Genomic DNA, 56,759 nt, shown 5'->3' on the forward strand with positions numbered 1-56,759 from the left:
TCAAAGAGTGATGCGAAAAAATACCGTACACGTGAAGAAGAGACAGAATGGAGACAAAAAGACGGAATTAAACGCTTTAAGTCACTCTTAATGGAGCTAGATGTTCTGACAGAAGAACAGGCTGCTCGTTTACAAGAAGAAGCGAAGCAAGAGATCGAGGCATCTGTTGAATTTGCGAAAAATAGTAAAGAACCATCAATTGACACACTATTAGAGGATGTATACGCCTAATTAGGAGGGGAATCACGTGACAAACACGACAGTGAGAGAGATTTCATATTTAGAAGCCGTTCGAGAAGCAATGAGTCAGGAAATGAGAAAAAATCAAGATGTCTTCATTTTAGGTGAAGATATCGGCGTATACGGTGGCGCATTTGGTGTCACGCGCGGGATGATCGAGGAATTCGGTCCAGAACGCGTCCGCAATACGCCGATTTCAGAGGCTGCCATCGCAGGAGGCGCAGTCGGAGCGGCTTTGACAGGGATGCGTCCGATTTTAGAACTACAATTCTCTGACTTTATTACAATTGCAATGGATCAGCTTGTAAACCAAGCAGCGAAAACACGTTACATGTTTGGCGGAAAAGGGAAAGTGCCGCTTGTTGTCAGAACACCAGCAGGTTCCGGGACAGGTGCCGCAGCGCAGCACTCCCAAAGCTTAGAAGCGTGGATGGCTCATATTCCTGGACTAAAGGTGGTTCAGCCTTCAACAGCTTATGATGCAAAAGGACTTTTAAAAGCAGCAATGGATGATGACAACCCTGTCATTTTCTATGAACACAAGCTTTTATATAAAACAATTGGTGAAGTACCAGAAGAGCAGTACTCGATTCCTTTAGGGAAAGCGGATGTGAAGAGAAGCGGAAAGGACGTCACAATTGTCGCAACAGCCATTATGGTGCACAAAGCGCTCGAAGCAGCGAAGGAACTAGAAGCGGAAGGAATCGATGTCGAGATCATTGATCCGAGAACGCTCGTCCCATTAGATGAAGAAACCATTATTGAATCTGTGAAAAAAACAGGCAAATGTATCGTTGTGCATGAGGCAGTGAAACGAGGCGGCTACGGCGGAGAGATTGCGAGTATGATAGCGGAAAGTGAAGCCTTCGACTATTTAGATGCACCTATTAAACGACTTGGCGGTCTTGCCGTTCCAATACCGTACAACCCAACGCTGGAAAAAGCAGTCATTCCACAAGTGCCAGATATTATTGAAGCAGCAAAAGAGCTCGTGCGCTCTTAAGTAAAGGGGGAGAAGATCATGCCAAAAGAGATATTTATGCCGAAGCTAAGCAGTACGATGGAGATCGGTACCTTGCTTCAATGGTTTAAAGAAGAAGGAGATTCGGTTGAAATCGGTGAGCCTCTATTTGAGATTATGACAGACAAAATCAATATCGAGGTTGAAGCCTATGATGATGGCGTTTTTCTAAAGAAATATTACGAAGCAGATGATCAGATTCCAGTCAATGCTGTCATTGGATATATCGGAGAGGCAAATGAGCAGGTACCGAGCGAGCCGCCAGCGCAGTCAGATGAAGCATCTTCTGAAGACAGCGGAACGTCATCACCATCTGAACCATCTGTTTCGACTGAAGTTGAACCAACGGTGGGTGAGAAAGTACGCGCAACACCTGCAGCGAGAAAAACGGCAAAAGATCACCAAGTAGCCATTCAAGAAGTATCTGGTACAGGACCAAAAGGCAGAATTCAAAAACGGGATGTCGAAGCGGCACTTCATACGAACGAGGAAGGCCAGCGCGTATCACCACTTGCAGGAAAAGTGGCTGCTCGTGAAGGGATCGACTTAGCGAATGTTGCTGGTTCTGGCGTCCACGGAAAAATCATGAAGAGTGATGTGACAGCAGCAGGCGCACAAAAGGCAGAAGCTGCTCCAGTAAGAACACAAAAACTAGCCGGGATGAGAAAAGTGATCGCAGATCGCATGTCACAAAGTGCCTTTACAGCGCCGCACGTCACATTAACAAGTGAAATTGATATGACAAAAGCAAAAGAAGTGCGCAAACAGCTGCTCCCAGCGATTGAAAAAGAGACAGGCTACAGATTGTCGTTTACAGAAATCATCATCCATGCGGTCAGCAGTGTCCTCACGCGCCATCCGCAAATCAATATGACGTTTGAACAAAATGAGCTCCATTTCCATGAGGATGTGCACATTGGTCTTGCGGTTGCTGTGAAAGACGGCCTAATGGTTCCGGTCATCTCTCATGCAAATCAAAAAGGGCTGAAACAGCTCACAAAAGAAGCAAAAGAAATTGGTCGAAATGCACGCGATCAAAAGCTGCTGCCAGACCAGTTGAAGGGGTCTACATTTACCATTAGTAACTTAGGGATGTATGCCATTGACACGTTTACCCCAATTATTAATCAGCCGGAAGTGGCGATTTTAGGTGTTGGACGCATTCAAGAAAAACCTGTAGTGATCGATGGAGAAATTCAGGTGCGGCCAATGATGGGCGTCAGTTTATCATTTGATCATCGAGTGGTAGATGGTGCACCAGCAGCAGCCTTTTTAACAGACCTTAAAAAAGTGCTTGAACAACCATTTGAATTGCTAATGTAGGAGATGAATCGGATGACAAAAACGTATGATCTGACAGTCATTGGCGGAGGGCCTGGCGGATACACTGCCGCCCTTCAAGCCGCTGAACGTGGACACAAAGTTGCATTGATTGAAGAGGATTTTCTAGGGGGGACTTGTTTAAATCGAGGCTGTATCCCTTCAAAGACACTGCTCAAACATGCAGAAGTCATTGAATCCATTGAGAAAGCAAAAAGCTGGGGAATCGAAACAGGTGAGATGGTTCTTTCCTTCGATAAAATGAGAAAACGTAAAGATGATGTCATCGAAAAACTCAGGGGCGGAATCGCCTTTTTATTAAAGCAAGGAAAGATTGATGTATATAACGGCAGAGGCACAGCTGTGACAAAAAATCGCATTGACATTGAAAAACAAGATGGGTCAGAAACGATTGAAACAAAAGAGCTGATCATTGCCACTGGCTCATCACCTGCTATTCCGCCTATTCCAGGGCTCAAAGAGATTCAATTTGACACAAGTGATACGATCTTTGACATCCCAGATATTCCTGCATCTGTCGTCATCATTGGCGGGGGTGTAATTGGTCTTGAGCTGGCATGCATCTTCCAGAGTCTCCAATCAAAAGTCACCATTATAGAAGCCGCTCCGTCGATTATTCCGCAGGAAGATGAAGAAGCGTCGAAATTACTAGAAAAAGAATTGAAGAAAAAAGGCATCCATATCGCAAAGAAAACGACGGTGACAGAGGTAACAGAAAGCGAAGGAGTCAAAGCGATTCATGCGACAGACGATAAAGGAGAGACGCACATCTTTACGGCTGAAAGACTGTTAGTTTGTGTCGGAAGAAGACCAAATGTATCTGCTGTCAGTCAGCTGGATCTTCAGCTGGATGGCCCTTTTATTAAAGTAAACGACGAGATGAAGACAAGTGCTGAAGGTGTATATGCAATTGGCGATGTAGCCGGCGGCTATCAGCTCGCTCATGCGGCGATGGCAGAGGCAGCCGTTGCAGTTAGCAATATATGCGGCGAGCCTGAAAGAATGAATCACGACATCGTTCCTAGATGTATTTATACATTGCCAGAGGTAGCGAGTGTTGGGCTGACTGAGAAAGAGGCGAAAGCGAAAGGGCTGAACGTGCGGGCAGAGCGATTTGATTTAGCTGCAAGCGGAAAAGCGTTGGCAGCAGGTGTTCAAACAGGTTTTATTAAACTTGTGTACGATACCGTTTATGGTGAAGTCATTGGCGCTACAATGGTTGGTCCGCATGTAACGGAGATGATATCAGAGGCTTCCTCATTTATGTATTTAGAAGGAACAGCTGAAGAGATGGCCAAAATGATTCACCCGCATCCTACCATCTCAGAAGGCTTTTATGAAGCAGCTCTTGATATTGTGAGTAAGCTGAGAAAATAAATGCCAAACAAGGGATAGGGAGGAGATCCGTGTGCACGTCCAGCTTCATCAGAAAGTGGCACTTGTGACAGATAGCACAGATGGATTTGGAGAAGCCATCTGCCTGGCTTTGGCCCGGGCAGGTGCACATGTTTTCATACACGCTTTTCGTGATGAATCAAAAGCAAAGTCGATTAGCAAAGACATTGAAAAATTAGGCGGCCAATCGACTGTTGTCATCAATCCGCTTGAGACACCGCGTGATGCCACGCTGATGCTAAGACAAGTCATCGATACATGCGGCAAACTTGATATTTTAGTCAATCAAGCCGAGCAAACAGCAGATGGGGAGATTGATGACGTAAGTCCTGAGATATGGGTCGATGAAGTGGAAAGGTCCGTAAATACAGTCTTTCTTTCCAGTCAAGCCGCAGTGTGGCATATGGTGGATCAGAAGAAGGGTTGCATCATTAATATTTCCTCATCAGGCAGCATAACAGGTGATGGCGGGATCTCACATGCTACATCAAATAGTATGTTGAATGCCATGACAAAAGGATTAGCGCGCGAATTTAAAGACAAAGGCATTCGGGTATTGGCTCTACTTCCGCCGCCTCTCCATTTGCTTCCTGACAAAGAGCAAATCAAGGAGACGGTGGCTCATATGACTGTTTTCTTAAGTACATCGTACGGTGCATTTACAGATGGAGCAGCGATTATGCTTGATGGGGGTGAGAGCGCTGGCTAATCAACAAAAACCAGTTCTCATCGTAGGTGGTGCCCAAGGGATCGGCAAAGAAATTGCTCAGCGTTTTTTAAAAGAAGGGCATCGTGTAGCTGTGTCAGATATAGATGAACAGGGACTTTCGCTTTTAAAACAACAGCATCCTCATCTGCTGACGTTCCAAGCTGATGTTTCATCGTGGGAAAGTGTTCAGCAGATGACGTCAGCAGCTGAAAGGGAGCTGGGTGGCATTGGGCATCTTGTCTATTCAGCAGGAATGACGAAATCCCTTCCTTTTTTAGAAGTTGATTTTTCACTTTGGAAAAAAACACTGGCTGTGAATCTATATGGTCTTTTCTATTGCATCAAAGCATTAGCACCCTATCTATGTGAGCGGAAAGAAGGCAGCGTCGTCATTATTGGATCAGGATCTGCGATAACAGGCTCTGGCGGCGGCATCCAGTATTACGCGTCAAAAGCCGGGGCATTTGGTCTCATGCGTTCGCTTGTAAAGGAATTGGGTTCCCATCATGTCCGCATCAATGTCATTGCACCACGCGTCATTGAATCTCAGATGCTTGATACGCTCTATCCGACTGAGCTTGAGAAAAGTCAGCTTCGATCACTTATTCCTATCGGGAGATTAGGAAAACCAGAAGATATTGCTGGAGTCACTTTATTTCTCGCAAGTGACGAGGGAAGCTATTTGCACGGACAGATACTCTTATTAGACGGCGGGAGAACGTATCAGCCTAAATATAGCGAGGGAAAAAGAGCGGAGAGTTGATCGCTCTTTTTGTCATTTTCATAACAATTGTTCCAATTAGAAACGAATGTTTGGTATACTGGTAATCATAGTATATTAAAAGGATGATGTCACATGCTGAATTGGGAAGAAAGACGACAGCTCGTCAAGGTTGCTCATCTTTATTATACAGACGGGTGGACGCAGCAGGAGATTGCAAAAAAACTCAATGTCTCAAGACCAGTCATTTCAAAGCTCTTACAAAAAGCAAAAGATGTGGGAATCGTTGAAGTGTACATTAAAGACGAAAGTATTCATACAGTGGAACTTGAAAAACAGCTGGAAACGACCTTTCAATTAACGGATGCTGTCGTTGTTCCAAGTGTCGGGACAATGTCTGAGATGGTCAAACGGGCAGTCGGTCAAGCGGGCGCCTATTATCTTTCTAAAAACATGAAAGGCGCTGAGAAAATCGGTATTTCATGGGGGACCACACTTGCCGAGCTAGTGAAGGAATATCCATTTGAACGAAGAAACGATGTCAAAGTCATTCCTTTAGAGGGTGGAATGGGCAGGCAGGCGGTCGACATTCACGCGAATCAGCTGGCGTATGAGCTGGCAAAGAAAATGAATGGTACGTGCTCCTATTTATATGCACCTGCGATCTTAGAAACAGAAGAATTAAAAGAGCGGCTGATGGCGATGCAGGACATAGAAGCTGTGCTTGAAGAAGGCAGAAATGTTGATATTGCCCTCATCGGTATTGGGAATCCGCATAAAGGCTCTACATTAAAAACAGTCGGTTATTTAAAAGAAGAAGATTTGTCTGGTTTAAGGCAATCAGGAGCTGTTGGTGATATTGGTTTTCGTTTCTTTGACGGGGAAGGGAAACCAGTCCAAGATGAGCTGAACCAAAAGGTGATTGGATTATCGTTAGAACAATTAAAGAACGTGAAAAAAGTCATCGCAGTTGTGGAAGGAACCCATAAGGCTGAAAGTATTTTAGGGGCCTTAAACGGCGGCTTTATTCAGGTGCTCGTCACCGATGAATTGACTGCGGCAGCTATTTTAAAGGAAGCATCTGTCCAATAAACAGCTGACAGCCATCGTATTGTATAAAAAGAGCAACATCAAACGAGAAAGGAGCTGTGTATCTTGAAGAAAACCGAAATGGAAGCAAACCTACACTGTACTCGGTGCCAAGAAGAGACCCTCCACAGCATCGTTTATGTGAATGATCAGATGAAAAGCGTTGAGTGTACAGAGTGTCATCAGAAAATCAGTGTGCAAGTCGACATCATAAAGGAATTTTACAAAGAAGTATATGAAAAAATTGCGACAAAGCCGAAGCGGATGACGCAGGAGTATAAGGCGAATCTGAATGGATTTATTTCAAGACTCCCCATCCGGGTTTTAAGTAAGCCATACCGGCTGATGAGATATTTAAACGAATCTTATAAGGTCATTAAGCAATATAAAAAATAAAGCAGAGGCTATTTTAGCGCTCTGCTTTATTTTGTGTTTTTTTCATATAGTAATAAATCGGCAGTCCGGCAATGCCGATCAGCATGGAGATCAGGCAGCTTTGCCAATCGGTGATCATGGTGCTGATTAAGACAAAGAAAGAGCCGATAATCGCAATGATCGGTGTGAGCGGGTAAAGTGGTACGCTATAAGCGCGCTTTATTCCCTTGTTTTGTTTTCTTAGCTTAAAGACAGCGAAAAAGGCCATCACATAAAAGATGTAAATCATGAAAATCGAAACCTCTGACAGCTTCTCGGGATTACTGACGATCATAAACACAATGGCAATCAAAATCTGTACAAATACAGCGATCCAAGGTGTTTGAAAAGTAGGATGAATGCGTGAAATGGCTTTGGCAAATGGAATTTGTTTTCGTTCTGCCATCGCAAAAATGACACGCGGGAACGAAAGAACCTTTCCATTCAAACAGCCAAAGATACTAATGATGATTCCGATACTAATAATTTTACCGCCAATGGGACCAAAGAGCATTGTAGCAGCTGTGCTTGTGGCATTTTCACCTAGTTGAACGATTTGATCAGCTGGTAACACATGCAAAAGGGCGATGTTAATAAAGAGATAACATGCTGTGACAATTAAAATACCGCCTGCCATCGCGCGAGGAAGCAGTTTCTCTGGATTTTTCATTTCACCGCCAAGCGCTGCAAGCAAAATCCAGCCATCATAGGCGAATAATGTTGCCAAAATTGCTGCACCGAAGTTCATCTGAGCGATACTCTCATTGACGGCTGTGAAAATATGTTCATTTCCTTTCCATAAGCCAAACACAATAATTGCTGCAATTGGAACAAGTTTTCCGATCGTGGTCAGTCCTTGGACAAAACCACCGTATTTCGTTCCCATGATGTTGATCACACATAAAAAAAGAACGGTGATAATGCCAATGGTTGTAGCCCATAAAGAAGAAAGAGAAAATAAATTAGCTAATAATGAACCAAAATAAAGACCAAGAGCACCAATAATCGCTGGTCCGTAAATAATAATTTGCACCCAGCCACATAAGTAGCCCCAAAATTCACCGTATACTTCTTCAAGATAGGCATATAAACCGCCAGTACGTGGGATTTGTGTACCAATTTCAGCGACTGTGAGTCCGCCTGCAAGGGTTAAGATCCCGCCTAACAGCCATGCGAATAAGGCGATGCCTGAGCTTCCTGAATAAGAAAGGACGTTGCCAGGCTTCATAAAAACGCCAGATCCAATAATTGTTCCGATGACAAGAGATAGGGCAAAAAATAAGCCGATGTCTTGTTTTAACGCTGGTTGTTCTTTGTTCATTACACACGACCTCCTGCATCACTTTCATACGTTACTGTGACATGTATTTTGTTCATTGTAATACGATTTTAGGAAAACAAGAATTAAAAAAATTTTCTGATTTTCGTATTTGTATTTAAAAGTGTTCGTTTATTGGGGATATTAGGATGAATGTTATCTTAAAAGCGAACAATATAAGAATATTTTTGATGTAATGTTAATTTAATAGGCGAAAACCGAACATCCAATAAAGATGCAGCCGAATGGTTGACTTTTCTTCTAAAATGACCTATTTTATTCATAAGGATATTATCTTGAATTCGAGATATTTTATAATAGGAGTGAACACAATGAAAATAAATGGGATTCACCACGTATCAGCACTAACAGCAAATGCTCAGAAAAACGTTGATTTCTACCGCCAAATCCTTGGCTTAAAACTGGTGAAAAAAACAGTCAATCAAGATGATCCATCGATGTATCATCTATTTTATGGAGATGAGGTCGCCTCACCTGGTACAGAGCTGACGTTTTTTGAAATACCGATGCTCGCCCGCCGGCTGGACGGAACAAATGCGATCTCACGCACAGGTCTGATTGTCACTTCAGAAGAGGCACTCACTTTTTGGGAAAAGCGCTTTGAAGAAAAAGGTGTAAAGAAAGAAACAGCTTCTTTAAGAGGTGGCAGACCTGCCTTGAAATTTACAGATCCAGAAGGACAGCAGCTGTTTTTGACTGTAGAACCAAGCGTGCAAGATGAAGCGAAGCCGCCAGTGCATGATGAGATTCCTGCTGATTTTGCGATCAGAGGTTTGGGGCCAGTAGAATTAACAGTCGCAGAAGCAGATAAAACGATCAGTGTGTTAACGAGCATCCTTGGTTTCACAGAAAAAGCACGTGAACAATCAAATGATGGGGAAATCGTGACGATTTTTGAATCAGGACAAGGCGGAGCTGGAACAGAGATTCATGTCATTGAAAAAGCAGAAGGACCTGTTGAGCGATCTGGTAGAGGTAGTGTTCATCACGTAGCTTTTCGTGTAGCGGACGCAGAAGAGCTTGAAAAATGGCATGATAAAATAGCCAAAGCCGGTTTCACCAACTCTGGTGTTGTAGAACGTTTTTATTTTAAAGCCCTATATTTTAGAGAGCCAAACGGCATTTTGTTTGAAATCTCAACAGACGGTCCGGGATTTACAGTGGATGAAAGCGTAGATGAGCTTGGTGATCAATTAGCACTTCCACCATTTTTAGAGCACAAACGATCAGAAATTGAACAAAGATTAGTCCCAATCAAGTGAACATGAAAAAAGCAGCTCAATTTTTATGAGCTGCTTAGATTGTTGACAAAGGGCTAAAATGAACTTTATTTTAGCCCTTTGTCTTCTTTTCAGTGTGATAGAAAACCTTTGCAGTCTAGAAAGGACGAGCACTGGCACGGAGCGAATTTGACATTCGTGAGTACCAGCGCACAGGACTGACAAAGAATGCGAGGGTTTGTCTACACGCTGAGCAGCTCAATTTTTATGAGCTGCTTTTTTCGTTAAGAGCTGACTTGCTTTGATTCAGATTGTGTTAATGTCACTTGTTTTGTTTCTTCTGTTCCATTACGAACGAGTGTGATGCTGACGGTATCTCCTACTTTTGCATTCGTGTAAAGCTCGTGACGTAATTCACTGCCGGTTGTCACTTTTTTACCATTGATGGCGGTGATGACATCCTCTGTCTTTAATCCAGCTTTGGCAGCAGGTGAGCCAGCAGCGATTTCTTTTACGTACACGCCTTTATCCAGCTGACTGCTTGTCAGTCCAAGCGTTTCCTTCTGATAAGCATCTGGTACTTGTTCGAGATCCAGCATGCTGATACCGATATAAGGTCGTTCGATTTTTCCTTTTGTGAGAAGCTGCTCTGCAATTGGTTTGACATCATTGATTGGGAGCGCAAACCCGATACCTTCCACACCTGTTTCAGAAATTTTCATACTGGTGATCCCCACAACCTTTCCGTCTGTTGTTAACAGCGGCCCGCCGCTGTTGCCGGGGTTAATGGCGGCATCTGTTTGAATGACATTAATACTGCTTTCGCCAGCTGATGTATCCATAGACACTGTTCGATCGACACCGCTGACAATTCCTTGCGTCACTGTTCTTGATAAATCTTCACCAAGCGGGTTTCCGATTGCGATGACGGTTTCTCCTGCACGAAGGGATGAGGAGTCTCCAAGTTCAGCGACTTTTGTAACGCCACTGCTACTAATTTCCACGACAGCAAGATCAGTCAGCGGATCAGAGCCGACTACTTTTCCTTCCACCGTCTTGCCATTATGCAAGGAGACTGTTAATTTACTTGCTCCTTCAATCACATGGTTGTTTGTTAATACATAGGCTTTACTGCCCGATTTTTTGAAAATAACCCCTGATCCGGTACCGCTTTCTTGCTCTTGACTGCTGCTGTTTTGATTTTGCTGTGATCCATCAAAAGGTGTGTTCATATCGCCAAAATCTGTGGTTGTTTGACTTTGTGTTTGATAGTTTGTAATGCCGACGATGGCTGGTGATACGTTTTCGACCATATTGGAAATACTGCTGGTCGAATTGGATGTTTGTGACGCTGTTGTTTTTGACGAATTTGTACTTGTATCATTTGTCGATACAGCGGCTGTTTTCGTTGACGAATCAGTTGAATGATTTTCTGAATGCTGAGCATATGGAGTCAGAACGTAAACACCTAACGCTAACGTACCGCCTACAATCCCGCTGACAAATGGCTTCAGCCAGCCACTTGGCTTCTTCTGCTGTTTTTTCGGCTGTTCAATTCTTTGTAATTCATAAGAAGTGTGTTTTTCATCTTTGTGTTGTGTCATTAAGATCACTCTCTTTCATCGATTTTTACATGTATGTGTTCAAGATGTTTGACTGTATGTGGTGGATACTGACTTTATCGTAAGAAAAAAGTGTGGGATAAAAATGAAAACATTGTGGGAAATTGTTAAAATAAGTAGTGAATCTAAGCAAAATAGAGGAGATTAAACTGTGGAGACTATTGGAATCATTGGATATGGAAGCATGGCAGATATGATGGTACAAAAATGGCTGGATAAAGGAGTACTTCATGCCAGTCAGTTTATGATCCATACAAGAAGTGAAACGGAGCGTCTGCAACAGCTGAAAGAGAAGAACCAGCATGTCAACATTTGCTCTTTAGATGACATCTCTGCATCATGTGATGTCGTGTTTGTTTGTGTACCACCGCTTGCTGTACTTGATGTCTTAGATCAGCTGAGCCCCGCAAAGACATCTCTTCATATCGTATCAGTGGCAGCGGCTGTCACGTTAGACAAATTAATGCAACATACGAATCAGCCGGTGTCTAGATACATTCCCACTTTGACATCAGCCGTAGGAACGGGTGTATCCCTTGTGGCGCATGGTGAAACCACTGGGCAGGAGGCGCAAGAACGGCTCCACCGCCTGCTTTCAGCTTTTAGTATCGTCAGGGAAGTGGAAGAGGACCGCTTTGATGCGGCGAGTAATTTGACAAGCTCTTCTCCGGGCTTTATTGCAGCAATCTTTGAAGAAATGGCGAGAGCCGCTGTTCGGAATAGTGAGCTTTCTTTAGAAGAAGCCTATGAATTTTTAACATATGCGCTGCTCGGTACAGGACAAGTTCTTGTTGAACACGGACTGACATTTGCTGAAACGGTGAACAGGGTCGCAACAAAAGGCGGGATTACAGGAGAAGGCGCTGCAGTCATCCAGCAGCAGGCACCGCAAATGTTCGATGACTTGTTTACACAAACGATGAAAAAATATGCGCAACTAAAATCGCAAATCGATGAAGCAGACAAACACCACTAAAGACATAGCTAGTGGTGTTTTTTCTGTAAATTAAATCCTTTATCATCAATGCTTTTGACCTGTATTACCTGAGTCTAATTTCCTTATTTTCAGACATTGTATTGAAAAATCAATCAAGTTCTCATATAATTTTTTAGAAAATTTAGAAAAATATACACAAATTTTAAGTTTAATTAAAGGGGGATGGGGATGAAGCTCTATTTATCAGTCGATATGGAGGGAATTACTGGTCTAGCTGATCATACATTTGTTGATAGCCGCCAGCACAATTATGAGCGCGGGAGAAAAATCATGACAGGTGAAGTGAACGCCTGTGTAGAAGCTCTTCTTACACATGGGGCGACCGATATTTTAGTGAATGATAGCCATTCTAAAATGAATAATCTGTTGATTGAAGATTTGCATGAGGAAGCATCTCTCATATCAGGTGATGTAAAGCCTTATTCAATGGTCCAAGGATTAGATCAAACGTATGATGCCGCTGTTTTTTTAGGCTATCATGCAAGGGCATCAATGAAAGGTGTGATGTCTCACAGTATGATTTTTGGTGTCAGACATTTTTACATAAATGATCATCCGATTGGTGAAATGGGCTTTAATGCGTATGTCGCAGGCTATTATGGTGTTCCGGTCATTCTTGTATGCGGAGACGATCAAGCAGCACTTGAAGCTGAAAAGTTAATGCCTGGCGTGAAAACAGTGGCGGTGAAAGAAACCATTTCAAGATCTGCTGTGAAATGCTTAACACCAGCGAAAGTGAGCACCCTCATCTCGCAGCAAGTGGAAGCTGCCATGAAACAAATTCATCAAATGAAGCCGCTCACGCCTCCTGAGCAGCCAGTGCTGAAAATCGAGTTTGCCAATTATGGACAAGCCGAATGGGCGAATTTAATGCCGGGTACGGCCATCATCGAAGGGACAACAACGGTGACGTACCAAGCAGAGAATATATTAGAAGCCTACCAAGCGATGCTTGTCATGACAGAGCTTGCCGCACGTACAACATTTTGTTAAGCGAGGGGGAGACAGCAGATGGCCAGCTTTTTGCTCAAGCGTTTGATTGCCATGATTGCCACGATTTTAACCATCACAACTTTAACGTTTATTTTAATGAAGGTCATCCCAGGATCGCCCTTCAATGAAGAACGAAATACAAACGAAACTGTCCAGCGAAACCTCGAAAGCTACTATCACTTAGACGAGCCACTCTATGTTCAATATATGATCTATTTAAAATCCATCGTTACTTTTGATTTTGGTCCTTCCATTAAAAAGCCTTCTGAAAGTGTCAATGATTTATTGGCGAGAGGTTTTCCAGTCTCATTAGAACTTGGTCTTATCTCTATTTTGATTGCTGTCATCTCCGGCATCTTGCTCGGAATCATGGCTGCCCTCCGGCATAATGGCTTGATTGATTATATCGCCATGACGATTGCTGTTTTCGGTATATCCATACCCAACTTTATCTTTGCTACCTTATTAATTCAGCAGCTTGCTGTGAATGTAAAACTCTTTCCTACAGCGATGTGGACAAGTCCAATGCATATGGTGCTTCCTACCATTGCACTGGCGGTAGGTCCAATGGCGATCATTGCCCGGTTAACGAGATCGAGCATGATTGAAGTGCTGTCGCAGGACTATATTCGAACTGCAAAAGCGAAAGGACTTTCCCCTTATAAAATTGTGTTTAAACATGCCCTGCGGAATGCACTTTTACCTGTTGTCACGATCCTTGGCACACTTGTCGCAAGTATTTTAACAGGCAGCTTTGTCATTGAAAAAATCTTTGCGATCCCTGGAATGGGAAAATACTTTGTCGAGAGTATTAACAACCGTGACTATCCTGTCATCATGGGAACTACTGTTTTTTACAGCATCATCTTAATTACCCTTCTTTTCATTGTAGATGTGACATATCGTCTGCTTGATCCAAGGATCCAGCTGCATCAGAAAGGAGGAAAGGCATGAGCATACACCTTCAGCATGATCAAACGAATCAAGCGCATGAAGTGCCAGATGAATGGTTTGCTCCTAAAGAACAAAAGACATCTGAAGTCCATGCCATTAAAAGACCCTCACTTTCGTATTGGGCAGATACTTGGCGACGGTTAAAACAAAATAAACTCGCTATGTTTAGTTTATCGGTGCTGATTTTTCTTTTCCTCATGGCTGTATTAGGTCCACTTCTTGCGCCGAATAGTGTGACAGAACAGCGGCTTTCTATGCAAAACTTGCCACCGTCAGCTGCTCACTGGTTTGGAACAGATGAGCTTGGACGTGATGTGTTTACACGTACTTGGTACGGCGCACGCATTTCATTATTTGTGGGCGTGATGGCCGCTCTCATTGATTTTGCAATCGGTGTCATCTATGGCGGTATTGCAGGCTATAAAGGCGGGAAGTATGACCATGTCATGATGCGGATCGTCGAGGTGCTTTACGGTCTGCCGTATTTACTCGTCGTCATTTTATTGATGGTCCTGATGGGGCCTGGGCTTGTCACTATTATTGTGGCGCTCACTGTCACAGGCTGGATCGGGATGGCAAGAATCGTGAGAGGTCAAGTCCTTCAGCTGAAAAGCCAAGAATATGTCCTTGCCTCGAAAACCTTTGGCGCAAAAAGCTTGCGCATCATCCGCAGAAATTTACTGCCGAATACGATGGGACCGATTATTGTCCAGATGACGCTAACTGTACCGACAGCGATTTTTGCTGAAGCATTCTTAAGTTTTCTCGGTTTAGGGATTCAAGCCCCGTTTGCAAGCTGGGGTGTGATGGCCAATGACGCCTTGCCGACAGTGCTGTCAGATAATGGCCACTGGTGGCGTTTATTCTTTCCGGCATTTTTTATTTCGCTGACGATGTTTTGCTTTAATAATTTAGGTGATGGCTTGCAAGATGCGCTTGATCCGAAGATGAAGAGGTGATGGCGTGATGAAAAAAATGCTTCGGATTATCGATCTGCATGTTAGCTTTCGGACATATGGCGGTTCTGTTCAAGCGGTACGCGGAGTGAATGTGGATGTGTATGAAAAAGAAACCCTCGCCATTGTCGGAGAATCAGGCTGCGGAAAAAGTGTGACGTCTCAAAGTATCATGCGGCTTCTCCCTGCATACAGCGCACAAGTCGATCAAGGGGAAATTTGGTTTCGTGATCGCAACTTGCTGTCATTATCTGAAAAAGACATGCGCAGCATACGTGGTGTCGATATCTCCATGATTTTTCAAGATCCTATGACGGCACTCAACCCGACGCTGACAATTGGAGATCAGCTGATGGAGGCTGCAAAAGTGCATCAGAAGCTGACAAAAAAAGAAGTGAAAGAAGAGGCGCTTCGTATGCTTGATTTGGTGGGGATTCCGCAGCCGAAAGAGAGGCTGAAGCAATATCCGCATCAGTTCAGCGGCGGCATGAGGCAACGGCTCATGATTGCAATGGCTCTTATTTGTGAGCCGAAGGTGCTGATTGCAGATGAACCGACAACTGCACTAGATGTCACCATACAGGCGCAGATTTTAGAACTATTTAAAGAGATTCAGAAAAAAACAGGCGTGACGATTATTTTAATCACACATGACCTAGGCGTCGTAGCACAAGTCGCTGATCGAGTGGCCGTCATGTACGGGGGGAAAATCGTTGAAGTTGGGACAAGGCGAGATATCTTTTACAGTCCGCAGCATCCCTATACAAAAGGGCTACTGCAATCCGTTCCAAGGCTGGATATGAAAGATGAACTCATTCCTATTGAAGGAAGCCCGCCTGATTTATTTGCCCCGCCAAAAGGTTGTCCATATACCGATCGATGCCCGTCTGCGATGAAAGTGTGTGATCATATCATGCCGCATGAAACGCAGCGTTCACCTACACATGCAGTACATTGCTGGCTCCAAGATGAACGAGCGAAGCAAACGGTTTTATCTTCAACACAAAGGGGGAGTTTTTCATGAGAAAAACAGGTTGGATTCTCAGTATGTGCTTTATCGCAGTGATGCTGCTTGCAGGATGTACAGCCAATGAGCAAGCAGGCAAAGGATCTTCAAGCAAGGGCGAAGAGAAAGTTTTAACATTAAATAATGAAAACGAACCGACATCATTTGATCCGCCCATTGGTTTTAATAATGTGTCCTGGCAAGGGCTCAATAACTTAATGGAAGGATTAACAAGACTGAATGAAAAGCACGAACCATCTGCTGCCATGGCGGAAAAATGGGACATCTCAAAGGACGGAAAAACGTACACGTTCCATTTAAGGGATGGGATTAAGTGGTCAAATGGTGATCCAGTCAAAGCAAGTGACTTTGAATATGCGTGGAAGCGGCTGCTAGATCCAAAGACGGGCTCTTCTGCGGCATTCTTAGCTTATATGATTGAAGGGGGCGAAGCGTTTAACAGCGGAAAAGGGAAGAAAGAAGATGTAAAAGTCAAGGCTGTTAATGATCAAACGCTAGAGGTCAAGCTAGCATACCCGCAGAAATCTTTCTTAAATATGACCGCAAACCCTGCCTTTTTCCCGGTGAATGAGAAGGTAGCGGAGAAGGACCCGAACTGGGCCAAGGATGCGAAAACCTTTGTCGGTAATGGACCGTTTAAGCTGACAGAGTGGAAGCATGATGAAAGCTTTACAATGGAAAAAAGTGACACGTATTGGGACAAACAAACGGTCAAGCTAGATCAAGTGAAATGGCTCATGATCAGTGACCGAAACACAGATTACCAAATGTATCAATCAGGAGATTTAGATACGGCCTTCGTTCCGGCAGAACAAAGTGAAGACCTGTTAAAAAGCAAAGATGTGCAAATTGAAGATCAAGCAGGGCTGTTTTTTTATCGCCTAAATGTCAACATGGAGCCTTTTCAAAATAAGAACATTCGCAAAGCCTTTCAAATGGCGATCAACCCTCAGGATATTGTAAAGTATGTGACGAAAAATGAAGAGAAGCCAGCACGTGCCTTCGTTTCACCAGGAATTTTAGATTCAAAGGGTGAAGATTTCAGAGAAGCTGGCGGCGACCTTGTCAAACATGATACGAGTGAAGCCGTAAAACTATTAGAAAAAGGGTTGAAAGAAGAGAACTATTCTAAGCTTCCGCCCGTCACATTAACATATAGTACAAAGCCTGAAAATAAGAAAAAAGCAGAAGCCATTCAGCAGCAATTAAAAGAAGCGCTAGGGGTAGATGTGAAGCTTGCAAACATGGAAGCAAATGTGTTTGCAGAAGATCAAAAGGCACTCAAATTCCAATTCTCGCAAAGCTCATTTCTAGCTGACTATGCAGACCCAATCAATTTCTTAGAGAGCTTCCAAACAGGAAATGCGATGAACCGGACAGGCTGGTCAAATGATACGTATGATCAGCTGATCAAAAAGGCGAGTCAAGAAGCAGGTGAACAAAAGAGAAATCGTATGCTGCATGATGCCGAGGCACTTCTGATGGAAGAAGCACCGATCATTCCCATTCATTTTTATAACCAAGTCTATTTACAAAAAGAAGGCGTAAAGGGCATTGTCCGTCATCCTGTTGGTTACATTGATTTGAAATGGGCACAGGTAGATGGAGAGTAAATGAAAAAAATGAGAGAACGGGACGCTTTGAAAAAAGCGTCTCAGCGTGTAGACAAACCCTCGCATTCGGTGTCAGTCCTGCGCTTCGGTGCTCACGAATGTCAAATTCGCTCCGCGCCGATGCTCGTCCTTCCTAGGGCTGCAAAGGTTTTCTATCACGCTTAAAAGAAGACAAAGGGTTAAAATAAAGTTCATTTTAACCCTTTGTCAACAATCTGGGACGCTTTGAAAAAAGCGTCTGTTCCTTTATTCGTTCATGTTATGAAGAAGATGCCCATAGATTGAAAGAAACGAAGAGAAAGAGGGGATTGGCATGAACCATCTGCCAGTGGCACTTCAAACAGGAGATACAGTGGGAATCATTGCACCAGCAAGCCCGCCTGATGAGCTGAAATTAGCAAGAGGTATTTCTTTTTTAGAAAGCTTAGGGCTAAAGGTGAAAAAGGGGAAGTATATCGACTCCCGGTATGGTTATTTAGCAGGTCATGATCATGAACGAGTGGAAGATATTCATTACATGTTTCAAGATCCAGACGTGAAGGCAGTGATTTGTGCTTGCGGAGGTTACGGAACAGGAAGAATTGCAGAAGCCATTGATTATGACTTGATTCGCCGGAACCCAAAAATCTTTTGGGGATACAGTGATATTACGTTTTTACATACAGCGATTCAGCAGCAGACGGGTCTTGTGACCTTTCATGGTCCAATGCTCTCCTCTGATGTGGGACTTGAGGAGGTTCATCCGTATACAAAAGATACCTTTTTACAGCTATTCACTCCGAAAGCCTTTTCGTATACGAACCACCTGTCACCTCTTCACACTTTTTATCATGGCACGGCTTCAGGCGAAATCACCGGAGGAAATCTTGCCCTTATCGTCACGACACTTGGTACACCTTTTGAAATTGATACAAAGGGGAAGCTTTTATTGATAGAAGATATTGACGAAGAACCATATAAAATCGATCGAATGATGCAGCACTTAGCATCTGCAGGAAAATTACATGATGCTGCGGGATTTATCATTGGTGATTTTCATCAATGTGAGCCGAAAAAGAAAGAGCAGTCGTTAACGCTCGATCAGCTATGGGAGACGTATATTGTCCCGCAACAGAAACCTGCACTTGGCGGCTTTCGGATCGGTCATTCATCTCCAAACTTCGCCATTCCAATCGGCGTGCAGGCTACATTAGATGCTACAGGGAAAAAACTGCATATTTCCCCAGGTGTTGCAGCGAAAGAGGCGATCAAATGAAAATCGTAGATGTTTGCACATGCAGAACGAGTGTACCGCTAAAGAAGCCTTTCAAAACAGCATTAAGAACGGTGTATGACGCCGCATCTCTTATTGTGATCATCACCTATGATCAAGGTGATGTCAGCTATGGAGAGGCAGTGCCGACATCGGTCATTACAGGTGAAACACTGGAAAGCATCGACTATGCTATTTGCGCTGTGATGAGGCCGATCTTGATTGGGGCCTCATTGTCACAATATGAACAAATCTTTTCAGCGATCGACCGTGTACTTGTAGGAAACACGAGTGCAAAGGCTGCAATAGATATGGCGATTTACGATGGTTTAGCGAAGCAGGCTGGCCTGCCGCTTTATCAATATCTTGGTGGTTATCGTGATCAGCTGGAAACGGATTATACGGTCAGTGTCAACCGTCCGCTAGAAATGGCAGAGGATGCGAAGCAATATGCAGCTGAAGGCTTTCGTACCTTAAAGATCAAAGTGGGAAAAGATGATATAGAGACGGATATTCAGCGGATCAAACGGATTCGAGAAAAAGTCGGGCCGGATATTCAAATCAGGCTTGACGCCAACCAAGGCTGGACATGGAAGGAAGCGGTTGTGGCCATTCGAAAAATGGAGGCATTCGATATTGAACTAGTCGAGCAGCCAGTGCCTAAAGAAGACATCGAGGGTCTGCGCCGGGTGACGGAAGCAACAGACACATTGATTATGGCAGATGAAAGTATTTTTAGCCTCCATGATGCCATCAAGGTGTTAGAAACGAGAAGCTGTGATCTCATCAACTTAAAATTAATGAAAACAGGCGGTATCAAAAAAGCGCTGAAAATCAATAGTTTAGCAGAAGCATACGGCGTCAAGTGCATGGTTGGCAGTATGATCGAATCAAAACTAGGGATTACCGCAGCCGCTCATCTTGCTGCAAGCCAGCCGAATATTACCCGTTATGATTTTGATGCGCCGCTTATGCTTAAAGAGGACTTAATAGACGGAGGAATTATCTATCAAGGAAAAGATATTCTCTTTCCGCCGCATCATGGGTTAGGCATTCAAAGAGTGAAAGGGGTCTTATGATGTTATATGAATCAAAGGTTCCAGTCGCAAATATATGGACAGCACCGCAGTCGCCGAGAGAAATGGATCGACACGTTCTTCAAAGTTCCGTCCAGATCAAAGAATGGATTGATCAGCAAACATATGAACAGAAATTGGCCTTATGTGAAGAAAACCTTATTCAAACCCAAGTACTGCTTGGCGAACGAGTCATTGGGCTGGAGGAAACAGATGGCTGGATGAAAGTTGTCATCCCGCAGCAGGCAAGCCGGAAACACCCGCAAGGCTACCCAGGTTATATCCCTGTAGAGCAATTAAATGAAGTATCAGAGAGTGAACCACCTGCTAGTCCCTTGATTGTTTGTCAGAAAAAAGCGGTTTTATATCAAAACGGAACACCGGATATGGAGGTTAGTTTTTTAACAGAACTAGCACCTGTTGAAGAAATGAGCGATTCCTTTGATGTTCTAACTCCAGTAGGAAGAAGAGAAATCAAAAAAGAAGATGTGCGCCGTGCTTCATCACCTTCTTCTATGAGCGGTAAGGATGCCTTAGCCATAGGAAAACAATTTATTGGACTGTCATATTTGTGGGGCGGCATGAGCAGCTATGGCTACGACTGTTCGGGTTTTGTTTACAGTATGTACAAAGCGTGTGGATGTTTATTACCGAGAGACGCAAGTGACCAAGCAGTTCAAGGAACCCCAGTCGCATCAAATCATTTGGCGCCAGGTGATCTCATGTTTTTTGCCAATGACAATGGGAAGGGAGCAGTTCGCCATGTAGGGATGTATGCTGGAGATGGCATGATGCTTCATTCGCCTAAAACGGGCAGACAGATTGAACTTCTTACTCTTGCTGGTACTTCATATGAACAGGAATGGGCAGGAACAAGGCGGTATTTGAAAGCTGAGAGGGGGAGATGTGATGGGAAGTGAACCACTTCTGCAAGTCAACAACTTAAAAAAGCATTTTCATCTATCGAAAGGAAGAACGTTAAAAGCATTAGATGGTGTCACCTTTCAGCTGAAACAAGGCGAAACCTTTGGTCTTGTTGGTGAGTCAGGCTGCGGTAAATCTACACTTGGAAAAGTGCTCATGCGGCTTTATGACCCGACAGAAGGTGAAGCTTTGTATGAAGGGAAAAGTCTCCATCACTTATCGAACCGTGAATCATTTGATTTCAATAGACAAATTCAAATGGTGTTTCAAGATCCGTATTCTTCTTTAAATCCTAGGCTCTCTGTAAAAGATATTATGCTAGAACCGATGGAGATCCACCAATTGTATGGCAGTCAAAAGAAAAGGCTCGCACGTGTGAAGGAACTGCTTGAAGCGGTGGGGCTAAGTCATGATTTTGCTACACGCTATCCTCACGAATTCAGCGGAGGACAAAGGCAAAGAATAGGGATTGCTAGGGCACTCGCCTTATCGCCAAAGTTTATTGTGGCAGATGAACCGATTTCTGCACTAGATGTATCCGTTCAAGCTCAGGTCGTGAATTTGCTGAAAAAACTGCAAAAAGAAGAAGGATTGACGTTTTTATTTATTGCCCATGATTTATCGATGGTCAAATATATCAGCGATCGAATCGGTGTCATGTACTTAGGACATCTTGTGGAAATGACTAGCAGTGATGCTTTATATAAAACACCGCTTCATCCATATACACAAGCATTGCTGTCTGCTATCCCGATTCCAGATCCTGATGTGGAAGATAAACGCAAGCGGTTTATTTTAAAGGGAGAAATTCCAAGTCCAGTGAATCCGCCAAGCGGCTGCGTATTTCGGACAAGATGTCCTGCTGCAATGGATGTATGTGCGGACAAAAAGCCAGTATTACAAGCAGTCGAAGATGGACATGAAGTGGCCTGTCATTTATATGATAGGAAATAGATAGAGGGAAGAAGACAAGCGTTTAAAAAGCCAGCGAGTAAACAAGCTGGCTTTTTGGCTTTTATGAACGCCTAATAGGTAATGTACAGCATCTAAAAGAGCCGCCGGATTTAATGATTTCTGAAAAATCTACTTCAATGACGGTGTAGCCGCGGGCTGTTAATGCAGCATTTGTTTCTTGGTTGATTGGTAAGCTGATGACTTTTTTCTGACCAATGGACAACACATTTGGTCCAAGTGTGAACTGCTCTTGCTCACTTATTTCAATGAGATCATAATGCTTTGTGAGCATCTGAAGATCCTTTTCCGTAAAAGCTTCAGGGTAAATCAAGATCTCATGATGAGAAAGAATATTCATCACACAATCAAGATGCAAAATGTGAGAAGGAAGATGAATAGGAATGATGTCGTGATTCGGCAGTTCTTTTTTGAGCTGCTGGATGGCGACTAGATTTGTTCTTTTGCTGATCCCCACAAATACACGGGTTTGGTCTATAAGCACATCGCCGCCTTCAATCGTTCCATCATCCAGCGTGATGGTTGTCCATCCTTTTGTCTGTGCCCATTCTTTTAAGGAATGTTCTTCTCCTTGTCTGACAGGGGCTGCCATGTTTGAAACAAATAAAGTCTGTCCAATTGTAAATCCAATATCCCGAGTGAAGACTTGTTCAGGGAAACGTTCATTTGCAGGAAGAAGGACAGGCCGGACATGATGGTTTTTCAGCGTTTGGATGAATTGCTTATGCTGCGTGAGGGCTTTGATTTGAGAAATATTTTCTCTTGCAAAATGCTTTTGGGTTTCATTGATGATCTGTTTAATTTCCATATAAATTGGACTGCATAAGAGGACTTCTTGTAAATCATCATATTCACTCATACATTGCGGCGTTTTGTACACTTTCTCTGATTTCATAGAATCCATCAAAGGGCCTCCTTGTTTATCGATAGTTATATTATTCCTCCTTCTAGTAAATGTTGAAACATTTCCGAAAGAAAATCTCTCATGAGAGACTAAAGCAAAAAGTTTAGACAAACCTAATAGAATAGTGTTTAATAAAAGTCGTTCCGCATCAACGAAAACAGCAAGAAGGAGCTATGACGATGAGTGAAGAAAATTTCAAATACTGCAAGGAATCAAAAGTTGTGAAAACCAGCAGGGTATTCCCCCTCGATACGAATAACCACCAAACGTTATTTGGCGGGAAATTAATGAGTTATATAGATGACATTGCTTCCATCTCGGCAGCAAGACACAGCCGTAGTGAAACAGTCACCGCATCAATGGATTCAGTTGATTTTTTAGAGCCGATTGGACAGAAAGAGTCCGTCTGCTTAGAATCTTATGTGACATGGGTCGGCACATCTTCTATGGAAGTATTCGTCAAAGTCATTAAGGAAAACTTGATGTCTGGAGAGCGCAGACTCGCAGCAACTTCATTTCTTACATTTGTCTCGCTTGATGAAAACGGGAAGCCAAAACGAGTTCCACAAGTCATGCCGGAAACAGAGGAAGAAATCATGCTTCATCAAACAGCGAAGCAGCGGGCAGAGGAAAGAAAAAGCCGCCGAAAGCATAGTAAAGCTTTGGCTGACGCACTTGGGACGGATAAGCCTTGGGCGTAAAAATCACCCTTTAAGCGGTGATTTTTTTCTATGTCGGTATCTTGCATGGCAAGATAGTGTGTGGTAAGATCAAACTATCTTGTCATGCAAGGTACTGAAAGCGGAGGATTGATGATGACGCAATCAACACAAATGCTAAAAGGAATTTTAGAGGGATGCCTACTGTCCATTATTTCTGAAGGTGAAATTTATGGATATGAAATGACAAAGAAGCTTGCGCACTATGGATTTGATCAGATTAGTGAAGGAAGTATTTATCCGATCTTGCTGCGTATGCAAAAAGAACAGCTGGTCAGTACGTCCACAAAAGCATCGGCGAGCGGGCCGAAAAGGAAATACTATACGCTCACACAAAGAGGCGAAGAAGCGCTGACAGATTTTATCATGCGATGGAAAGAGCTGTCAGAGAATGTAGAGCGATTATTACATAAAGGGAAGTGAGAAGTTGGTAACAAAAGAAACGAGACACATCTTATTAGAGCTGCAACTCTATCTCATATCAAAAGGGAAAAATCAGGACGAGATCGACGAAGTGATGGATGAATTAACGACACATGCTGTCGAAGCTGAGAAAGATGGGAAAACAGGGGAAGATGTATTTGGCGGAGATCCACGGGGCTTTGCTGACGAGCTAGCGAAAGAGCTCTCTAGAAATCATAAAGACTGGGTTCCGTTTGTCAGTGCTTTTTTAATTGGATCTCTTTTTTACATGATGTTAGCAGATGCCATTAGTCAAAGTTTATCGTATTCTTGGTATGCACTCATTGGTTATCCGCTCATCATAGTGGCCAATGTGATCATGACCATTGTGATGTTTAGAGCTTCTGCCTTTCAAACAAGCAGGAGGGCATTCTTTTACTTTTGGATATTAGGTGTTTTTCAGATGACAGCCTTGATCACAGTGAAATTATTGGACCAAAAACTTGGTACTCCTTTACTTGTGCTGACCTCGAGCCAAAGATGGGGCGTCATTCTTCTGTTGCTGCTGTGTATTGTCTTATTAAATGCCATATTAAAGGCGAATATGGTGTCGCTCATTCCGGTGATCTTCTTTGGACCGCAACTCCTATTCGAATGGCTTGGATGGACATCACCTCTCATGCTTCTTTTCACAAGTCTGGTATCCATTGTGATTTTAGTCTTGCTCACAATTGCTTTTTTACGGAAAACAAACAAGAAAAATGAACATTTAATGTAAATAGAGCACATCACTTGCGATGTGCTTTTCTTTTTCTAAAAAAATGTAGATATGGGATCACATTTTTCTTTACAATGAGAAGAGGACAAAAATGAAAAGGGGTTCTGTGATTGGATATTGTATGGGGGTATGTACTCGTTTTTATATTGGCTGCTTTACCTTTCTTTGAAGTGGTTGGTGTCGTTCCGCTGGGGATTTTAAGTGGTCTGCATCCTGTGACAACGGCAGTTATTGGATTCGTCGGCAACTTTCTTACCGTCTTGCTACTCATCGTCTTCGTGGACCGATTTAAAGCGTGGTGGCTGAAGAGGAAAGAGGAGAAACATGATGAAAAAGGAGAGAAAAAACAGCTGAAAGCCAGAAAGGTTTGGGAACGGTATGGTCTCCCTGGTCTGGCACTTATTGGTCCTTTTATTATTGGCAGTCATTTAGCGGCTTTTATGTGTATGAGCTTCGGTACGAAAAGAAAACAAGTCGCTGTGTGGATGACGGTCAGTTTAATCATGTGGACCGTATTAGCAGCTAGTTTAACGGGTGCGGGCTTCCATTACTTTGCCCCAGATTCAAATGGGTTGTTCGGGGATATTTTTAGCAAGTAAGCAGGGGGGATAAAAAATGGCACATCAAACACGGATCGTGCTTGAAACAGAGCGCCTCAGACTGAGAACAATGGATGAAGACGATGCGCCTTTTTTATATGAAAAGCTGTTCCAAGATGAAGAGGTCATGAAGTATTATCCTTCACTAAAGGATGAAAAGCAGACAAAAGAGTGGGTTGCTTGGAATCAAAAGAATGACCGCACGTACCATACATCCCTGTGGATCATTGAAGAAAAAGAAACGAAAGAACCACTTGGACAAAGCGGAATTGTTCTCCAAAACGTCGAAGGACAAACAGAGCTTGAAATTGGCTATATGCTAAAGAGATCGGCATGGGGAAAAGGATATGCTGTTGAGGCTGCAAAAGGCTGTCTTGCGTATGGTTTTGACGATATGAAGGTGAGGCGAATGGTCAGCTTAATTCGCCCTGACAATGAAGCGTCAGTCAAGGTCGCAATGAAAATGGGGATGAAAAAAGAAAAAACCATTTCAAAATGGGATCAAATGATTGATGTTTACAGTGTTACTCGTGACGGAAAAAGCGGCTCGCTTGAATCATAAGGAGAGCCGCTTTTTCTTTTGTTCTAACTGAAGTAAATATTTCTTTCGTTCGATTCCCCCGCCATATCCGCCAAGTTCACCGCTTGTTTGAATGACTCGGTGACAAGGAATGATGATGGCCAACTGATTGGCACCATTTGCATTTCCAACTGCCCGAACCAAATGGGGATCGCCAAGCATGATGGCAAGATCTCGATACGATCTCGTTTCGCCTGGTGGAATCTGTAAGAGAAGATCCCATACCTTTTTCTGAAAAGGGGTGCCATGTATAGCAAGTGGTACAGTAAACTGCGTGAGTTTCTTTTCAAAATATAAGGCCAATTCCTTAGCTAATTGCTGATGGACGTTTGTTTCTCCAACTAAAATACGGGCATGATGTTTTTTTCTGATGTTCTCAATTTCTCTTTCTAATCCTCGCCTGTCCATAAATTCAAGCAAATACACATGGGTTGCATCTGAAATGCTCATCATCCGCCCAATCGGAGTGGAAATAAAATTCGCATGCAAAATATTGACTTGCGCCTTTTTGGGTGGATTCCCCATGATTTTCGTAAAGGCATCATTGAAGGCACTGGAAGACTCGTAACCGAAGGTGACTTGCTGATCAATGACTTTTTTTCCGTTCAGAATCTCTTTAAACGCTAGTCCCATTCGGCGTGATCTAGCATATTGAACAAAGGTCATTCCATAGATTTCTTTGAATTTTCTCCGAGCTGTTGCAGAGTGAATACCTAATTGGCGAAAATCTTCTTCTTTCCACCGTTTCTCAGGACTCTCTTCAACTGCTGATACAAGTGTTTTGACTTCTTCTGGAATGCTGTTAGGATATGTTAAAGGCGTGCATCGCTTACACGGCCGATACCCTGCAAGCAGCGCCTCCTCTGCTGTAAAGAAAAACTCGCAGTTCTCATATTTTGGTTTTCTAGCAGTACATGTGGCATGGCAGAAGATGCCGGTTGTTTTAATACCAGCAAAAAACGTGCCGTCATATTGTGGATTCTTATCAACAAGTGCTTGATAAAATTCGTGTTTTTGTTCGTCGGTCATCATCATTTGATCCACCTCTTGTTTTATTATATCAGTGATGTGGTCGTTCCTCTTTCTAACATTTAGTATACTTCGCTTTCATCCACTTTCTTTCGAAAAATGAACAAGTATATTTGAAGGGGAAAAGCAAAGTGGTAGACCGGCATATCAGGGTGTGATACACTTTTTCATACAGAATCGGCTTTACGCTAGATCTGCTTATCATGAATTGGTTTTCTAGGGTTCCGTGCGGCAGCGCAGTCTGGACCGAGAGAAAACACATAGGGTCCTCTAAGAATGGGCCGTATGGACACGGAGGGATAAAAGCCCGGGAGATTTGATCAAACGATCGATTTCCGGGCTTTTTTTATTGCTTGGAATCGGTAAGAAAGGAAGAGATCGAATGAAATGGGGAAATGTTTTGATTGCAGCCGTATTTGAAGTCGGCTGGGTAATGGGGTTGAAATATGCTGACTCTATATTGGAATGGAGCGCAACCATCGTTTGTATTGTCGTCAGCTTTTATCTACTCCTGAAAGCCACGACTGTACTTCCAGTTGGCACACTTTACGCCGTTTTCACTGGACTTGGAACAGCAGGTACGGTCATAGTAGGGATGGTCATGGGTGAGCAGGTACAGCTAGTAAAATTACTTTTGATTATGGTCCTTTTAAGCGGTGTATTAGGACTCAAATTGACCACAGGTGAAAAGAAAGGGGAGGCTGAATCGTGAGCTGGCTTTTACTCATTGGGGCAGGCATCTTAGAAATGCTTTGTGTCACCATGATGAATCAATTCCAGAAAGATCGCCATGTCAAATGGATTTTCTTCATAGCAGCTGGCTTTTCGCTATCTTTTTTGATGCTGTCTCTTGCGATGAATACAATTCCGATGGGAACGGCGTATGCGATTTGGACAGGAATCGGAGCAGCTGGAGGAGCGATTGTTGGGATGCTGTTTTATGGTGAGTCGAAAGACGCAAAACGTATTTTATTTATCGCACTCATTTTATCAGCAGCGGTCGGGTTAAAAATCATTGAATAAGAAAAGGCTGGCAAACATGTGCCAACCTTTTTGCTACATCGAATGATGATTGGAATCGTTCTCATTTTTGCGGTAAAGCTGACTCACAAGCAGAAAACATACACCAAATGTAAGTAAAGGAATGAGTCTTTCTCCGGTCATAAATAGATAAATGCCCGTGATGAGACATACGATGCCGAGCCAAAAGCTCACTTTACCAAACAAAGTCATGTTTTTCATCTCCATCACTCCTTTTGTGATAAAAGGTCTATTCATATTATATCACGCTAGGTGCAGAATTGAATGAATATTCAATAAAAAACACGACGCTTAATTGCTTTTTCTCTTTCCAGTCCAGTATAATATTTCATTAGAATGAAAAATGTAAATGAGGTCATAAGACATGAGAACATTGATTACAGAGAAACTTGAATTACACAGACAAAAGCATGAGCAAAAAGGAAGGCTTTTAGTCAGCTGCCCGGATCAGCCTGGTATTGTGTCAGCTGTTTCTACTTTTTTATTTGAACATGGAGCAAACATCATTGAATCTAGTCAATACACAACAGATCATGAGAGCGGCCGATTCTTTTTAAGAATTGAATTTGATTGGAAAGACATTTCTGCCAACTTAGATCAATTGAAAAGCAGCTTTGAGCCAATTGCGCAATCATTTCACATGACGTGGAGCATGTCGCGTGCAAGTGATCTGAAAAAGCTGGCGATCTTTGTATCCAAAGAGCTTCATTGTTTACATGAACTTTTATGGGAATGGCAAAGCGGTAATTTAATGGCTGAAATAGCGGTTGTCATCAGCAATCATGAAACGGCAAAAGATACAGTCGAAGCACTCGGCATTCCATTCCACTTCGTGAAGGCAAATAAAGACATTCGTCAAGATGCAGAAAAACAACAGCTTGCATTATTAGAAGAATATGATATTGATGCGGTTGTGCTTGCGAGATACATGCAAATTTTGACGCCAGCCTTTATTGAACAGCACCCGAACAAAATCATTAATATTCATCATTCCTTCTTGCCGGCTTTTATAGGGGCTAACCCTTACAAGCGTGCATATGAGCGAGGGGTTAAACTGATTGGCGCGACTTCCCATTATGTCACCAATGATTTAGACGAAGGGCCAATCATTGAACAGGATATTGAGCGGGTAGATCATAGAGATGATGCAGAGGCATTAAAAAATATTGGCCGCACGATTGAGCGCAGTGTGCTTGCCCGTGCTGTCAAATGGCATCTAGAAGATCGAATCATTGTCCATGAGAATAAAACGATTGTGTTTAATTGACCGCTTGACTTTTCTGAAGCAATTGGTGATAATATAAAAAAATTAACGAGCGTTGAGAAGGAATAGTAAGCAGGACCTGCTGTGTAAAGAGAGCAAATGACACGCTGAAACATTTGCCACAGACAGCTGCTGAACCTACCCTTTGAGCCTTAGAGGAAAAATCTAAGCGCATGCCTGGCGTTACAGGAGTTGAGTGGAATAAGCAGACGTATGCTTATTCAATGAAGGTGGTACCACGGAAAATCCCTTTTTCGTCCTTTACATAAGGAGAAAAAGGGATTTTTTATGTGGTGAAAGGTATAGCGGAGGGAATCAATGATGAAAAAGCAAAGGATCGTCATAAAAATTGGTAGCAGTTCATTAACAGAGCAAAAGGGAACCATTGATGAACAAAAAATGCAGGATCATGTCAAAGCCATCGCAAAGCTAAAAGAGGCAGGGCATGAGATCATTCTCATTTCGTCAGGTGCCGTTGCGGCGGGATTTGGCAGTTTAGGATATCCGTCAAGACCTGTGACCTTAAAAGGAAAGCAGGCTGCTGCTGCTGTTGGTCAAGGCTTGTTAATGCAGAAATATACAGAACTATTTTCACAGTTTCAGATGACGCCTGCACAAATGCTTTTAACACGTAATGACTTTTCAGATCGTACAAGATATCGAAATGCTTACGCAACGATGATGGAACTGCTCGAAAGAAAAATTTTACCGATCATTAATGAAAATGATTCTGTGTCCATCGAGGAGCTTACCTTTGGTGATAATGACATGTTATCAGCACTGGTCAGTGGCTTAATTCATGCAGACCAATTGATCATTTTAACAGATATCAACGGAATTTATGATGCCAATCCAAGTGAGAATCCTGATGCGAAGCGGTTTGATGTGCTGACTCACATTTCAGATGAATTGTTCTCATATGCGAAGAGTACGGGTTCAAAGGTTGGAACAGGCGGGATGAAATCTAAGCTTTCAGCTGCACAAACAGCTCTCTCCCTTGGCGTTAAAGTCTTCATTGGCACAGGTGCAGGAGAAGACAAGCTTCTTCACATTCTCGCTGGTCAAGGGGACGGCACATATATTGGTGAACAAGACTTATCATCAGTCAATAACCGTCGCCAATGGATTCAATTCCACTCACCAGTCTCTGGGAAGATCATGATTGATGCGGGAGCAGAGGCGGCGATTTTGCATAATGGAAGGAGTCTTCTTCCAGCTGGTGTCATTGATGTGGCTGGTGAATTTTCTAAAGGAGAGGTCGTCGAAGTTGTTGGTCCAAACGGGTTAGTCGGTAAAGGGCAAACATTGTATGATTCTGATGAGCTTCTTGGCATTAAAGGGATGCGAAGTCAGGAGCTTTCTTATGAAAAACCTGAAGTCATTCACCGAGATCACTGGGTTCAGCACATACAAAACTGAGGAGGGAAAACGATGAATGAAGTTCTAGAAAAAGCAAAAAAGGCAAGCGCAGCAAAAGATCAGCTACTATTAAAAACAACTGAACAAAAGAATGCTGCATTAGACGCTATTGCAAAAGCATTAAAAGCATCTTCAGCGTATTTAATTGCCGAGAACCAAAAAGATGTTCAGGCGGCTATAGACAAAGAGTTCACGCCATCTGTGATCGACAGAATTACATTAACAGAAGAGAGAATTGAAGCGATTGCAGACGCTACGCATCAACTCATTCAGCTCAAAGACCCAATTGGTGAAACATTAGAGACCATTCAAAAAGAAAACGGGCTTTTCATTGAAAAAGTACGTGTGCCTCTTGGAACGGTTGGGATGATTTACGAAGCAAGACCAAACGTGACAGTCGATGCGGCCACTCTTTGCTTGAAAACTGGAAATGCTGTGATTCTTCGAGGAAGTTCATCGGCCATTCATAGTAATAAAGCGATTGTGAAAGTCATTCATGAAGCGCTGCAACCAACGGATATTCCCGTAGACAGTGTACAATTGATTGAAGATACAGGCCGTGAGACGGCTAAAACCCTGTTCACTTTAAATGACTATCTAGATGTCCTGATTCCACGTGGCGGGAAACATTTAATTGATCTTGTTGTGAGAGAGTCTACTGTTCCAGTACTTGAGACGGGTGCAGGGAATTGTCATATTTACATTGATGAAACAGCTCAAAAAGAAATGGCTGAACAAATTGTTCTGAATGCGAAAACACAAAGACCATCTGTTTGTAATGCCATTGAGAGCATTGTCATTCATGAAACATGGGCACAAGAACATGGCGCTTCGCTCTTTGAAGCACTTCAGACACATGGTGTAGAGATACGGGGCGATGAAGCAGTATGTGCAATTGCACCGAGTGCCACATTAGCTAAGGCCACTGATTTTGAAACGGAATTTTTAGCGCCGATTGTCAGTATTAAAACCGTCAAGACCATGGAAGAGGCGATACAGCATATTCAAATGTATAGCTCTAAGCATTCTGAAGCGATCATTACGGAAAACGAGCAGCATGCGGCACTTTTCTTAACAGCCGTTGATGCTGCCGCTGTGTATCATAATGCATCTACCCGGTTTACAGATGGCTTTGAATTTGGCTACGGAGCGGAAATCGGCATTAGCACACAAAAATTGCATGCTAGAGGACCAATGGGTCTGCCAGCCCTAACCTCTGAAAAATTTGTCATTCGTGGGCAAGGACAAATAAGAGAATAACCGATTCAAAAAGAGAGTCTTATCGCACAAGGCTCTCTTTTTCCTTTCATTTTTGTATTTCTTCGGTCAAGTATGATAAAATATGGTAATGTTTTATATTTTGAGAAGATTGGAGAAGGCAACGTATGGCGAAAATCATTCCCTCTTCGGATATTGGAGTGAAAATCAACAAGTGGTATGAATTAATCCGCAGATTTGATTCAGAACAAGCAGAACAGTTAAAGCAGGAAATTCGCACCTCTCTTGATTCAATGGAAGAAGATCAGAATTTGCTTCTCTATTTTTCTTTAATGGAATTCAGGCATGAGGTCATGCTCGATTATTTAAAGCCATTAAAGGAAGGAAAGCTTCGCGCCAACTTTTCCGAGCTTTCGAAAGAAATAGATGAGCATCAAACGCATGTCACAGGCATGCTTGAATATTACTATCATTTCTTCAGAGGCATGTATGAATTCGGCCGGAGAGAGTACATTGCTGCCATATCGTCCTATCAAAAGGCAGAGCACAAGCTTTCTTTTGTATCCGACGATATTGAACGTGCAGAATTTCATTTTAAAATGTCAGAAATATATTATCACATGAAACAAACACACATTTCGATGCACCATGCCAAACTAGCGCTGGATGTCTATATTCAGCACGAACTATATGCGCTTCGTACCATTCAGTGTGAATTTATTGTAGCCGGTAATTATGATGATATGAGAAGGCATGAAAAGGCATTGCCACATCTCGAAAGAGCACTTGCAAGATCAAGAGACTTTCAGAATGTGCGTTTTATTGCTTCTTCTTTGTTTAATATGGGCAACAGCTATTACAGAATGGGAGACTTGAACCGCGCACTCGACTTAATGAAAGAATCCATCTCATTATTTGATCAAAACCAATCTGATCATCTTCGTCGATCGATAGACCCTCTTTATACAGCCGCTCAGATCTTATACAAACAAGGTAAAAACAATGAAGCATTATATTACAGAGAAGAATGTATGAAACGAGCAGAAGCTCTGCAGGATGACATTCATATTCAGAAGACCATTTTTTTAGAAGCATTGTACTTACGACAAGATGCAGAGCATATTAAACAGATTTTCCATTTTTTAGAATCTTCCTATGCATATCCAGATATAGAAGAGCTGGCTTTAGACACCGCAAAGTATTATAATGAAATGGAGGATTATGAAAAATCTTCCATGTTCTATGGGGAAGCGGAACATGCTCGTATCTATATTCAGAGAGGGGATTGTTTATATGAATTTTAAAAAATGGGCAGTCGTCTGTACAAGCATCACGATCTTGGCATTATGGATCACATCACCTAATGCCGACCCCGATAACAGAAACCATACGCTAGAAAAACCGAATCCGCAGCATATCACGATCTAAAAAGCCCTTTTTAAAGGGCTTTTTTTATTGACCGCTTCAATCATCGTAGGTTGCACATTCATAAAAATAAAAAATGGAGGAAAGATGAAAGTGAGTGTTTTTCATTGACTCTTGAATTTAGATTGTGTACAATTCAATTGTAGAAAATATTAATAGAGCGAAAGAGGGTTATATTCATGTCAGAAGTTTTATTTACTGCAACGGTATCAGCTGTAGGAGGAAGAGAAGGTAAGGTTGTGTCAACAGATGGCGTACTAGAGCATGATGTAGCAATGCCAGGAACGCCAAGAGCGAAAAAGCTTGAGAAAGCAACGAATCCAGAGCAATTATTCGCAGCGGGCTATTCTGCATGTTTTGATTCAGCTCTTCAAATGGTCGCAAGACAAGAGCGTATCCGTTTTGAAAGTGAAGTAACGGCACATGTAAGCTTAATCAAAGACAGTTCAGACGGCGGTTTCAAACTAGGTGTCAAATTAGAAGTAAAAGGAACTGGAATTGAGCAATCTGCACTTGATGAACTTGTTCATAAAGCACACGGCGTTTGCCCATACTCAAAAGCAACGCAAGGAAACATTGAAGTAGAATTAGTAGCTGTCGCTCAATAATAGACATCAAAAAAAGGCTGAGGGAATATTCCCTCAGCCTTTTGATTGTGTTAATTTTTGCAAAAGCTCATGTAAAGAAGCGCGAAGTGTTTTCAGCTCTTCTTCTGATCTGCCTGTTCCAGACAGCATTTGAAATGGAATCGAAGTGGCCTTCTCTTGTAAAGCTTCTCCGTATTCTGTTAAACGAATTTGGACCGAACGCTCATCCTCTTTCGAACGTTCACGGATGATGAGTCCATTTTGTTCCATTCGTTTTAGCATAGGTGTGAGTGTACCGGAGTCTAAATATAAAAGCTCTCCCATTGTTTTCACATTTAATGTCCCATGCTCCCATAACAAAAGCAGTGCCAAATATTGCGGGTATGTGATATTTAACTCTTCTAATAATGGTTTATACTGCTTTGTCATTTCTCTTGAACTTGCATATAACAAGAAACAAAGCTGATTTTCCAGCTTCATATGTTCAAATTCATTTGTCATATCTGTCACCAACTATTTTTTGTCATACTTATCATTGTATAAGATTTTCTTCCTTTTTAAAATAAATACAGACTAAAAATGAAAAATTCTTCAATGTGCCATAAATGTTTGAGCAACGAATAGAACGTGAAAGGTATAAGTAGAAGAAGGAGGAGATCAAGATGAAACCATTATTTACTGCAAAAGTAAAAGCACAGCACGGAAGAGCAGGACATGTTCGTTCTGATGATGGTGTGCTTGACCACAACATTGTGATGCCAAACGCAAAGAAAGATGGAGAAACTGGTACGAATCCTGAACAATTATTTGCAGCGGGTTATGCGGCCTGCTTCGGAGGGGCGCTTGAACAAGTCGCTAAGAAGCAAGGTGTCGAAATTGAATCAGAAGTAGAAGGACATGTTAGTCTATTAAAAGATGAAAGTGATGGCGGTTTTAAACTTGGCGTGAAGCTGATTGTTTCCGCTAAAGGGCTTGACCATGACAAAGCGAAAGAGCTTGTTGAGGCTGCACATGAATTCTGTCCATATTCAAAAGCAACAAGAGGAAACATCGAAGTAGAGCTTGAAGTGGCGGAATCATGAAAAGAAAAAAGGGCTAAAATTTAGCCCTTTCTCACTGACACCTGCTGTGGAGCAGGTGTCTTTTTTTAATATTCTTTCTTTTTGTCGTATGTGTCCCATGCTTCAAATGGAGCATGGGTTTTTTGAAGGGTCAGCTGGTAAAATGGAATGTTTCTTGATTCGTATTCTTTGTTGATTTCTTCATAAATAAAGGAGTCATCAAAACCAGAAATCGCTGCATCCTTGTGTCCAGCGGCAAAATATACGGCCTTTGGTCTAGCCCAATAGATAGCACCAAGACACATTGGACAAGGCTCACAGCTTGTATACAAAATACAGTCTTCTAATTGATATGTATGTAGTGTTTGGCACGCCTTTCGAATAGCTGTCACTTCTGCATGTGCAGTTGGATCATTACTCGTTGTGACATTGTTGCTTCCCTCTGCAATAATCTGACCGTCTTTGACAATGACCGCTCCAAAAGGGCCGCCTGTGCCACTATTTACTCCTTCTACTGCAAGATCAATTGCGCGTTGTAAAAAAGCTTCGTGATTCATTGGCTTCCTCCCTTTGTTCGACTGACTTCTCTAGTATAAACGAATCATGATAGAAAAGGAATCATTGTAGGAGGAGATCGAACAGGACAATTTACGCATAAAAAACCCCTGCCAAATGTTCAGCAGGGGAAGAGTGAGTCCATTATGCGTGCTGCGCTAGCTTTTTACGAGCGACTTCAGCAGCTGTCACCATGTTTTTCAAAGCAGCAATGGTTTCAGGCTCTTGTCTTGTTTTCAGTCCACAGTCAGGGTTGACCCAGAAGCGATCTGTCGGACATACGTTCAGTGCATCATCAATGATTTTACTCATTTCTTCAACAGATGGAACGCGCGGGCTGTGGATGTCATATACCCCAAGTCCAAGACCTTTCAAATACGGGTGTTTTTCTAAATAATCGAGGAACCCGCCATGACTGCGTGAATGTTCAATCGTAATCACGTCTGCATCAAGGTCTTCAATCGTATCAACAATATCCTCGAAGTTGCTGTAGCACATATGTGTATGAATTTGCGTTTCATTTTGAACAGACGATGTCGATAGACGGAATGACTCTGCTGCCCAGTTTAAGTATGCTGCCCAATCACTCTCTTTTAAAGGAAGACCTTCTCTTAGCGCAGGTTCATCCACTTGAATCACTTGAATACCCGCTGCTTCTAACGCTTCTACCTCTTTGCGTAAAGCAAAAGCGATTTGGAAGGCAATGTCTTTACGAGAGATATCTGTTCTTGGGAAAGACCAGTTTAAGATCGTGACAGGCCCTGTCAGCATTCCTTTGACTTTTTTCTCTGTTAAGCTTTGAGCGTAAACCGTCTCTTTCACTGTCATTGGCTCTGTAAATTCTACATCTCCATAAATGATCGGCGGCTTCACGCAGCGTGATCCATAAGATTGAACCCAAGCGAATTTTGTAAAGGCAAATCCAGCGAGTTTTTCACCGAAGTATTCAACCATGTCTGTACGTTCAAATTCTCCATGAACGAGTACATCTAGGCCAATCTCTTCTTGAATATCAATCCATCTTTTTGTTTCTTTTTTAATAAATTCATCATACTCTGCATCTGTCCACTCATTTTTGCGCCATTTTTGACGAGCACTGCGCACCTCAGCTGACTGAGGGAAGCTTCCGATTGTTGTGGTTGGAAGAAGCGGCAGTTCAAGAGATTCATTTTGAATGCGTAGTCGTTCTTCAAAAGCAACTGGACGTTTAAAATCTTTTGATGAAAGGCTGTTGCGCTCTGCTGTCAGGTCCGCATTCGTTCCTTTCGCGAATTCTTTTAACGTCAGAAGTGCTTCATTTGCTGCATGGATGTCTGCATCAATGGCAGCTGCTCCTTTTGATAAGCCTTCTTTTAATAGCGTTAATTCAGCCAGCTTTTCAGTGGCATAAGAAAGTCCGTTTAATAGTTTTTCTTCAAGCTGTTCGCTCGGATGTTTTGCAACTGGTACATGTAGCAGGCTGCTTGAAGGCTGTAGCCATACTTCTTTTGGCTGCACGTCAGCAATCACTTCAGAAATAAACGATAATCTTTCTCCTAGATCTGATCTCCAAATATTTCTGCCGTCGATGATACCGGCTGCTAAAATTTTATCTTTTGGGAAGCCGTGTTTTTTCAATTGTTCAAGGTTTCGTCCTTGATCATGGACAAAATCAAGACCGATGGCTTCAACAGGATACGTGACAAGCTCTTCATAGGCATCTACTGAGTCAAAGTATGTTTGAAGGAGAACGTTTAAGGCAGGTACAGCTTCTTTAATCGTTTGATAGATGGCTTTTACTGCTTTCACGTCTTCACTTGAAGCTGTGACTAAAGCAGGCTCATCAATTTGAACCCATTTTACACCGGCTTCTTCAAGCTCTTTTAACAACTGAGTATAAAGCGGCACTAGGCGTTGCTGAATCTCTTTCACTTCATTGGCTTCATAGCCTTTAGAAAGAGAAACAAATGTATAAAGACCAAGAACGACAGGTTTTGTTTCAACACCAAACGCTTTTTTCACCTTTTCGTATGCTTCGAGCGGTTTGTTATGTGTGAGTTTGAATTCTGTGCTTTTTTCGTATTCTGGAACGATGTAGTGATAGTTTGTATTAAACCATTTTGTCATTTCACTTGAGACAGCATCTTTTGTTCCTCTTGCCATCGCAAAGTATGTATCTAGCGGGTCTTTCAAGCTGCGGAAGCGCTCTGGAATCCAATTGAACATAACGGCAGTATCCAGCACGTGATCATAGAAGGTAAAGTCTCCAGAAGGAACAACGTCAATTTGTTGATCAATTTGAGTTTTAATAGCGGCTAAAAATTGTTCATCGAGTGTGCTTAAGAGGGTTTCTCGGTCAGTTTGACCTTTCCAATAAGACTCAAGTGCTTTTTTCCATTCTCTGTTTAAACCAATTCGCGGGAAACCTAGATTACTTGTTTTAACAATTGTCAATTCCAATTCCTCCTCTAAATATAAAAAGACACTCACACTCATGGTCAAGATTGATGAGGGCAAATGTCTGGTTTAAAAAGACAAAATGTGTGTGCGAAAGAAGGCGTAAGTATCAATGACGAACGCTTTTCCGACATCTCCTATCAACCGTAGGGGGTTTGATGTGATAGAGCGGCTGGTATCCTGGCTAGTGAATCTGCAAGCTTTTCATCCTTCCCATCTTTACGACAGTGGATTATTAACGAAAAGCTCTCCTCACTTACAGTGGCGGGACCGCGCCGGATTTTCACCGGTCTTCCCAATTAAAATTCGATGTGTGATCGAATTACCGACTCTCAAACTATGAATTTATTGTGTTCGATTATATAACGTTCACTTCATTTCGTCAAAGTAAATTTTGAATAATTTTAATTAAAAAAATCCTGAGAAAATTCTATCTTTTCTCAGGACCTAACATGTACCTATAGAGACAAAAGTTCTGCTTCCAATGTTTTCTCAAGAAGCACATCTGGTGCAGTTAAATATAAAAACCCGTTTCCTACAAGGGTTTTCGATTGTTTTAGCGGAAGGGTTCTCCGTACGAGCTGAGCATATACCTCAGGTTCTGTCAGCTTACGCTGGAACGCTTCTTCTTCGGCATTTTTAATAATGGCGAGTGCACCGCTCACATGAGGGGCAGCCATGGAAGTGCCTGTTAGTCTTCCGTATTTATGGTTAGGGAGAGTGGATAAAATGTCTTCACCTGGAGCGACGAGGTCGATTTCTTTATTCGCATTGGAGAATTCAGAGGATTCTCTTGCAAGAGAGACAGAGCCGACGGCAATGACCTCGTTGTATGCAGCTGGGTAGGAGAACTCTTCAGTACGCTCGTCTCCGTCACCTTCATTTCCTGCTGCGCAGACAACAAGCACACCACTGCTTACCGCATGTTGGATGGCTTTTTGCAGTTCTGGTTCATTGCTTGGCCCACCGAGAGACATGGAAATGATATCAACCTTCTGCTCAACCGCATAGTTAATGCCATTGATAATCCATTCGTATTTCCCACTGCCATTTTTCCCTCCAAGAACTTTCACGATCAACAGCTTGGCTTCAGGCGCAACACCTAAAATGCCACCATTTTGATCTGTTGCTGCAATCGTTCCTGATACATGGGTACCATGCCCGTTGTAGTCTTTTACATTCTCAGCATCGCCATTGTCATCATCGGTAAAGTTTTTTCCTCCGATAATCTGATCTTTTAAATCGGGATGCTCCGTGTCGCAACCTGTATCAAGGACAGCAATGGTTATGCCTTTTCCTTTGAAGCCACTTGACCAAAGTTCGGGTGCTTTAATCTCCTGAATACTTTCCGGCGTCTCTTTCGCTTCCATCACATTGGCTTTTACTTCATACGGAATTAAGCGAATTTCACCTTTCATAAGAAAGCCCTCCTTATTTTGTTTTCAAAGTAGATTCAGGTTGCGTAATGTTATTGTATAAAACAAATGTTTGATCGGAAAGGGTCAATTGTAATAATTTTTCAAATAATCAAATAATTATTTATTGTGCAGTTCTCCTCATATCTTGCCGAAAGAAGTCACCTTTTGAAGAAAACTCTTAGTATCATATGAAAAAGAAGCAAATGCTGCATAGTGAGCTTGCACCTGTACAGATGAAAATGGGTGAAAAGAACTAAAAAAGGCAGATCGAAAAAACAATCATATAAGGAGATAGAGGATGACAGAAAAGAAAAAGGTACATGCCATGTGCAGATGATTGTTTTTTCATTATAATGATCGAAAGAATATAGAATGTAAAAAGTATTTGACATTTTTTAAGCGGATGATATAATCAAAATGTAAAAAGTGTTTGACATTTTGATTGGGAGGGGACTAACCGTTGGATGTTGTAAAAGTTGTGTATTCAGTCATCTTATTAGTGGTCGGACTATTCATCTTTATTGCGCCTATGATTCAAAAGGGTGATGAAAGAAAGAGATTTATCTACTCAAAAGCGCAATCGTATGCATTTATGGTGGTCATTGGTATGCTTATATTAGAAGTCGCACAGTCCATATTTTTAACGATCCAAGGGAACCATTCTGATAAGGGGTTTGGGATTTCTCCCATCATGTTCCTAACTGTGATTTCGGTCATTTATTTAGTTACATTACTCATATACAGAAAAAAATATGGTGATTAAATTGCAAAATCATATAAGAGAACTAAGGAAATCCATTAAATTATCCCAAGAAGAACTTGCTAAACGGTGTAAGGTCTCGAGACAAACCATCAATGCCATTGAAAACGATAAGTACGACCCTACTTTACAATTAGCCTTTGACATCGCCTCTGTTTTGAATACGACTGTAGATGAGCTTTTTGTCAGTCAACCTAAAAAGAAGTAAAGGACCAGCCTCAGAAAAGAGGCTTTTTTTGTTGATTTGTGTAATGTGAAAGGATCAGCTGAAAATAAAAATCAACCATATTACATAACAATTCCTCATTCATGAAAAATAAGATATGAAGATTGTGACTGTTCCAATGGAGAAAGGCAACATATAATAATGGAAAGACAAGCTTGCCTTTCAGATAGGAGAGATAGAGATGAACAAAGGGAAGATACTCGTGGTCGAAGATGAAAAGAAAATTGCAAGAGTGCTGTCATTAGAACTTGAATATGAAGGATATGAGGTCACAGTCCAAGATACAGGGATGAAAGGGCTCCAGGCGCTCGAGGAGGAGAGTTTTGATTTAGTGCTTCTAGATGTCATGCTTCCAGAATTAAGCGGACTTGAAGTGCTTAGAAGGGTTCGAAAGACAAATACGGCAACACCGATCATTTTGATTACCGCAAGAGGAAGTGTTCCCGATAAGGTCAGTGGTCTTGATCTTGGGGCAAACGATTATATTACAAAACCCTTTGACATAGAAGAATTATTAGCGCGAATTCGTGCACAGCTGAGGTTCAATCACAATGCGCAAGAGGAAAAGGACATTGAGCTAAGTATTGCAGATTTAACGGTGAATGAGAAAACAAGAGAAATTCAAAGAGGCGGTCAGACGCTTGAGCTGACACCGAGAGAATATGACCTGCTTGTTCATTTATTGAAACATCAACAGCAAGTGCTCACAAGAGATCAGCTTTTAACAGCTGTCTGGGGTTTTGATTATTTTGGTGACACGAACGTGGTTGATGTCTATATTCGCTATTTAAGAAAAAAAATCGATTACCCGTTTGAAAAACAATTGATTCACACAGTGAGAGGTGTGGGTTATGTGATGAAAGGATAAAGCATGAGATTAAAAAATAAGATCCAGCTTTATACATCGTTGTCCTTGTTTTTAATGGTGCTGCTGTTTCATACAGCGATTTATTTTATTTTTTCAATGACCTTGACGCAAAAAGATATGTCCAGACTGTCGGAAGTAGCTGAAAATATTGCGATTGCACTAAAGAAGTCAGAAGAAGAGGGCCTTCCATCTTCAGAGCTTCTGAAAGCGTATCTGCCTCAAAATGGTATGATCCGTGTCGTCACAGAGAAAGGTGAATCAAAGCTGACCGTCACGAAGGAATCTACGTTTAGCTCACTTCCTTTTACATACGAATCTGGTCAGACAGCAGAAATTCAAGAATACAATAAGCATATGATTGCGTTTGCGGCTATCCCTGTCATTTGGACAAATGGGGACATTGTGTCGCTGCAAGTATATGAAGAAATTGAAAATACAGAAGAGAACTTGGCGTTATTAAAAATGATTTTAATCACTACTGGCGTTTTGTTTATTGTGCTTTCTTATTTTGCAGGCCACATTTTAACGAAACAAATTGTCCGCCCAATTAGTAGAATGACCAATACGATGAAAGCAAGTATGAGAGAAAAGGCATTTAAACGAATTGAATTAACAGGCGATTCAAAGGATGAACTGTATCAAATGGGTCAAACCTTTAATGAAATGGCCGAAATTCTCGAGAAACATTATGAGAAAGAACAGCAATTTTTACACGATGCTTCTCATGAATTGAAAACACCCATTACCGTCATCATGAGCTACAGCAATTTACTAAAACGCTGGGGGCAAAGCCGGCCAGAGGTCGTAGAAGAATCCTCTCAAGCCATTCATGATGAGGCAAAAAAAATGAAAAGGCTGACAGATCAACTACTCACACTGGCGAAAAATGGGCAGCCGCTTTACTTGGACATGAAGCCGGTTGATCTTGGTCAATTGTGTAGCCAAGTCGGCCATACACTTGAAGTGGCAACCAATCGAACCATCCTTACTCATATACAAACCGATCAGCCTGTGATTGCTGAAGGAGACGAAGAGAAGATCAAACAGCTTTTGACCATCTTGATTGATAATGCGGTTAAATATAGTGCAGAGCCAGTTGATGTGAACTGCGGACGAGCAGGAGAGAAACCGTTTATTTCGGTTGTTGACAAAGGAATTGGCATAAAAGAAGAGGATCTGCCGAAAATCTTTGACCGCTTTTTCCGTGTGGATGAAGCGAGAAACAGTGAGACGGGTGGGACTGGACTTGGCCTGTCAATTGCGAAGCAAATTGCTGAAGAGCATGGGGCTGAGCTAAAGGTAGACAGCCGTATCGGTGAAGGAACCGTGATGACCATTCTTTTTCAGAAATAAGTAGGTCTTTTCTCATCAATTTCTCATTTCCTCCTTATAAAATAGGAAATAGGAAGGAGGCGCTGCATGTCTAGAAAACTGAAAATGCTGCTTACGCTCGCAGGATGTCTTTTCATTCTTGCGGCCTTTGCAATGCTCATGATTCAAACCATTGACAAAAAAATATTAAGCGAAGCAGACATTAAAAAAATCATAGCAAAAGACTACAATGGAAACATCACAAATATTGATTTGATCAATCATAAACAGGACTATACATTGACGCTTGAAAATTCAAATGGCATCTATCAAATCATTGCATCTTCCTCAAGCGGTCAAATGAAAGAGATGAAACAGTTAAAGAGCTATCAAAAACCAAATGAGAAAAATGCCGAACTCCAAGCAGAAGAAGTGGCAGTGAAAAAAGTGAAGGGTACTGTGATTCAAAAGAAAGAAAAATCGGATCGCTTTATCTTTACGATTCAATCAAAAAAAGAACTGTATCAAGTGGATGTTGAGAAAGACACGTTCAAGGTGATTGAAGCAGAAAAGAAAAAGCCAACCTCTAAAGAAAAGAAGCTGACAAAAATAACGGTAGAAGAAGCCATTCAGATTGCCGTAAAAGAAGTGGGCGGCACAGTGGATGATGCAGATCTTGAAACTTTTAGCGGAATGCTCGTGTTTGAGGTAGAGCTCGATTTGCCGGATGGAAGAGAGGCAGAGGTGTTAGTGAATGCCTATACAGGAGATATTGAAGGTATTACGTACGAAAACTAATCATTTTCTCATGATTTTCTCATGTTCCTTTCCTTCCTTTATCATCTTGTTTTTTTAAGATAAAGGAGAAATCAAACAGAGGAGGAATGAAATATGATAAAAAAAGTACTAGTCGCTACAGCATTCACAGGAGCCCTTGTCGCAGGTGGTTTCACCCTTCAAGCGCAAAATACAAATCAAACGGCAAATGCCGAACAAGTGGTGCAAAAGAAATCTTCATTTGTCTCAAAGAAACAGGCTGAAAAAGCAGCATTAAAAGTTGTGAAAGGCTATGTAGATGATGTAGATCTTGAGCGTAAAAAAGGAAAATGGGTATATGAGGTCGAGATTAAAAAAGGCGGCTTTGAATATAAAGTATATGTCGATGCCAAAACAGGCAAAGCGCTCAATGATCCAGTCAAAGAAAAGAAACAAAATGTAAAAATCACCAAAAAACAGGCTGAACAAATTGCCCTTGCAAAAGTAAAAGGAACAGTCACAGATTCAGAATTAGATAAAGAAAATGGTGTGTACTTGTATGAAATTGAAATTACGACACCAAGCGGCGAAGAAGTTGATTTTGAGATTTCCGCTAAAACAGGTAAAATCCTCAAGCAAGAATGGGACGATTAAGCCATAAATGAACCTTTGAGCGTGATAGAAAACCTTTGCATCCCTAGGAAGGACGAGCACTGGCGCGGAGCGAATTTGACATTCGTGAGCACCAGCACGCACACGCTGAACCTTACACTTTTATGTGTAAGGTTTTTTCATTGGGACAAACTACTGGAAAGGAGGCGAGAGAATATGATGAAGAAAAAAGAAGAAGAACAGACGATGGATCGTGCGGAATATGTTCCCCATCCTGATGGAGAAGGATATGCTTTGTTTTTGCATGATTCCTTTCATCTCCTCTCCCAAGAGGATATGAATCAGCCAGAAGAGGAATAAAAGACATGAAAGGGCGATGGTCAACTTGTCGATCGCTCTTTTTTTGAAAAGTAAGCGAATACATCAGGAAACTTGGCATCTTGCTTATTGACATCATTGCGCTTTTTCTGTAATCTCAGTGTGTCAACAATATGAGACTTCGTTAGGTGAGGCTCCTGTATGGAGATACGCTGCTGCCCAAAAATGTCCAAAGACGCCAATGGGTCAACAGGAATCATCGACATAAGGTGATTTTTAATGCAGCTGGATTAATCCTATGCCATACAGTGCTAAAGCTCTACGATTGAAGGAGCAAGTGTTTATTTGTCATGCTTACAAAGCGCCTTCATTCGGTTGAAGGTGCTTTTTTATGAGAAAAGGAGGTGTGGGGATGGATCATCCCGATTCGAGACACATAGAGAGTATGTCAAAAGATCAGATTGACACATCAGATAGAGGAGATCCTGACCCCCGCACAAGCTAAGGGATTCGGGTATCTCCTGATTTTGGGGAGGTAACAGCGATGATACAGAACATTACGTACGATGAACTCATTTTACGCATCATTATTTTACTAAGAGATGGAAAACGTAAAGAATTTAAAAACATTATGGAAGAATTGCAGCCTTATGATATGGCCTACTTATTCAAGGAGCTTCCAGAAAAACATCGCGGCCGCTTTCTCAGCTTTTTAACAGTCGATGACGTGACGGAAATGATGGGTGAACTGGAGCGGGAATATCAAGAGATTGTTCTTGAAAAAGTAGGGAAAGACAAAGCCACCTTCGTCACAAACAAAATGGATAACGATGATCTTGCCAACTTGTTTGATGAGATGGAGGATGAGCTGAAGGATCAGCTTTTATCTAACATGGAAGCAGAGGAATCCAAGGCCGTCCAGCTTCTCATGAATTACCCTGCTGAGACAGCAGGCCGGATCATGACCAATCGGTACGTTTGGATTCCGCAGCATTATACGGTTCAAGATGCCGTGGTGAAACTGAAAAGCTTTGCTGAAATTGCCGAATCGATCAACTACTTATATGTCATAAATGATCAAAAACAGCTTGTAGGGGTACTCTCATACAGGGATCTTATTTTAGGTGAACCGGATGAAAAAGTGCAGGATCTTATGTTTACAAGAGTCATTGCCGTTGGTGCCTTTCAAGACCAGGAAGAAATCGCAAAGCTCATTGAGCGATATGATTTCCTTGCCATCCCTGTTGTAGAAGAGAACAATGTCTTAGTCGGAATTGTGACAGTCGATGATATCATTGATGTTGTGATTCAAGAGGCAGGAGAAGACTATGAAAAGTTTGCTGCCTCTGGTAAAGATATCACGTTCGACACACCGGCATTTGTGGCGGCATACCGCCGTCTTCCATGGCTCATTTTGCTCTTATTCATTGGGCTGATTTCAGGCAGTATCTTAAATTATTTTGAAGATACCCTGCAGCAAGTCGTTGCTTTAGCATTCTTCATGCCGATGATTGCAGGTATGACAGGGAATACAGGGACACAGTCTCTAGCGGTTGTTATTAGAGGATTGTCAAAAGAAGAATTAACGAAAAAAACCATTATGCGCTTGATTTTCAGAGAGCTGAGAACAAGTATTTATATTGGGATTGTTTGTTCAATCATTATTACGGTCGTTGCCATGGTATGGCAGGGCAATATGATTTTAGGTTTTGTTGTTGGTTCCTCGCTTCTTGCAACACTGATTATTGGGACAATGGCAGGTACGGTCGTGCCGATTATTTTACACAGATTAAACGTCGACCCAGCCATTGCATCTGGACCACTGATCACAACATTGAATGATATTTTATCCTTACTCATCTATTTTGGAATTGCAACAGCATTTCTTCATACACTGATGTAGTCAAAAGACTGTAAAATGTAACGTTTTACAGTCTTTTTTGAATAAAGATTGCATATAGCGCTTCCATCCTTTACATTTTAAGGAGAAGGTGGGAGAGAAAAATGAAGAAGTTTTTATTCATTTTCATGTGCATTGTTTTGCTAAGTGCATGTTCAAGAGAAGACGAGGGAAAAGACAGAAGACTTGTGGCATCAGAGCATATGCTTGAAGCGATAACTGAAGGAAATAAACGAAAAATGGACAATGTCTATGTCGAAGGTGCAGTCCCAAGCCCAAATGACATTCTTAAATCGAAAAAGGAATGGGGAATTGAGACGCTTTCTTATGAAGATTTTCAATTGGAAGAAGCCAGCATCCACGTCTTTCATGCAAATTATAAAGATGCAAACACTGGAGAAAAAAAGGCGCTTGCCTTTCGGGTGAAAGAAGATCCTGAAAAAGGCGGCGTACGGATTGACTTTGTAGGGGTTGTTGAAGGAACAGACGCTTCATCTAAATAAAAAGAATCGTTCATATGCTTGGCATAAGTTGAGATAATGTAAAAGGATAGAAGAGCTGAAAGAATGTCGCTCTATCTATCCTCTTTTTTATCACACATGTTCTTATTAATGAAAACAATGATCTGTCTCAGATCACATATTCGTAATGCCTATTAACTCCATAAATTGTGACAGAGCACTGGTCATGTACGAATCACGTCGCCTGATCAACACAGTGGGTACGATTCGATGTGGTTCTGGTAATGGATGACAGGTGAATTTGCCTTCCCCCCGAGATTCAACCATAGATTTTGGTAATATAGTCACTCCCAGCCCGCTTTCAACACATTTAAGGACGCCCTCTAACGTACCATATTCCATGACCTTCATAGGAGGATAGCCGTTGTTCTCTAGCCACTTTTGCCATCGTCCTAAATAAATACAATGGGCGAATGATGAGAGCAACGGCTCATGTAAAATAGATTCTACCTGGAATTGCTCCGTGGAGTAGCTTGTAATGAGAACGAGGGATTCTTCCAATACAGGATACTCGATGATTTCTGGATGAAGAATTGGCCCATCTACCAAGGCGCTGTCTACTTTGTAGTTGAGGATAGCGCTAACTTGGTCGACTGTAGGTGCCATATACAAGCTCAATTCTACTTGTGGAAATGTTTTGTGATATTCTGTGAAAATGCTGGGCAATCTTGTAGATGCGGTGGACTCTATAGATCCAATGTGTAAAGATCCTCGCGGAGTAGAGGAAAGCTTTACTGCTTCTATCGCTTCTTCGTAATCGTATAGTAATTTATTTACATAGGGCAGCAGTTCACGTCCTGCAGGCGTTAAAGATATTTTCTTATGATATCGATAGAGAAGAGGTACACCTAACTCTTGTTCAAGACGTTGGATTCTTGCGGTGACATTGGACTGCACATAATTTAATTTTTGAGCAGCTTTTGTGATGCTTTGTTCAATGGCAACGGCTTTAAATACTTCCAAAGATTTAATATCCAAACTAACTCCCCTTTTTTGCATCACAAATTGTGATGATCTATATGCTATTTTTTGATTTTACGTGATCCAATGAAGTATGTAAACTAAATGATAGAAGAGGTTGATGCTCATTGCGTCCCTTTTATCTGATTGAGAGGAGAAAATGAGAATTTTTTAGCTGTGGCAATTAAAACAGACGTTTCCATTTAATAAGGAGGGGAATCGATTGGTTTCAAAGGTAAATATCGAAGAAAAATTTTCGCAAATAAATGATTATTGGAATCCTAGAATAGGTGGAGAGTTGAATGACTCATACATGAAAATGGTGAAAATTAAGGGTGAATTCATTTGGCATCACCATGATGATGAGGATGAAATGTTCTTTGTGTGGAAAGGCAACCTAGTCATCCGTTTTAGGGATAGGGAAATAACGCTTAATGAAGGAGAATTTCTTGTGATTCCAAAAGGAGTTGAACATCAGCCAATTGCTGAAGAAGAAGTTCACTTGCTCTTAATAGAACCCAAAACGACGCTAAACACGGGGAATGTGCTCAATGAACGAACTGTTTCGATTCCTGAACAAATTTGAAAAACTAAATCGTTAAAGATCAAGTATCTTAGGTGATAAATAGTTGAATGGTTGTTTTAGCTAATAACGAGGCTGCAATTGCTGCCTCGTTTTGCTGTTTCAATGATTCATTGGCTTTCGTTGTCTGAAATAGACTCTTCTGCAAGAATCGGTCTTTGGGTAAGTTCGTGCTTTCATCGTTCCATATTCAGGTGCTAAGTCAATTTTGCCGAGTAAGCGATTTTTATTTAGTTCATCGATTTTTGTACCGGAAGTGTGCGTTAATTTGACCTTCCAGCATTTTTTTCTTATATTGTCCGCTTTTTAATGCCTGTTCTTTTTTCTTCATGTCTTTTAAAATTTCCGCTGTCTGCACACCATCTTCCCGTTTATTGGCGATATCCATTAAACGTTCTACATCAGAAAAAGAATATTTTCGTGTGCCTCTTGTTGAGCGCTGGGGGTAGATGAGTTTACGTTCCTCATAATATCGGATTTGCCTGACGGAAAGTCCTGTTAATTCACTGACAATCCCGATTGAAATGACTTTTTTATCTTTATAAGATACATCTTCCTGCGTCATATCCTCACCCCTGCAAGTCTTTTCTTCATATTATATCGAACAGTCAGTAAAAAAACCTAACGTTTGTTAGATAATATAACACAAAAATGAATAAAGTGAAAAACAACGGAAGGAAAATTAACATATAAAGTGCAAATTATATCACGTGAACATATGATAATAAAAAGAAAAAATAAGGAGGAGGCGCACTTGATGGAGAAAACACAGATCATCCGTATGGCAAAAGAAATCATCGCATTAGATGTGAAGAGGGATGAACTGCTGGAGCAGTTCATGCAGGCTGCGGGTCAGAATGCACATGCTCTTCTTAGAGCCGTACAAAATGATTTGTATAAAAAGTCCTCATAAGCACCCGATCCATATCCATTGATAGGAGGGGAGATGTCATGCGGAGTATATTAAAAGAAGCTTTAGCGAAAGAAAGACATTATTATACGAAGCAGCTTTGCTCACTTGGGGTGTATAGCCCTGATATGACCAAGAACATGACAATTAGTGACTTAAAAAAAGAGTATCATTTCTTTTTCAACAAAACCGATCGCTATCTTTAACATCCCTTATCATGTGCGTTGTCACATGAAGGGTTCTTTTTTTGTGTTTAATATTATAGCAATATTGAATTTTGTAGAAATTTGACGAATCAAATGTAAGAAAATATAGAGCCTTTACAGATTATGTTAAAATTTGTCGTAACATGATGGTTTGCTGGAAAAGCTTTTTTTCGAGATGATTGTGAAAAATAAGAAGGATTTTAAAAGTTTATATCGAAATCTTATACATAACACGAATGGAGTCACTTATGTGGTTGAAAGGGTTTTTAAAAACGTACTTCTATTTTTTACGAAAGGCTCCAACTGCACCGCAAGAAAGCCTTGAAGTTAAAAAAATATTATAAGAGGTAGATATGTGATGAGACTATCGTTTAATGAAGAAGAAGTAGAACGTTCAATGACGCTTTACAAAGTTTTTGCAAGGGCATTTAAAAGCGTTTCCGAACACAGTATTAGAGACAGCAAGGAGCATGGATTCAATCCAACTGAATTTGCCGTTCTCGAATTACTGTATACGAGAGGTGCTCAAAAACTTCAGCAAATCGGCTCAAGACTCCTGCTTGTCAGCGGGAATGTTACGTACGTAATTGACAAGTTAGAACGAAATGGTTTCATTGAAAGAGAACAGGACCCAAAGGATAAACGGTCAGTTTATGCCCATTTAACGGATAAAGGGCGCAGTTATCTGGATAAAATATATCCAATCCATTCTCTTCGAATTGCGCGGGCGTTTTCTGGTCTTTCGCGTGAAGAACAGGAGCAATTAATTAGTCTGCTGAAAAAAGCAGGTATTCACAGTCAGCATTTGTTATTTAGATAAAACGAAAAGGTGCCATGGTTGGCACCTTTTAGATTGTTGACAAAGGGCTAAAATGAACTTGATTTTAGCCCTTTGTCTTCTTTTCAGCCCAGCGTGATAGAAAACCTTTGCAGCCCTAGGAAGGACGAGTACTGGCGCGGAGCGAATTTGTCATTCGTGAGCACCAGCACGCAGGACTGACAAAGAATGCGAGGGTTTGTCTACACGCTGAAAGGTGCCATGGTGGGCACCTTTTTTATGTATCCAGCTGATGGGCAGGATAGGCGATAAATTTTTCAATATCACTAGCCGGAAGTGGCTTGGCATAATAAAAGCCTTGTAGATCGTCACAGCCCTGCGCAGATAAAAGTTGCGCTTGTGCAAAAGTTTCAACACCTTCAGCAATGACTTCTAGAGATAGCTGGTGCCCCATTGCAATAATAGCCCCTGTAATTTGCTCAGACTTTGAATCGCTCAAAATATCCTCGATAAATGATTTATCAATTTTCAGACGGTGAATCGGCAAATCCTTCAAATAGCTTAAAGAGCTATGGCCTGTACCAAAATCATCAATACTAATACGGACGCCAAGTTGTTTTAGAGATGTCAGTACTTGTTTTGACTGCTTGATGTTGTCCATTGTCATGCTTTCTGTCACTTCAAGCTCAAGAAGTGATGGTTGAAGGTCGTATTTTTTTAGCGTTAGTTTGATCAAATCAATTAAGTCTTCAGAGTTAAACTGCTTAGCAGATAAATTGACCGCTACAGGGATTTTCAATTGCTTGTCATACCACAATTTTGCCTGCTTACATGCCGTGTCAATGACCCACCTTCCAATATCGATAATCAGGCCCGATTCTTCAGCAAGTTCAATGAAAGCCTCGGGTGATTTTAGAGAACCGTCTGGTGCTTTCATTCTTAAAAGGGCTTCAACACCTGTCATCTGTCTTGTTTTGGCGCTGATTTGCGGCTGATAATGAAGCACAAACTGCTTTCTTTGAATGGCATCTCGTAGCTCCAGTTCGCGATTGAGTCTGTCCTCACTCAATCTCTCCATAGATTCAGTAAAGAATTCATAGCGGCTTTGTTTATGTTTCTTTGATAAATACATGGCCATATCTGCTTTTCTCATCAATTCCATACCATTCTTTCCGTTTTGCGGAGAGATGGCGATTCCAATACTAATGGATGTAATGAGCTGATGGTTTTGAATGAAAAAAGGACGTTCAAATTGGCGAATGATGTTTTTCAAAAGCTGTTCAATTTTATGTGTGTTATGCTCCATGTGAGGAAAGATCATTAAAAATTCATCCCCGCCAATTCTTGCAATAAAGCCATTGTCAGGCAAACATTTGGTTAGTCTGTTTGCGGCGGCTTTCAACAGCAGATCGCCTATGTTATGACCAAGGGCATCATTAATAATTTTAAACCGATTTAAATCAAGAAAAAGAACTGCCGTTGACGTTTTTGTCTCTTCTTGAGCGGATAAAACATCATTTAAATGATTAATTCCGTGACGACGGTTCGGAAGTTCAGTTAATGCATCATAATGTGCCATCACATGAATTTCTTTTTCAGCAATCTTCTGCTGGGTTAAATCCTTTAAAACGAGATAAATGCTGTCAAGTGTATGGTTGACGTGTACGGGTATGTATGTAACATGATAATAATAAAAACGATCTGCTGCTTTCAGTTCTGCTTCACGCGTAATTGCTTTTTTAGATTGATAAATAAAGTCTTCCCACATCTCAGTCGGCATGACGTATTGACTCACATCATCACCGATCCAGGAATTGCACATTTTCAAAATGTGTTTGCCTTGGTCATTCGCAGATATCACTTTTCGATCAACAGATAACACGATAATCCCATCTATATTATGTTTGATCAGTGATTGGAACCGCTGTTCATTTTCTTTTAGCTGATCGGATTGTGACATAATCCGGTGATCAATATAGGCGCCGAAAATCATAAGTGATTGGACGATAAGTGTCATCAGGCCGATGAAAATGGACAGGCTGAATGGTGACATTTCAAGAGAACCACCCGCAGCGACCTGACCATCTGAATGAAAAAACATCGTCGAAGACGCCATGCCAGTGTAATGCATGCCCGCAATAGCAACGCCCATCATCAGAGCACCCGCTATTTTTAACAGCTGATCCTCCCGCCTTTTCTCAGAGCGATGGAGCCGGAAAAAAAGGTGTAATGAAAAGAATGAAGCGAGCGCACCAATAAAAAACGAAAGAAAAAAGAGAACAGGGTCATAGCTGATGGTGACATTGGCCATTGATTCCAATCCGAGGTAGTGCATGCTGCAAATAGCTGAGCCCATCGTGATCGAACTAATCAAAAGTCGTCTTGTAGAAAGTTGCTGCTGAATACATATTGAAAAAGCAATGAAAGAACCGATAAAAGAGGCCAAAATCGATAAAATGAGTAAGGGTGTTTCATATGTGATACCAGAGCGTAGATGAAACGCCATCATGCCAATAAAATGCATTGACCATATTCCCATCCCCATGATCATCGCACCAATGATCAACCATACTCTTTTCTTTGCGCCGCTCGACTGGATCACCCGGCTGGCTAATTGAAGAGCTGAGTAGGAGGCGACAGCGGCGACAGCGACTGACAGAAAGACAAGCCATCCGTTGTAGCTTCCTGTTAAATGTGTCATGTAAGAAAACCTCCTGTATCTAAAAACAGACATATACTTAATATATCGGATCAAGTGGCGCCTGTGTTCACTTTTCCTTTACTTAAAAAGGGCATTCAGCATTTTTTTTGAACATTTTTTATAGTAAAATCAAATTTTATGTAAAAAAACGAAGAAAAGTGAATCATTTTGGGTTTTTTATTCGTTTAATAGGTGGCACGGTACGATTTGCAAGCATAGCCTGTCAAACTGATTATGTGTGAAAGGGATTGATAAACATCGAAGATTTTATTATTTCATTAGCTGATGCCTTTAAGAATTTGTCGTACTTCGGCATCTTTCTTGCATTATGCATTGAATTTGTTCCTGCTGAAGTGGTGTTGCCTCTTGCAGGTTACTGGGTTTCAAAAGGGGACATGGCCTTCATCGGTGTTGTGGCTGCCGGTTCTATTGGCGGTGTGGCAGGCCCCTTGACCTTGTACTGGTTAGGGCGTTACGGAGGCAGACCCTTTTTAAATAAATATGGGAAGTATTTCTTTGTGAAACCTGAGTCACTTGATAAATCGGATGCCTTTTTTGAAAAACATGGCGGATTTGTTGCGTTTAGTGGCCGGTTTATTCCAGGGGTCAGAACCCTTATTTCCATTCCGTGTGGGATTGCGAAGATGAATGTGTGGGTTTTTTGCCTGTATACGTTTTTGGCGATTACGCCAATTACATTTGTATATGTGTATCTAGGATTTGTCCTTGGGGAGAACTGGCAAGAGGTTGGAACCATTTTAGAACCATATGTATTGCCGATTGGAATTGGTATGCTCTTATTGTTTGTTCTCTACGTGTGGCTGAAACGAAGAAAAAGAAAAACAGAAACACCAACGGCTTAATCAATGGGTGGAGATAAAAAGTCACCTGTTGACAATCCGGGGTCTGTTGATTATGATATAAGTAATCTAAATATTCTTAATCCCACCAAAGGGGAGTAGCGTCCGGTTTTTACCGGAAACAAAGTCGTCATTACATGGAACCTCATTCCATCGGCTTTGTTGGCATGATTTACATATCACATGTCTAGCAAGACCTTTGCCATTACAGGCAAAGGTCTTTTTTGCATTCATAAGCCTTTGTCTGTTGTGGGACAATAGATAAAAAATAAGGAGGAATGATGATGGATGCAGCAATTATTTTAGAGTACGGGTGGGTTCTTCTCGTATTGATTGGATTAGAAGGGATTTTAGCAGCTGATAATGCGCTGGTTATGGCTGTGATGGTCAAACACCTTCCTGAAAAACAAAGAAAAAAGGCATTATTTTACGGACTTGCGGGAGCATTTGTCATGCGATTTGGTTCTCTTTTTCTTATTTCGTTTTTAGTAGATGTGTGGCAAGTTCAAGCCATTGGCGCAATTTATCTTCTATATATTTCGATTCACCATATTTTAAAATCGCACGTATTTAAGAAAAAGGAAGCAGACACAAACATGAAACAAAGCGGCTTTTGGGCAACCGTCGTGAAAGTTGAGCTTGCTGACATTGCATTTGCAGTAGATTCTATTTTAGCAGCTGTTGCATTAGCTGTGACTCTGCCAGCAACAAACCTTCCACAAATTGGCGGGCTTGATGGCGGTCAATTTATTGTCATTCTATTGGGCGGTATCATTGGTCTAGTGATCATGAGGTTTGCGGCGACTGTATTTGTGAAACTGCTTAAAACGAGACCAAGCCTAGAAACAGCGGCATTTGTCATTGTCGGATGGGTTGGCGTGAAGCTGACGCTCTATACACTTTCTCATCCAGCCATTGGGATCGTGTCCTCTCATTTCATTCATTCAACATTATGGAAAATCATTTTCTGGACGGTCCTTCTCGCGATTGCAGCATTTGGCTGGTTTTTATCAAGTCCATCAAGAAAAGGTGGCCAACAAAACGAGGAAAAACAAGAGAAGCGGCTGGAAGAGTAGGTTTTTTGAAAGAAATATCATTTCATTTTCATAACACGTATATTACAAAAAAGGGGGGGATACCCCCTTATTTCTTTGCTTTTAAACGAAACGTTGTAAAGTAGATAAAGAAATACATGTCACAATTGAGTAACAGGAAATGAATTCCTCATTCCTTCCTTTGCGCTTCCCTCATAAATTAGCTATCATAAATGAGTAATATAGGGAGAACTGAGGTGAAACCATTGCTTAGCCTTTTGTTTAAAAAGGGAAAGAAAAAGCAAACATTAGAGCAGTCGGCAATCAACATCCAACAGGGTGATACCGAGCTGCAAAATGCATTAATAGAGCAATACAAACCATTTGTCGCTAAGACGGTTTCATCCGTTTGTAAACGATATATAGATGAAAAAGATGATGAATTTAGCGTAGGCTTAATTGCCTTTAATGAAGCGATAGAAAAATACTCTGCCGAAAAAGGCAACTCACTCCTTGCATTTGCGGAGTTAATTATTAAAAGAAAAGTAATCGACTATATTCGAAAAGAAGCAAGAAACGCGCCAACGGTTCAAATGGACCTTCAAGAAAGTGAGAATGGCGAATACTCGCAAAGCATGATTGAAGCAGAGCTTTCTGCAAATGAATATAGGCGTTTAATTGAACAAGAACATAGAAGAGAAGAGATTGAACATTTTAAAGAACGATTGAAAGTATATGGTCTTACGTTTCAAGAACTGCTTGAGCATTCACCAAAGCATGCGGATGCGAGACAAAATGCCATTAAAGTGGCCCATACACTCGTGAAGCACGATGAACTGAGAACCATTTTATTTCAGAAAAAACAATTGCCAGTCAAACAGCTGGAAAAGCTAGTGGAAGTCAGCCGAAAAACGATTGAGAGAAATAGAAAATATATTATTGCGATGGCGATCATTATGACAGGTGATTATGTGTATTTGAAAGATTACCTTAAAGGGGTGCTTAATTCATGAGAAGAGGCATTATAGTAGAGAAAAACAAAAAATATGTCACACTGCTGACCCCTGATGGACAATTTCTGCGGACAAAGTATGAACAGCAAGACTATGAAATCGGTCAAGAAGTGACGTTTCCGAATGAATCACGTCTCGAAAGAAAAAGAGCCGGTTTTTTTGACCTGCTTCGTTTACGTCCGTTAAATGCAGGAATTCTATCAATTGCAGCAATTATTGTCGTGATTTTCACTATGATGCCATCTTTCTCAAGTCAAAAAGCATATGCATATATGACGATTGACATTAACCCAAGCTTTGAGCTGAAACTCGATCACAATTATCAAGTGATCGGTGTCACTCCGCTGAATAAAGATGCGAAGCAAGTACTGGCCAGTATGAAAGATTTAGAAAAAAACGACATGACCAAAGTCGTGCAGGAAATCATCGATGATTGTGATAAAAAAGGATACGTGAACCACTCTAAAAGCATTTATATTTCAACTGTTTATGAAAACAAGCGGGATCATACATACAAAACAAACGTAAAAAGTAAAATCAGCACCATCTCGGGGGAATATCAAAAGCGCAATTATAAGCTGGAAACTGTGGAAGGTGACCTGGAAACAAGAGAAAAGGCACAAAAAGCAGGCATCTCAACAGGAACTTATATTAGAAATCAAGAAATGCAAGAAAACGAACAAGAGGACGTTAAAAAAGAAGATGAAGATCCAGCAGATGACGAGGCTGTCAAAGAAGAAGAGCCGAAAAATGCTGATGAAGATCAAAAAGACGAAGACAAAAAAGAAGACATAAAGACAGACGATAGCGATGAGATGCAGCCTGATAAAGAAGCTCCTGAAGGCGAAGACAAAGAGCAGAAGGAAGTTGAGAGGGAAGAGCAAGGAGCTGTTCAAAAGCCTCACCAAACAAGCCCTAATCATGAAAATAAAGAGAAAAAGGGAAAAGAAGAAAAGGACCGCCCTTTTGAAAAAGACAAAGAGCAAAAAAAAAATCACTCGACTGATCCTGATGAAAAAAGACATCCAAATGGCACATCACGTGGTGATGCTGAAAAGCATGTAAAAAAAAACGACAGTGGTCAGAATCGTCCGTACGTCGAACGTAACAGAAATGACGTCAAACAAAAAGG

At 41.6% G+C, this 56,759-nt stretch carries 62 protein-coding genes, 4 riboswitches and 1 other annotated feature (2 of these 67 running past the window's edge); of the genes, 50 read left to right on the top strand and 12 right to left on the bottom strand.

Annotation, left to right across the window (positions count from 1 at the left end; genetic code table 11):
* The 8 genes from pdhA to LCD32_RS05865 form a co-directional block, all read left to right on the top strand.
* Positions 1-231 carry the end of a pyruvate dehydrogenase (acetyl-transferring) E1 component subunit alpha gene (gene pdhA / locus LCD32_RS05830; RefSeq protein WP_041092295.1) on the top strand. 753 nt of this gene lie to the left of the window's left edge, so the window shows 231 of its 984 coding nt (coding positions 754-984); its start codon lies off the left edge, out of view; it ends in the stop codon at positions 229-231.
* 31 nt (positions 232-262) lie between these two features.
* Complete coding sequence (locus tag LCD32_RS05835; protein WP_026050078.1) at positions 263-1,243, top strand: alpha-ketoacid dehydrogenase subunit beta; 981 nt, start codon at positions 263-265, stop codon at positions 1,241-1,243.
* A gap of 18 nt (positions 1,244-1,261) precedes the next feature.
* A complete protein-coding gene (locus tag LCD32_RS05840; protein WP_035392333.1) occupies positions 1,262-2,584 on the top strand; it encodes a dihydrolipoamide acetyltransferase family protein in 1,323 nt (440 codons plus the stop codon).
* A gap of 12 nt (positions 2,585-2,596) precedes the next feature.
* Entirely contained in the window at positions 2,597-3,979 is a 1,383-nt protein-coding gene (gene lpdA / locus LCD32_RS05845; RefSeq protein ID WP_008346251.1) for a dihydrolipoyl dehydrogenase, read from the top strand.
* 31 nt (positions 3,980-4,010) lie between these two features.
* On the top strand, positions 4,011-4,706 hold the full coding sequence (locus LCD32_RS05850; RefSeq protein ID WP_224563145.1) for an SDR family NAD(P)-dependent oxidoreductase: 696 nt from the start codon (positions 4,011-4,013) through the stop codon (positions 4,704-4,706).
* Positions 4,684-5,469 (top strand): SDR family oxidoreductase, encoded by a 786-nt coding sequence (locus LCD32_RS05855; RefSeq protein ID WP_318010841.1) that lies wholly within the window; start codon positions 4,684-4,686, stop codon positions 5,467-5,469. Before LCD32_RS05850 ends, LCD32_RS05855 begins: the two co-directional genes overlap by 23 nt.
* 93 nt (positions 5,470-5,562) lie before the next feature.
* Positions 5,563-6,519 (top strand): sugar-binding transcriptional regulator, encoded by a 957-nt coding sequence (locus LCD32_RS05860; RefSeq protein ID WP_017359143.1) that lies wholly within the window; start codon positions 5,563-5,565, stop codon positions 6,517-6,519.
* Positions 6,520-6,582: 63 nt separating this feature from the next.
* Positions 6,583-6,912 carry a hypothetical protein gene (locus LCD32_RS05865; RefSeq protein ID WP_017359142.1) on the top strand — a complete coding sequence of 110 codons (330 nt, stop codon included), beginning with the start codon at positions 6,583-6,585 and terminating at the stop codon, positions 6,910-6,912.
* 13 nt (positions 6,913-6,925) lie between these two features.
* Here the strand turns inward: LCD32_RS05865 and LCD32_RS05870 are convergent, their stop codons facing one another.
* Positions 6,926-8,251 (bottom strand): APC family permease, encoded by a 1,326-nt coding sequence (locus LCD32_RS05870; protein ID WP_035700447.1) that lies wholly within the window; start codon positions 8,249-8,251, stop codon positions 6,926-6,928.
* A 329-nt stretch (positions 8,252-8,580) separates the two neighbouring features.
* Here LCD32_RS05870 and LCD32_RS05875 point away from each other — a divergent pair, with 329 nt between their 5' ends.
* Positions 8,581-9,531, top strand: a complete 951-nt coding sequence (locus LCD32_RS05875) for a ring-cleaving dioxygenase (protein WP_224563151.1) — start codon at positions 8,581-8,583, stop codon at positions 9,529-9,531.
* Between the two features lie 242 nt (positions 9,532-9,773).
* On the opposite strand, the gene LCD32_RS05880 is transcribed toward LCD32_RS05875, so the two are convergent.
* Complete coding sequence (locus LCD32_RS05880) at positions 9,774-11,093, bottom strand: S1C family serine protease (RefSeq protein ID WP_224563154.1); 1,320 nt, start codon at positions 11,091-11,093, stop codon at positions 9,774-9,776.
* A gap of 169 nt (positions 11,094-11,262) precedes the next feature.
* Between LCD32_RS05880 and proG the strand changes: the two genes are divergently transcribed.
* The 10 genes from proG (at position 11,263) to LCD32_RS05930 (ending at position 21,857) form a co-directional block, all read left to right on the top strand.
* Positions 11,263-12,087 carry a pyrroline-5-carboxylate reductase ProG gene (gene proG / locus LCD32_RS05885; RefSeq protein ID WP_017359139.1) on the top strand — a complete coding sequence of 275 codons (825 nt, stop codon included), beginning with the start codon at positions 11,263-11,265 and terminating at the stop codon, positions 12,085-12,087.
* A 189-nt stretch (positions 12,088-12,276) separates the two neighbouring features.
* Entirely contained in the window at positions 12,277-13,101 is an 825-nt protein-coding gene (locus tag LCD32_RS05890) for a M55 family metallopeptidase (protein ID WP_025207215.1), read from the top strand.
* Positions 13,102-13,119: 18 nt separating this feature from the next.
* Complete coding sequence (locus LCD32_RS05895; RefSeq protein ID WP_008346233.1) at positions 13,120-14,055, top strand: ABC transporter permease; 936 nt, start codon at positions 13,120-13,122, stop codon at positions 14,053-14,055.
* Complete coding sequence (locus LCD32_RS05900) at positions 14,052-15,014, top strand: ABC transporter permease (protein ID WP_017359137.1); 963 nt, start codon at positions 14,052-14,054, stop codon at positions 15,012-15,014. The genes LCD32_RS05895 and LCD32_RS05900 overlap by 4 nt, the downstream gene beginning before the upstream one ends.
* 7 nt (positions 15,015-15,021) lie before the next feature.
* A complete protein-coding gene (locus LCD32_RS05905) occupies positions 15,022-16,035 on the top strand; it encodes an ABC transporter ATP-binding protein (RefSeq protein WP_007498841.1) in 1,014 nt (337 codons plus the stop codon).
* Entirely contained in the window at positions 16,032-17,651 is a 1,620-nt protein-coding gene (locus LCD32_RS05910) for a peptide ABC transporter substrate-binding protein (protein WP_065460225.1), read from the top strand. The genes LCD32_RS05905 and LCD32_RS05910 overlap by 4 nt, the downstream gene beginning before the upstream one ends.
* Positions 17,652-17,964: 313 nt before the next feature.
* On the top strand, positions 17,965-18,906 hold the full coding sequence (locus LCD32_RS05915; RefSeq protein WP_019743455.1) for an LD-carboxypeptidase: 942 nt from the start codon (positions 17,965-17,967) through the stop codon (positions 18,904-18,906).
* A complete protein-coding gene (locus LCD32_RS05920; RefSeq protein WP_224563157.1) occupies positions 18,903-19,982 on the top strand; it encodes a dipeptide epimerase in 1,080 nt (359 codons plus the stop codon). Before LCD32_RS05915 ends, LCD32_RS05920 begins: the two co-directional genes overlap by 4 nt.
* Complete coding sequence (locus tag LCD32_RS05925) at positions 19,982-20,899, top strand: NlpC/P60 family protein (RefSeq protein ID WP_224563159.1); 918 nt, start codon at positions 19,982-19,984, stop codon at positions 20,897-20,899. Before LCD32_RS05920 ends, LCD32_RS05925 begins: the two co-directional genes overlap by 1 nt.
* A complete protein-coding gene (locus tag LCD32_RS05930; protein ID WP_065460234.1) occupies positions 20,889-21,857 on the top strand; it encodes an ABC transporter ATP-binding protein in 969 nt (322 codons plus the stop codon). The genes LCD32_RS05925 and LCD32_RS05930 overlap by 11 nt, the downstream gene beginning before the upstream one ends.
* Positions 21,858-21,918: 61 nt before the next feature.
* On the opposite strand, the gene LCD32_RS05935 is transcribed toward LCD32_RS05930, so the two are convergent.
* On the bottom strand, positions 21,919-22,779 hold the full coding sequence (locus LCD32_RS05935) for a dimethylarginine dimethylaminohydrolase family protein (RefSeq protein WP_046343349.1): 861 nt from the start codon (positions 22,777-22,779) through the stop codon (positions 21,919-21,921).
* Between the two features lie 179 nt (positions 22,780-22,958).
* Here LCD32_RS05935 and LCD32_RS05940 point away from each other — a divergent pair, with 179 nt between their 5' ends.
* From LCD32_RS05940 to LCD32_RS05960, 5 genes are all read left to right on the top strand, one after another.
* The gene (locus tag LCD32_RS05940; protein WP_008346212.1) at positions 22,959-23,480 is read left to right on the top strand and encodes an acyl-CoA thioesterase; all 522 of its coding nucleotides are present in this window, start codon (positions 22,959-22,961) and stop codon (positions 23,478-23,480) included.
* Positions 23,481-23,594: 114 nt separating this feature from the next.
* Entirely contained in the window at positions 23,595-23,921 is a 327-nt protein-coding gene (locus LCD32_RS05945; RefSeq protein ID WP_052320600.1) for a PadR family transcriptional regulator, read from the top strand.
* 4 nt (positions 23,922-23,925) lie between these two features.
* Positions 23,926-24,678, top strand: coding sequence for an HAAS domain-containing protein (locus LCD32_RS05950; RefSeq protein ID WP_017359130.1), 753 nt, complete (start codon positions 23,926-23,928; stop codon positions 24,676-24,678).
* Positions 24,679-24,788: 110 nt separating this feature from the next.
* Positions 24,789-25,277: a small multi-drug export protein gene (locus LCD32_RS05955; RefSeq protein WP_019743449.1), complete on the top strand. Its 489-nt coding sequence runs from the start codon at positions 24,789-24,791 to the stop codon at positions 25,275-25,277.
* A 16-nt stretch (positions 25,278-25,293) separates the two neighbouring features.
* Entirely contained in the window at positions 25,294-25,839 is a 546-nt protein-coding gene (locus tag LCD32_RS05960; RefSeq protein ID WP_065460236.1) for a GNAT family N-acetyltransferase, read from the top strand.
* On the opposite strand, the gene LCD32_RS05965 is transcribed toward LCD32_RS05960, so the two are convergent.
* Complete coding sequence (locus LCD32_RS05965; RefSeq protein ID WP_065460239.1) at positions 25,834-26,892, bottom strand: bifunctional transcriptional activator/DNA repair enzyme AdaA; 1,059 nt, start codon at positions 26,890-26,892, stop codon at positions 25,834-25,836. The two genes, LCD32_RS05960 and LCD32_RS05965, sit on opposite strands and share 6 nt — an antisense overlap.
* 199 nt (positions 26,893-27,091) lie before the next feature.
* A riboswitch (guanidine-I (ykkC/yxkD leader) is annotated at positions 27,092-27,202 on the top strand.
* 66 nt (positions 27,203-27,268) lie between these two features.
* Between LCD32_RS05965 and LCD32_RS05970 the strand changes: the two genes are divergently transcribed.
* Together LCD32_RS05970 and LCD32_RS05975 are read left to right on the top strand one after the other, a co-directional pair.
* Positions 27,269-27,598, top strand: coding sequence for a DMT family transporter (locus tag LCD32_RS05970; RefSeq protein WP_017359127.1), 330 nt, complete (start codon positions 27,269-27,271; stop codon positions 27,596-27,598).
* The gene (locus tag LCD32_RS05975; protein WP_017359126.1) at positions 27,595-27,909 is read left to right on the top strand and encodes a DMT family transporter; all 315 of its coding nucleotides are present in this window, start codon (positions 27,595-27,597) and stop codon (positions 27,907-27,909) included. The genes LCD32_RS05970 and LCD32_RS05975 overlap by 4 nt, the downstream gene beginning before the upstream one ends.
* Positions 27,910-27,942: 33 nt before the next feature.
* On the opposite strand, the gene LCD32_RS05980 is transcribed toward LCD32_RS05975, so the two are convergent.
* On the bottom strand, positions 27,943-28,128 hold the full coding sequence (locus LCD32_RS05980; RefSeq protein ID WP_017359125.1) for a hypothetical protein: 186 nt from the start codon (positions 28,126-28,128) through the stop codon (positions 27,943-27,945).
* A 163-nt stretch (positions 28,129-28,291) separates the two neighbouring features.
* Between LCD32_RS05980 and purU the strand changes: the two genes are divergently transcribed.
* From purU to LCD32_RS06010, 6 genes are all read left to right on the top strand, one after another.
* Entirely contained in the window at positions 28,292-29,194 is a 903-nt protein-coding gene (gene purU, locus LCD32_RS05985; protein ID WP_007498809.1) for a formyltetrahydrofolate deformylase, read from the top strand.
* Between the two features lie 43 nt (positions 29,195-29,237).
* Positions 29,238-29,456: a binding site (T-box leader), on the top strand.
* A gap of 56 nt (positions 29,457-29,512) precedes the next feature.
* Positions 29,513-30,610, top strand: coding sequence for a glutamate 5-kinase (gene proB / locus LCD32_RS05990; protein WP_224563190.1), 1,098 nt, complete (start codon positions 29,513-29,515; stop codon positions 30,608-30,610).
* Between the two features lie 12 nt (positions 30,611-30,622).
* A complete protein-coding gene (locus LCD32_RS05995) occupies positions 30,623-31,870 on the top strand; it encodes a glutamate-5-semialdehyde dehydrogenase (protein WP_224563193.1) in 1,248 nt (415 codons plus the stop codon).
* 125 nt (positions 31,871-31,995) lie between these two features.
* A complete protein-coding gene (locus tag LCD32_RS06000) occupies positions 31,996-33,132 on the top strand; it encodes a tetratricopeptide repeat protein (protein WP_072367674.1) in 1,137 nt (378 codons plus the stop codon).
* Entirely contained in the window at positions 33,122-33,256 is a 135-nt protein-coding gene (locus LCD32_RS06005; RefSeq protein ID WP_008346190.1) for a hypothetical protein, read from the top strand. The genes LCD32_RS06000 and LCD32_RS06005 overlap by 11 nt, the downstream gene beginning before the upstream one ends.
* 176 nt (positions 33,257-33,432) lie before the next feature.
* Positions 33,433-33,861, top strand: coding sequence for an organic hydroperoxide resistance protein (locus tag LCD32_RS06010; protein WP_007498801.1), 429 nt, complete (start codon positions 33,433-33,435; stop codon positions 33,859-33,861).
* A gap of 33 nt (positions 33,862-33,894) precedes the next feature.
* Here LCD32_RS06010 and LCD32_RS06015 read toward each other — a convergent pair whose 3' ends face one another.
* Positions 33,895-34,341, bottom strand: a complete 447-nt coding sequence (locus tag LCD32_RS06015) for a MarR family winged helix-turn-helix transcriptional regulator (protein WP_008346188.1) — start codon at positions 34,339-34,341, stop codon at positions 33,895-33,897.
* Between the two features lie 161 nt (positions 34,342-34,502).
* Between LCD32_RS06015 and LCD32_RS06020 the strand changes: the two genes are divergently transcribed.
* Positions 34,503-34,922 (top strand): organic hydroperoxide resistance protein, encoded by a 420-nt coding sequence (locus LCD32_RS06020; RefSeq protein ID WP_008346186.1) that lies wholly within the window; start codon positions 34,503-34,505, stop codon positions 34,920-34,922.
* 65 nt (positions 34,923-34,987) lie between these two features.
* Here LCD32_RS06020 and LCD32_RS06025 read toward each other — a convergent pair whose 3' ends face one another.
* The 3 genes from LCD32_RS06025 to LCD32_RS06035 form a co-directional block, all read right to left on the bottom strand.
* The gene (locus LCD32_RS06025; protein WP_224563196.1) at positions 34,988-35,458 is read right to left on the bottom strand and encodes a nucleoside deaminase; all 471 of its coding nucleotides are present in this window, start codon (positions 35,456-35,458) and stop codon (positions 34,988-34,990) included.
* A 142-nt stretch (positions 35,459-35,600) separates the two neighbouring features.
* Positions 35,601-37,889, bottom strand: a complete 2,289-nt coding sequence (metE, locus tag LCD32_RS06030; protein WP_041092339.1) for a 5-methyltetrahydropteroyltriglutamate--homocysteine S-methyltransferase — start codon at positions 37,887-37,889, stop codon at positions 35,601-35,603.
* Between the two features lie 155 nt (positions 37,890-38,044).
* Positions 38,045-38,237: riboswitch (cobalamin riboswitch) on the bottom strand.
* A gap of 113 nt (positions 38,238-38,350) precedes the next feature.
* Positions 38,351-39,310, bottom strand: coding sequence for a S8 family peptidase (locus LCD32_RS06035; RefSeq protein WP_007498796.1), 960 nt, complete (start codon positions 39,308-39,310; stop codon positions 38,351-38,353).
* Between the two features lie 460 nt (positions 39,311-39,770).
* Between LCD32_RS06035 and LCD32_RS06040 the strand changes: the two genes are divergently transcribed.
* From LCD32_RS06040 to LCD32_RS06080, 9 genes are all read left to right on the top strand, one after another.
* A complete protein-coding gene (locus LCD32_RS06040) occupies positions 39,771-40,073 on the top strand; it encodes a hypothetical protein (protein WP_035392292.1) in 303 nt (100 codons plus the stop codon).
* Between the two features lies 1 nt (position 40,074).
* A complete protein-coding gene (locus LCD32_RS06045; protein ID WP_008346178.1) occupies positions 40,075-40,278 on the top strand; it encodes a helix-turn-helix transcriptional regulator in 204 nt (67 codons plus the stop codon).
* A gap of 199 nt (positions 40,279-40,477) precedes the next feature.
* Complete coding sequence (locus LCD32_RS06050) at positions 40,478-41,164, top strand: response regulator transcription factor (protein ID WP_007498794.1); 687 nt, start codon at positions 40,478-40,480, stop codon at positions 41,162-41,164.
* Positions 41,165-41,167: 3 nt separating this feature from the next.
* Positions 41,168-42,517 (top strand): ATP-binding protein, encoded by a 1,350-nt coding sequence (locus LCD32_RS06055; RefSeq protein WP_056704869.1) that lies wholly within the window; start codon positions 41,168-41,170, stop codon positions 42,515-42,517.
* 66 nt (positions 42,518-42,583) lie between these two features.
* Positions 42,584-43,273: a PepSY domain-containing protein gene (locus LCD32_RS06060; protein WP_060780998.1), complete on the top strand. Its 690-nt coding sequence runs from the start codon at positions 42,584-42,586 to the stop codon at positions 43,271-43,273.
* A 93-nt stretch (positions 43,274-43,366) separates the two neighbouring features.
* On the top strand, positions 43,367-43,885 hold the full coding sequence (locus LCD32_RS06065) for a PepSY domain-containing protein (protein WP_008346169.1): 519 nt from the start codon (positions 43,367-43,369) through the stop codon (positions 43,883-43,885).
* Between the two features lie 174 nt (positions 43,886-44,059).
* Entirely contained in the window at positions 44,060-44,203 is a 144-nt protein-coding gene (locus LCD32_RS06070; protein ID WP_008346168.1) for a hypothetical protein, read from the top strand.
* A gap of 131 nt (positions 44,204-44,334) precedes the next feature.
* A riboswitch (M-box (ykoK) riboswitch) is annotated at positions 44,335-44,498 on the top strand.
* Between the two features lie 207 nt (positions 44,499-44,705).
* Positions 44,706-46,064, top strand: a complete 1,359-nt coding sequence (gene mgtE / locus LCD32_RS06075) for a magnesium transporter (RefSeq protein WP_007498785.1) — start codon at positions 44,706-44,708, stop codon at positions 46,062-46,064.
* A 101-nt stretch (positions 46,065-46,165) separates the two neighbouring features.
* The gene (locus LCD32_RS06080) at positions 46,166-46,564 is read left to right on the top strand and encodes a hypothetical protein (protein WP_060780999.1); all 399 of its coding nucleotides are present in this window, start codon (positions 46,166-46,168) and stop codon (positions 46,562-46,564) included.
* A gap of 132 nt (positions 46,565-46,696) precedes the next feature.
* On the opposite strand, the gene LCD32_RS06085 is transcribed toward LCD32_RS06080, so the two are convergent.
* The gene (locus tag LCD32_RS06085) at positions 46,697-47,560 is read right to left on the bottom strand and encodes a LysR family transcriptional regulator (protein ID WP_060781000.1); all 864 of its coding nucleotides are present in this window, start codon (positions 47,558-47,560) and stop codon (positions 46,697-46,699) included.
* Positions 47,561-47,765: 205 nt separating this feature from the next.
* On the opposite strand from LCD32_RS06085, the gene LCD32_RS06090 reads away from it, so the two are divergent.
* On the top strand, positions 47,766-48,128 hold the full coding sequence (locus LCD32_RS06090; protein WP_060781001.1) for a cupin domain-containing protein: 363 nt from the start codon (positions 47,766-47,768) through the stop codon (positions 48,126-48,128).
* Positions 48,129-48,360: 232 nt separating this feature from the next.
* Here LCD32_RS06090 and LCD32_RS06095 read toward each other — a convergent pair whose 3' ends face one another.
* Positions 48,361-48,690: a MerR family transcriptional regulator gene (locus LCD32_RS06095; protein WP_007498778.1), complete on the bottom strand. Its 330-nt coding sequence runs from the start codon at positions 48,688-48,690 to the stop codon at positions 48,361-48,363.
* Positions 48,691-48,882: 192 nt separating this feature from the next.
* On the opposite strand from LCD32_RS06095, the gene LCD32_RS06100 reads away from it, so the two are divergent.
* From LCD32_RS06100 to LCD32_RS06110, 3 genes are all read left to right on the top strand, one after another.
* A complete protein-coding gene (locus LCD32_RS06100; protein ID WP_008346151.1) occupies positions 48,883-49,038 on the top strand; it encodes a hypothetical protein in 156 nt (51 codons plus the stop codon).
* 38 nt (positions 49,039-49,076) lie between these two features.
* Positions 49,077-49,241 carry a hypothetical protein gene (locus LCD32_RS06105; protein WP_045034954.1) on the top strand — a complete coding sequence of 55 codons (165 nt, stop codon included), beginning with the start codon at positions 49,077-49,079 and terminating at the stop codon, positions 49,239-49,241.
* A 355-nt stretch (positions 49,242-49,596) separates the two neighbouring features.
* Positions 49,597-50,061 carry a MarR family winged helix-turn-helix transcriptional regulator gene (locus tag LCD32_RS06110; RefSeq protein ID WP_088004396.1) on the top strand — a complete coding sequence of 155 codons (465 nt, stop codon included), beginning with the start codon at positions 49,597-49,599 and terminating at the stop codon, positions 50,059-50,061.
* Between the two features lie 235 nt (positions 50,062-50,296).
* Here the strand turns inward: LCD32_RS06110 and LCD32_RS06115 are convergent, their stop codons facing one another.
* A complete protein-coding gene (locus tag LCD32_RS06115) occupies positions 50,297-52,720 on the bottom strand; it encodes an EAL domain-containing protein (RefSeq protein ID WP_060781002.1) in 2,424 nt (807 codons plus the stop codon).
* A gap of 248 nt (positions 52,721-52,968) precedes the next feature.
* Between LCD32_RS06115 and LCD32_RS06120 the strand changes: the two genes are divergently transcribed.
* The 4 genes from LCD32_RS06120 to LCD32_RS06135 form a co-directional block, all read left to right on the top strand.
* Positions 52,969-53,583: a DedA family protein gene (locus LCD32_RS06120; RefSeq protein ID WP_007498772.1), complete on the top strand. Its 615-nt coding sequence runs from the start codon at positions 52,969-52,971 to the stop codon at positions 53,581-53,583.
* Positions 53,584-53,661: 78 nt separating this feature from the next.
* Positions 53,662-53,768: riboswitch (yybP-ykoY riboswitch) on the top strand.
* A gap of 96 nt (positions 53,769-53,864) precedes the next feature.
* A complete protein-coding gene (locus LCD32_RS06125; RefSeq protein ID WP_060781003.1) occupies positions 53,865-54,656 on the top strand; it encodes a TerC family protein in 792 nt (263 codons plus the stop codon).
* Positions 54,657-54,871: 215 nt separating this feature from the next.
* Positions 54,872-55,627 carry an RNA polymerase sigma factor SigI gene (gene sigI, locus LCD32_RS06130; RefSeq protein ID WP_008346139.1) on the top strand — a complete coding sequence of 252 codons (756 nt, stop codon included), beginning with the start codon at positions 54,872-54,874 and terminating at the stop codon, positions 55,625-55,627.
* Positions 55,624-56,759 carry the 5' portion of an anti-sigma factor domain-containing protein gene (locus LCD32_RS06135; RefSeq protein WP_224563201.1) on the top strand. Its footprint extends 58 nt past the window's final position, so only the first 1,136 of its 1,194 coding nucleotides appear in the window; its start codon is at positions 55,624-55,626; its stop codon lies beyond the right edge, outside the window. The genes sigI and LCD32_RS06135 overlap by 4 nt, the downstream gene beginning before the upstream one ends.

It is taken from the genome of Bacillus sp. RSS_NA_20, from assembly GCF_020165915.1.
Classification (GTDB): domain Bacteria; phylum Bacillota; class Bacilli; order Bacillales; family Bacillaceae; genus Bacillus; species Bacillus altitudinis.

Bases quoted from the DNA above. Each gene is read 5' to 3' on its own strand.
- LCD32_RS05840 (WP_035392333.1), top strand. From the start codon at position 1,262: ATGCCAAAAGAGATATTTATGCCGAAGCTAAGCAGTACGATGGAGATC.
- lpdA (WP_008346251.1), top strand. From the start codon at position 2,597: ATGACAAAAACGTATGATCTGACAGTCATTGGCGGAGGGCCTGGCGGA.
- LCD32_RS05855 (WP_318010841.1), top strand. From the start codon at position 4,684: ATGGGGGTGAGAGCGCTGGCTAATCAACAAAAACCAGTTCTCATCGTA.
- LCD32_RS05860 (WP_017359143.1), top strand. From the start codon at position 5,563: ATGCTGAATTGGGAAGAAAGACGACAGCTCGTCAAGGTTGCTCATCTT.
- LCD32_RS05870 (WP_035700447.1), bottom strand. From the start codon at position 8,251: ATGAACAAAGAACAACCAGCGTTAAAACAAGACATCGGCTTATTTTTT.
- LCD32_RS05875 (WP_224563151.1), top strand. From the start codon at position 8,581: ATGAAAATAAATGGGATTCACCACGTATCAGCACTAACAGCAAATGCT.
- LCD32_RS05880 (WP_224563154.1), bottom strand. From the start codon at position 11,093: ATGACACAACACAAAGATGAAAAACACACTTCTTATGAATTACAAAGA.
- LCD32_RS05890 (WP_025207215.1), top strand. From the start codon at position 12,277: ATGAAGCTCTATTTATCAGTCGATATGGAGGGAATTACTGGTCTAGCT.
- LCD32_RS05895 (WP_008346233.1), top strand. From the start codon at position 13,120: ATGGCCAGCTTTTTGCTCAAGCGTTTGATTGCCATGATTGCCACGATT.
- LCD32_RS05900 (WP_017359137.1), top strand. From the start codon at position 14,052: ATGAGCATACACCTTCAGCATGATCAAACGAATCAAGCGCATGAAGTG.
- LCD32_RS05905 (WP_007498841.1), top strand. From the start codon at position 15,022: ATGAAAAAAATGCTTCGGATTATCGATCTGCATGTTAGCTTTCGGACA.
- LCD32_RS05910 (WP_065460225.1), top strand. From the start codon at position 16,032: ATGAGAAAAACAGGTTGGATTCTCAGTATGTGCTTTATCGCAGTGATG.
- LCD32_RS05915 (WP_019743455.1), top strand. From the start codon at position 17,965: ATGAACCATCTGCCAGTGGCACTTCAAACAGGAGATACAGTGGGAATC.
- LCD32_RS05920 (WP_224563157.1), top strand. From the start codon at position 18,903: ATGAAAATCGTAGATGTTTGCACATGCAGAACGAGTGTACCGCTAAAG.
- LCD32_RS05925 (WP_224563159.1), top strand. From the start codon at position 19,982: ATGTTATATGAATCAAAGGTTCCAGTCGCAAATATATGGACAGCACCG.
- LCD32_RS05930 (WP_065460234.1), top strand. From the start codon at position 20,889: ATGGGAAGTGAACCACTTCTGCAAGTCAACAACTTAAAAAAGCATTTT.
- LCD32_RS05935 (WP_046343349.1), bottom strand. From the start codon at position 22,779: ATGGATTCTATGAAATCAGAGAAAGTGTACAAAACGCCGCAATGTATG.
- LCD32_RS05940 (WP_008346212.1), top strand. From the start codon at position 22,959: ATGAGTGAAGAAAATTTCAAATACTGCAAGGAATCAAAAGTTGTGAAA.
- LCD32_RS05945 (WP_052320600.1), top strand. From the start codon at position 23,595: ATGACGCAATCAACACAAATGCTAAAAGGAATTTTAGAGGGATGCCTA.
- LCD32_RS05960 (WP_065460236.1), top strand. From the start codon at position 25,294: ATGGCACATCAAACACGGATCGTGCTTGAAACAGAGCGCCTCAGACTG.
- LCD32_RS05965 (WP_065460239.1), bottom strand. From the start codon at position 26,892: ATGATGATGACCGACGAACAAAAACACGAATTTTATCAAGCACTTGTT.
- LCD32_RS05970 (WP_017359127.1), top strand. From the start codon at position 27,269: ATGAAATGGGGAAATGTTTTGATTGCAGCCGTATTTGAAGTCGGCTGG.
- LCD32_RS05980 (WP_017359125.1), bottom strand. From the start codon at position 28,128: ATGAAAAACATGACTTTGTTTGGTAAAGTGAGCTTTTGGCTCGGCATC.
- purU (WP_007498809.1), top strand. From the start codon at position 28,292: ATGAGAACATTGATTACAGAGAAACTTGAATTACACAGACAAAAGCAT.
- proB (WP_224563190.1), top strand. From the start codon at position 29,513: ATGAAAAAGCAAAGGATCGTCATAAAAATTGGTAGCAGTTCATTAACA.
- LCD32_RS05995 (WP_224563193.1), top strand. From the start codon at position 30,623: ATGAATGAAGTTCTAGAAAAAGCAAAAAAGGCAAGCGCAGCAAAAGAT.
- LCD32_RS06000 (WP_072367674.1), top strand. From the start codon at position 31,996: ATGGCGAAAATCATTCCCTCTTCGGATATTGGAGTGAAAATCAACAAG.
- LCD32_RS06005 (WP_008346190.1), top strand. From the start codon at position 33,122: ATGAATTTTAAAAAATGGGCAGTCGTCTGTACAAGCATCACGATCTTG.
- LCD32_RS06010 (WP_007498801.1), top strand. From the start codon at position 33,433: ATGTCAGAAGTTTTATTTACTGCAACGGTATCAGCTGTAGGAGGAAGA.
- LCD32_RS06015 (WP_008346188.1), bottom strand. From the start codon at position 34,341: ATGACAAATGAATTTGAACATATGAAGCTGGAAAATCAGCTTTGTTTC.
- LCD32_RS06020 (WP_008346186.1), top strand. From the start codon at position 34,503: ATGAAACCATTATTTACTGCAAAAGTAAAAGCACAGCACGGAAGAGCA.
- LCD32_RS06025 (WP_224563196.1), bottom strand. From the start codon at position 35,458: ATGAATCACGAAGCTTTTTTACAACGCGCAATTGATCTTGCAGTAGAA.
- LCD32_RS06035 (WP_007498796.1), bottom strand. From the start codon at position 39,310: ATGAAAGGTGAAATTCGCTTAATTCCGTATGAAGTAAAAGCCAATGTG.
- LCD32_RS06050 (WP_007498794.1), top strand. From the start codon at position 40,478: ATGAACAAAGGGAAGATACTCGTGGTCGAAGATGAAAAGAAAATTGCA.
- LCD32_RS06055 (WP_056704869.1), top strand. From the start codon at position 41,168: ATGAGATTAAAAAATAAGATCCAGCTTTATACATCGTTGTCCTTGTTT.
- LCD32_RS06060 (WP_060780998.1), top strand. From the start codon at position 42,584: ATGTCTAGAAAACTGAAAATGCTGCTTACGCTCGCAGGATGTCTTTTC.
- LCD32_RS06065 (WP_008346169.1), top strand. From the start codon at position 43,367: ATGATAAAAAAAGTACTAGTCGCTACAGCATTCACAGGAGCCCTTGTC.
- LCD32_RS06070 (WP_008346168.1), top strand. From the start codon at position 44,060: ATGATGAAGAAAAAAGAAGAAGAACAGACGATGGATCGTGCGGAATAT.
- mgtE (WP_007498785.1), top strand. From the start codon at position 44,706: ATGATACAGAACATTACGTACGATGAACTCATTTTACGCATCATTATT.
- LCD32_RS06080 (WP_060780999.1), top strand. From the start codon at position 46,166: ATGAAGAAGTTTTTATTCATTTTCATGTGCATTGTTTTGCTAAGTGCA.
- LCD32_RS06095 (WP_007498778.1), bottom strand. From the start codon at position 48,690: ATGACGCAGGAAGATGTATCTTATAAAGATAAAAAAGTCATTTCAATC.
- LCD32_RS06100 (WP_008346151.1), top strand. From the start codon at position 48,883: ATGGAGAAAACACAGATCATCCGTATGGCAAAAGAAATCATCGCATTA.
- LCD32_RS06105 (WP_045034954.1), top strand. From the start codon at position 49,077: ATGCGGAGTATATTAAAAGAAGCTTTAGCGAAAGAAAGACATTATTAT.
- LCD32_RS06115 (WP_060781002.1), bottom strand. From the start codon at position 52,720: ATGACACATTTAACAGGAAGCTACAACGGATGGCTTGTCTTTCTGTCA.
- LCD32_RS06125 (WP_060781003.1), top strand. From the start codon at position 53,865: ATGGATGCAGCAATTATTTTAGAGTACGGGTGGGTTCTTCTCGTATTG.